This is a genomic window from Amycolatopsis coloradensis (assembly GCF_001953865.1).
Lineage (GTDB): Bacteria > Actinomycetota > Actinomycetes > Mycobacteriales > Pseudonocardiaceae > Amycolatopsis > Amycolatopsis coloradensis.
This window is the reverse complement of sequence record NZ_MQUQ01000001.1, coordinates 56,399-112,766: the sequence shown is the minus strand read 5'-3', so window position 1 is coordinate 112,766 and position 56,368 is coordinate 56,399. Positions and strand designations below refer to the sequence as shown.

The window sequence follows — 56,368 nt, the reverse complement described above, 5'->3', positions numbered from 1 at the left end:
CCGGTCATCCGCGCGCCGAGCGCCCCGGCTTCGCGAGCCGACTCGACGGCGAGGTCGAGTTCACGGGTGGAGATCCGGTAGTCGTCGCGCATGCTGACGTGCGAGGCGTCCAGCTGGGGGCCGATCTCGGTGATCCGGCCCGCCCGCAGCAGGTCCACGGTGTCGAGGACGCGCTGGTTCTCCGTCACCACGTGGCGCACCAGCGGCACCAAGTCGTCCGGCAGCTTGGCGAGCGCGGTGTCCAGCCCAGCGACGCCGATGTCCCTGAGCGCCTTCACTGCGAGCAGTTCCGCGGCGCGCTCGCAGCCCCTCCGGCGTTCGCCGTAGCCGCCCTCGGCGTGCGAGTGCTTCGTGCGGGTGTCCATGATCAGGATCCGGACGCCGGATTCCTCCAGCGGGAACGGCACCTGCTCCATCTCGCCGGTGCGGACGTCGAGGAACAGCACGTTCGATTCCGTGCAGCACAAGGAAGCGGTCTGGTCGAGCAGGCCGGTCGGCGCTCCGACGAAGTCGTTCTCCGAACGCTGCACCCAGCGGGCCACTTCATGCAGGGCAGGCGCGCCCGCGCCGGTCCCCGGAGTGACGCCCGTCAGCCCCAGGAGGGCGAGCGCGACGGCGCATTCGAGCGCGTGGGAGGAGGACAGCCCCGCCCCCGAGGGCACGTTCCCCGCGATCACCACGTCCGCGCCGACGCCGAGTCCCTGGTCGCGCAGTACCCAAGCGACCCCCGCCGGGTACGCGGCCCACCCCTCGACCGCGCCGGGGCGCAGGTCGGCGATGGTGAGCGGGCCGGATTCCTGGACCCGGCCGTCCGACCCCAGGGTGGCGACGGTCAGGACGCCGTCCTCGCGCGGGCTCGCCGCGGCGGCGAGCCGGTGCGGCAGGGCGAACGGCAGCACGAAACCGTCGTTGTAGTCGGTGTGCTCGCCGATCAGGTTCACTCGGCCGGGCGCGGACCACACCCCTGCCGGAGCCCGGTCGTGGAGGGTCCGGAAGGTCGCCGCGGCGTCGGACGCGGCCCTCACCTGGCCTGCGCCAGCACGGCGTGCAGCGCCGAAACGGGCACCTGGGCGATGTTGTTCCCGCCGGTGACCTCGATGGTCCCGCCGGGTGCCGTCTTGCCGACCTTGACCCGGCCGCCGGGCACGATGCCGACCGACTTCAGTTCCGTCATCAGCGTCTCGTCGAGCTGCACGTGTTCGGCGATGCGGCGGATCTCGACGTCACCGCCACCCATGCGGGCGAACTCGTCGAGCCGCACCAGGTCGGCTTCGGCGGGCGGGGCAGGATCGCCGTCGCCGAGCTTGTCCAGTCCCGGGATCGGGTTGCCGTAGGGAGAGGTGGTGGGGTGGTCGAGCAGTTTGACCAGCTTGCGCTCGACGGCCTCGCTCATCACGTGTTCCCAGCGGCAGGCCTCGTTGTGGACGTGCTCCCATTCCAGGCCGATCACATCGACCAGGAGGCGCTCGGCCAGCCGGTGCTTCCGCATCACGGCGATCGCGAGTTCGCGACCGTGGTCGGTCAGCTGCAGGTGCCTGTCGTCCGCGACCACGACCAGTCCGTCGCGTTCCATCCTGGCGACGGTCTGGCTCACGGTCGGGCCACTCTGTTGCAGCCGCTCCGCGATCCGGGCCCGCAGCGGGACGACACCCTCTTCTTCGAGCTCGTAGATCGTACGCAAGTACATCTCTGTGGTGTCGATGAGATCGTTCACGCTGTCCCCTTCGTCCGCGTAGCTCATCGTAGTCGCTGGCACCGACAGCGACGCAGGCGTGGGGACAACAAGCTTCGAAGCGGGAAAAGTCCCCCAAGCTGGGCGTGGAGCCACCACGCGCGGGAAGATGGGCCCATGCGCCCCATGATCACCACCAGCGAACTCGCCGCGCAGCTCTCCACACCGGAATCGGCACGCTCCGTAGTCCTCGACGTCCGCTGGCGGCTCGTGGGCCCGCCCGGTGCCGATTCCTATCGTGAGGCACATCTCCCGGGAGCGGTGTACGTCGACCTCGACACGGCGCTCGCCGGGGAGCCGGGCGACGGCGGCCGTCACCCGCTGCCCGATCCGGCGACGCTGCAACGGCATTTGCGGGCGGCGGGGGTCCGCGCCGGTCACCCGGTCGTGGTCTACGACGACTCCGACGGATCGGTCGCGGCCCGGGCGTGGTGGCTGCTGCGCTGGGCCGGGCACACCGAGGTCGCCGTGCTGGACGGCGGGTTCGCCGCCTGGGCCGAGGAGGAGCGCCCGCTCACGGACGAGGTCCCCGCACCCGAGGAGGGCGACATCGTCGTGGAGCCCGGCGGTATGCCGGTGCTGGACGCGGCCGAGGCCGCCACGCTGGCCAGGGAAGGACTGCTCTTCGACGCCAGGGCCAAGCCGAGGTACGCGGGGGAGACCGAGCCGATCGACCCGCGCGCCGGGCACATCCCCGGCGCGGTCAACGCGCACTTCTCCGGGCATCTCGCGGAGGACGGCCGCTGGCGCGACGCCTCGGAACTGGCCGAGCGGTTCGAAGGCTTCGGCGTGACCACGGAGACCCCGATCGGTGTCTACTGTGGATCGGGCGTCACCGCCTCGTCCGTCGTCCTCGCGCTCGAGGTCGCCGGTCACCCGGAGCCCGCGGCGCTGTACGCGGGTTCGTGGTCGCACTGGTCCCGCGATCCGGAGCGTCCGGTGGCCACGGGGGACCTGCCCGGCTGACCCGCCGCTGCCCGGAAACGGGGCATGAGCCGCTTCCGGGCACTAGAGTCCGTGCCATGCGAGCACCGGCCGTCGTCTGGGACTCCTCGCTGCTGGGTTACGACCTCGGCGGCGAGCATCCGTTCAATCCGGTGCGGCTCGAACTGACCATCCGGCTCGCCACCGAACTGGGCGTGCTCGACGGGGTCGAACTGCTCGTCCCCGGCCCGGCGGGGGACGACGAACTCCGCCGCGTCCACCTCGGCGAGTACATCGAGGCCGTCCGGCAGGCCCCGATGACCGGCGCCGATTTCGCGCACGGGCTCGGCACCGAGGACAATCCGGTGTTCACCGGGATGCACGAGGCCTCGGCACTGGTCGTCGGCTCGACGTTGCTCGCCGCCCGCAAGATCGCCGACGGCGAGGCGACCCGCGCGGTGAACATCGCCGGCGGGCTGCACCACGCGATGCCGGAGAGGGCGTCGGGCTTCTGCGTCTACAACGACTGCTCGGTGGCGATCTCGTGGCTGCTGGACCACGGTTTCGACCGGATCGCCTACGTCGACACCGACGTGCACCACGGCGACGGGGTACAGGCCGCGTTCTACGACGATCCCCGCGTGCTGACCTTGTCACTGCACCAGCATCCGTTCACGCTGTGGCCGGGAACGGGCTACTCGGCGGAGATCGGCAAAGGCGGCGCCGAGGGCACCGCGGTCAACCTCCCACTGCCGCCCGGTACCCGTGACGGCGGCTGGCTGCGGGCGTTCGAAGCGGTCGTGCCGTCGATGCTGGAGCAGTTCCGGCCACAGATCCTCGTCACCCAGTGCGGGGTCGACTCGCACGAGGAGGACCCGCTGGCCGACCTCTCGCTCTCGGTCGACGGTCACCGCGCCATCTACCGGCGGCTGCGCGAACTGTCCGAAGCGCACGCCGGCGGCCGCTGGCTCGCCGTGGGCGGCGGTGGTTATCAGCTGATCCGCGTGGTCCCGCGTTCCTGGACGCATCTGCTCGCCACCGTGCTCGACCGCGACGTCGATCCGGCGACGGCGTTACCGCCGAACTGGGTCGCGTCCGTCTCCAGGGCCGCGCCGAACGCCGAGATCCCGGCCCGCATGTCCGACGACCGCGACACCGCTTTCGTCCCGTGGGGAGACGGGGCGGACGAGCCGGTCGACATCGCCATCCGCGACACCCGCCGCGCGATCTTCCCGCTGCACGGCCTCGATCCGGACGATCCGAGGGACTGACATGACCAGTGAGGGCACCGATAACCGCGACCCCTTCGACTACCCACGCGAGTGGGAGGCCGACGTCCTGCTCTCCGACGGCGGCACGGTGCACCTGCGCCCGGTGATCCCCAGTGACGCCGACGGGCTCGTCGCGTTCCACGGCCGGTTGTCCGAACGCACCCGGTACTTCAGGTACTTCGGCGCCTATCCCCGGATCCCGCAGCGGGATCTGGAACGGTTCTCCGTCGTCGACCACCACGACAGGGTCGCGTTCGTCGCACTGCTGGGCGACGACATCGTGGCGGTCGGCCGCTACGAACGACTCGAACACGGGCCGTCGGCGGAGGTCGCGTTCGTTGTCGACGACGCCCACCAGGGGCGCGGTCTCGGGTCGATCCTGCTGGAGCATCTGGCCGCCGCCGCCTCGGAATCCGGGCTGCGCCGGTTCGTCGCCGAGGTGCTCGCCGAGAACGCGGGGATGGTCCGCGTGTTCCGCGACGCGGGTTACCAGGTCAGCCGTGAGATCGAAGAAGGCGTGCTGCACCTGGAGTTCGACATCGACCCGACCGAGGAGTCCCTCGCGGTCGCCCGGTCGCGGGAGCAGGCCGCCGAGGCACGCAGCGTGCACAATCTGCTGCACCCGAAGTCGGTCGCGGTGATCGGTGCGTCCACCGATCCGACGAAGATCGGCTACGTCGCCCTCACCAACCTGCTGAGCGCCGATTTCGCCGGAACCGTCTACCCGGTCAACCCGGAGCACAAGTCCGTCCGCGGCGTGCGCGCGTATCCGTCCGTCGTGGACATTCCCGACGACGTCGACCTCGCGCTGGTCGCCGTCCCCGCCGAAGCCGTCGAGTCCGTTTTGGACGGTGCGCTGGCGAAGGGGGTCAAGACCCTTCTCATCGTCTCGGGCGGGTTCGCCGAGGCCGGGCCGCACGGTCTGCACGCCGAACTGAGGCTGGTCGGGGAGGCCAGGGCGCACGGCATGCGCGTCGTCGGGCCGAACGCGCTGGGCGTGCTCAACACCGACGCCTCGGTCCGGCTCAACGCCACCCTCGCGCCGCGCCTGCCCGCCCGCGGCCGCACCGGGTTCTTCTGCCAGTCCGGCGCGCTGGGCACCGCGATCCTCGCCGACGCCGAGTCACGCGGCCTCGGGCTCTCGACGTTCGTCTCGGCGGGGAACCGGGCCGACGTCTCCGGCAACGACCTCCTCCAGTACTGGGAAACCGATCCCGCGACCGACCTCGTCCTGCTGTATCTGGAATCGTTCGGCAATCCGCGCAAGTTCGCGCGGCTCGCCCGGCGGCTGGCGCGGACGAAGCCGGTGGTGGCGGTGAAATCCGGCAGGCACGCCGTCCGCCCGCAACTCGCCGCGACCTCGGCCGAGGTCGACGAATCCAGTGTCCAGGCCCTGTTCGAGCAGGCGGGCGTCGTCCGCGTCGACACGCTCGCGCAACTCTTCGACACCGCGCTGGTCTTCGCGCACCAGCCGCTGCCCGCGGGCCCGCGGATCGGGATCGTCGGGAACTCCAGCGCCATCGGGCTGCTCGCCGCCGACACCGCGCGGGCGCAGGGCCTCCGGCTGGCCTCCGATCCGGTCGACGTCGGGCCGCAGGCGAGCCCGGAGGAGTTCGCCGGGGCGGTGCGCGAAGCACTGAACTCCCCGGAGACCGACGCGCTCGTCGTGGTCTTCGTGCCACCGCTCGCGATCCCGGGCACCGCCTACGCCCGCGCGTTGCGGGAGGCCGTGGTCCAGATGGACAAGAACAAGCCGATCGTGTCGACCTTCCTCGCCGTCGAGGGCGTGCCGGACGAACTGGCCGTGCTGTCCGAGGACGGCGTGCCGACGAGGGGCTCGGTCCCGTCGTACCCCAGCCCGGAGCGCGCGGTGAACGCGCTCGCGCGAGTCGTGCGCTACGCCGCCTGGCGGCAGCGGCCGCAGGGAAACCTGGTGCGGCCGGCGGGATTGCACACCGAGCAGGCGCAGGTGGTCGTCGCGCAACTGCTGGCGGGTGAGGACGGCAGGACGACGTTGCTCTCCGACGACGACGTGGTCCGGCTCCTGGGCTGCTACGGCATCGACGTCGTCCCGTTCCAGGTCGTGACGTCCGCGGACGACGCGGTGAAAGCGGCCGAGGACCTGGGGTTCCCGGTCACCCTCAAGGCCGTCGACGAGCGGCTGCGCGGCAGGCCGGACCTCGCCGGAGTGCGGCTCGATCTGTCCTCTGTGGACGGAGTGCGCCGGGCGTACCTCGATCTGCGGGAGGTCTCCGGCGACGAGGAGGTCTACGTCCAGCGGATGGCGCCGAAGGGCCTGTCGTGCGTGATCGGGCTCCAGGACGACCCGTCGTTCGGCTCGCTCGTGTCGTTCGGTCTCTCCGGTCTGGTCAGCACCCTGCTGGGGGACCGGGCCTACCGCGCCGTCCCGCTCACCGACGTCGACGCCGCCACACTGCTGCGCGAACCGCGGACCTCACCGCTGCTCACCGGGTACCGCGGCGACGAACCGGCGGATCTGGCCGCGTTGCAGGACATCGTGTTGCGTGTCGCGGCGCTCGCCGAGGACAACCCCGAGATTCGCTCGATGACGCTCGACCCGATCCTGGCCTCACCGGACGGCGCTTTCGTCGCCAACGCGCGGATCGTGCTGGGCCCGCCCCCGTCCCGTCCCGACACCGGGCCGCGACGGCTGCGGCCGATCAACGCCCCTACTTGAGTCCGGGGATCGCCACGCTGAGCGCGCTCACCGCCAGCGGCGCGAGGATCCCGAACGCCACCGTGACGGTCTTGCCCACGGTGGCGTCGGTGCCCAGAAGCTGGGTCAGGCGGGCACGGCCCGCCAGCCAGTCCTCGGTGGGACGCGCGTCGCGCGGCAGCGGGTAGATCTCGTCCACCAGCCGCACGGACCGGGTCTTCCACGCGAGGAACACCGGAACGTAGAGCAGCAGCGAGATCGCGGTGAACAGCGCGCCGTAGAGCAGCACGCTTTCCGCCGGGAAGGCTTCCTTCGGGGTCCCGGTCGCGAGGAACGCCCGGCGCTGGGCCCCGGCGTCGATGACCGCCGTGGACACGATGAGCGCCAGTACCGTGAGACAGACCTCGTTGGCGCGCTTGCAGTCGAGGAGTTCGCCGAGCACGTCGTCCGCGCGCGCCCGCGTTTCGCCGTCGAGCACCCGCGAGATCCGGCGCAGGCGGGTGTGGTTGAGCCACAGGCCCAGTACCGCGGGCGCCGCCGCGATCAGGCCGAGCGCGAGCAGGGTCCGCGAGATCCCGATCGCCGTCGTGGGCTTGAGGTCTCCGATCGGCGAACCGGCCTTCCACTGGAACGCGAACAGGATCGCCGCGAAGATCCCGTACGCCAGCGCCGGTTTCCACAGCGCGACACCGGCCAGACGGCGCCAGGCAGTCAGGTGGACCGAGTGCGCGAACAGGAAGGCGAACAGCACCGCCGACGCCCCGATCAGCAGCGACCACACCCCGAACTCGCCGGTGTCCGCCAGCGCCCGGTTGCCCCGCGAGCCGAGCACCGCCCGGGTCAGCAGGCCGAGCCCGGCGAAGGCGATGAGTGCGAGCACGCTGATCACGAGCGGCCAGAGCCAGTGCTTCCTCAGACGTGTCACGCCGACAGTCTGCCGGGAACGGCGCCGATCAGGAATCCCAGTCCTGGGGAGACCGCGCCGCGAGGCCCGCATCGTGGCCGGTGAACTCCGCGATTCCCGGCGCCATGTACGGCGCCCTCGGTTTCCCGCTCGGCAGGGCCGGGTACCGCACGGTGACCATCAGTTCCCGCGTGACGCCGGGAACCCGCGGGTCCTGGCGGGAGTGATCGACCAGGTGCAGGTCGGTGCTGCCGACCGCGTACGGGCCGGTCGGTGCGGAAAGGCCGAAGCGGACGGGTGCCGCCGACGCGGACGACGTGACGAGTACGGCGGGCAGTGCGAGCGCGGTGGCGAGGACGCCGATCCGGCGCGGTGTTCGTGTCATGGCACCGAACGTAGGGATCCCACCCACCCCGCGTTTCGTCCTCTAGTTGCGGTAGTTGGCAACGCGAACTACCGCAACTAGAGGACGAAACGCGGGAGTCAGGGGTGGGGGTACCGGAGTTCCCAGGCGTTGCCGGGGCCGTCCGCCGCCAGCTCCCGCTTGAGTACCTTGTGCGTCGCCGTCCGCGGTAGTTCCTCGACCACCCGAACGAAGCGAGGCCGCTGTTTCGGCCCGAGATCGCCTTGCGCCGCCACGAAAGCGGCGAGTTCGCCCGCGTCGACCGGTGCCCGGCAGACCAGCGCGGCCATCATCTGGTCGCCCACCCGCGGATCCGGCACCCCGTACACGGCCGCCTCGCGGACGGCGGGATGCCGGAGGAGCACGCGTTCGATCGGGGCGGTGCCGAGGTTCTCGCCGTCGACGCGGAGCCAGTCGCCGAGCCGGCCGGCGAAGTAGCAGTAGCCGTCCGCGTCGAGGTACGCCAGGTCTCCGGTGTGGTACATGCCGTCGCGCATCCGCTCGGCCTCGGCGTCGGGATCGCCGTAGTACCCGGCGAAGAAGCCCGCGCCACCGGTGTTGACCAGTTCGCCGACCGACTCGGCGGCGTTGAGCAGCTTCCCGGCGGCGTCGAATTCCGCCGGGGGACAGGGTTTCCCGGTCTCCGGGTCGAGGATCGCGATCCCGTCGAGCAGACGGCCGAGTGAACCGGACGGCGTGGTGGCGTCCCGGCCGAAGTTCACGCCGCCCTCGGTCGAACCGAACGCGTCGGCCACGTGACAGCCGAACCGGATGCCGAACGCGGCGAGGTCCGCTTCCGCGCCTTCGTTGCCGTAGACCAGTTTCAGCGGGTTGTCGGCGTCGCCATCCCGCTCGGGAGTAGCGAGCACATAAGACAGTGGCTTGCCGACGTAGTTGGCGTACGTCGCCCCGAACTTCCGGATGTCCGGCAGGAATCCGGAGGCGGAGAACCGCCGCCGCAGCGCGATGCCCGCACCCGCGGCGAGCCCGACCGACCAGCCCGCCATGATGGCGTTGGAGTGGAACATCGGCATCGACACGTACACGGTGTCCTGGGTGGACAGCCCGAACCGGGTGGCCAGCATCTCGCCGGGATAGGCGACTTTGCCGTGTGTGCACCGGACGGCCTTCGGGTCCCCGCTGGTACCGGAGGTGAAGATCAGCATGAGCAGGTCTTCGGGCCTCGCGGCCACGGGAACGACCGCCTCCCGCGGCGGTTCGAGATCGCTCAGCGGCAGCACCGGGACGGTCGTCTCGGACAGCAGTGGAAGGTACTTCTCCTCCGCGAACACCAGCTCGCAATCGGCCAGCGCGACGTCGCGGGCCAGCGCCGTGCCCCGGCGCGTCGGGTTCAGGCCGACCAGGACATGGCCGGAAAGCGCCGCGCCGCCGAGCAGGAACGAGAACTCCGGGACGTTGTCCGCGAGCAGCCCGAAATGCCCGCCGGGCCGCAGCATCGCGGTGAGCGTGGCGGCGTGACCGGCGCAGGTTCGGACGTGTTCGGCCCAGGACCAGCGCCGGTCCTCGAACAGCAGCCCGGTCGACGGGTCTTCTGCCCGGGCGAGCAGGAGATCCGTGACCGTGGGCGTCATGCCGGGTCCGCGGCCAGGAGGTCGCCGAGCCCGCGCGCCTGCGCGGTCGCCCCGCCCAGCGTGAACTCCAGCCGTTTCGCCGCGACGAAGTAGCGGTGCAGCGTGTGGTCGACGTCGATGCCGACCCCGCCGTGGACGTGCACGGCGGTGTGCGCGACGCGGTGTCCGGCCTCGGCCGCCCAGAACTTCGCCGTCGCGACCTCTTCGGCCGCCGGAAGCCCTTCGCTCAGCCGCCAGGCGGCCTGCCACAACGTCAACCGGACGGCTTCGACGTCGACATAGGCGTCGGCGAGCCGTTGCCGCACCGCCTGGAAGCTCCCGATGGGGTGGCCGAACTGTTCGCGCTCCCGCGCGTACGCCGCGGTCAGCTCCAGCGCCCGTTCGACGACGCCGAGTTGTTGCGCGCAGACACCGATCGTGCCCCGCAACCGCAGCCATTCACCGACATCGCCCAGCGAGACGGACGCCTTCGCACCGGACAGTTCCATGAGCGCGGCGTCGGCGTGGTCGACGGTCCGCTGCGGCGAGACGGTCACCGAGTCCCGGTCGAGCAGGAACACCTGACGACCGCCGTCGATCGCGGCCTCCACGAGGAATCCGTGCGCGAACGCGCCCGAAGACACCGCGGTCTGGGCGCCGGTGAGCCGCCAGCCGCCGCCGCCGTCGGCCTCGGCGGTGAAGCCGCACGGCACGCCGTAGTCCGGCAGCGCCACCGCGAGGACGTGCTCGCCACGCAGGACCGGGACGACCCACTGCTCGGCCAAGCGCCCGTCCCCGAACTCGGCGACCGCGGCCGCGGCCATGACGACCGACGTCAGGTACGGCACGGGCGCGACCGCGCGGCCGATCTCGGCCAGTACGGAACACTGCTCCAGCAGCCCGAACCCGCCGCCACCGACACTCTGTGGCAGCGCGGCGTCCACCACGCCCGCCTGGGCCAGGAAAGTCCACAGTGGAGCGTCGAACCCGCCGGAACCGTGTGACCCCAGCACGTCGGGGGTGACCTTGTCCGTGAGGATCCGGCGCGTGAGCGACGCGAGGTCCTGCTGCGCTTCGGTGAGCGAGAAGTCCATCAATGCCTCCTAGCGCGTGACGGGCAGGCCGAGGGCGGTCGCGGCGATCATGTCCCGCTGGATCTCGTTGGTGCCGCCACCGAAGGTGAGGATCAGTGATGAACGATGCAGCCGTTCGATCCGGCCGCGCAGCAGCGCGCCGGGGGAGCCTTCGCGGACCACGGCGCCCGCACCGAGGATCTCCATCATCAGCCGGTACGCCTCGGTCGCGAACTCCGTGCCGAACACCTTGGTCGCCGACGCCTCCGCCGGGCCGAGGTCACTGCTCGCGGCCGCCCACGCGATCCGCCAGTTCCGCACCTTCAGATACTCGGCGTGCGTGTGGATCCGCGCCAGGTGCAGCCGCACCCACGGCTGGTCGACGACGCGGGTGCCGTCGGGCAGCTTGGTCGTCTGCGCCCAGGTCCGCACGTCGCGCAACGACGTCTGGATCGGGGCGGCCGAGGTCAGCGCGACCCGTTCGTGGTTGAGCTGATTCGTGATGAGCGGCCAGCCCTCGTTCTCCCCGGCGACCCGGGAGGTCACCGGGACCCGCACGTCGTCGTAGTAGGTCGCGCTCGTACCCGGCCCGGCGACGGTGCGCACCTTGGTCCAAGAGAAGCCGTCGGCCGTCGTCGGCACGATCAGAATGCTCAGGCCCCTGTGCTTGCGGGCCTCGGGATCGGTGCGCGCGGCCAGCCAGACGTAGTCGGCGTACTCGATCAGGCTCGTCCACATCTTCTGGCCGTTGATCACGTAGTCGTCGCCGTCGCGGACCGCGCGGGTGCGCAGCGACGCCAGGTCGGTCCCCGCGCCCGGCTCGGAGTAGCCGATCGCGAAATGCAGCTCGCCGGCGGCGATCTTCGGCAGGTAGAACGCCTTCTGTTCTTCGGTGCCGTAGCGCATGATGGTCGGCCCGACGGTGTTCACCGTGAGGAACGGGACCGGCACCCCCGCCGCGGCCGCCTCGTCGGTGAAGACGAGCTGGTCGAGCATCGGCCGGGCCTGCCCGCCGTACTCGCGGGGCCAGCCGATCGCGAGCCAGCCCGAACTGCCGAGATCTCGCACGATTTCCTTGTACACCAGGCCGTCGCCGTACTCGCCGCCGTCACCGGCCAGGGCTTCACGGCGTTCGGGGGTCATCAGCCCGGTGAAGTACTCCCGGAGTTCCCCGGCCAGGGCGCGCTGTTCCGGCGTGTAGTCGATCCGCATCCGTCACCTCTGCCGTCGGTGCTCGTTACTGGTGCCATGGCCGCTCGCGGCGGTAGGGTAGAACCTGTTCTAGTTGTACCAGGTATGGCGGCGAGGAGGGAATATGGAGATCGACGTCGATCGCTCGCTCTGCGAGGCGAACGCGATCTGTGTCGGCTTCGCGCCGGAGATCTTCGATCTCGACGACGAGGAGGAGCTGGTCCTCACGTCGGCCGAAGTTCCACGGGATCAAGTAGAACGCGTTACTCAAGCCGTGGCGAGCTGTCCGAAAAACGCCCTGCTCATACGTGGTTAGTGCCGTCTATTTGGACCTTGCACGCAGCAAGAACAGATTCTAATGTGTGCGGAGAGGCGAGGAGGCCTGGAGTGAGCTTGGACGGCAAGACGGCCATCGTGACCGGAGCCGGCGCGGGACTCGGCCGGGCGGAGGCACTGGCGCTGGCCGCAGCGGGCGCGTCGGTGGTGGTCAACGACGTCTCGGCCGCGGCGCGGGCGGTGGCCGACGAGATCGAGGCCGAGGGCGGCAAGGCCGTCGCGGTCACCGGTGACGTCTCGGAATCCGCGACCGCGGACGCGCTGCTCACCGCCGCCGTCGACCACTTCGGCGGGCTGCACGTCCTGGTCAACAACGCGGGCGTGCTGCGCGACCGGATGCTCTTCTCGATGTCCGACGAGGAATGGGACACCGTGCTCGGCGTCCACCTGCGCGGGCATTTCCTGCTTTCCCGCAACGCCGGGGCGTACTGGCGCGACAAGTCCAAAGTGGACGGGGCGCCGGTGTACGGCCGGGTGGTCAACACCGCGTCGGAGTCGTTCCTGCTCGGCGCCCCCGGCCAGCCGAACTACGGCGCGGCCAAGGCGGGCATCGCCGCGCTCACCGTCTCCACCGCGCGCGGCCTTTCCCGGTACGGCGTCCGCGCCAACGCGATCTGCCCGCGCGCCCGCACCGCGATGACCGAAGCCGTCTTCGGGGCCGAAGCACCAGAGGGTGTCGACCCGCTTTCGGTCGACCACGTGGCGCCGTTCGTGTCCTTCCTTTGCTCGCCCGAGTCCGACCGCGTCAACGGTCAGGTCTTCCTCGTCTACGGCGGGATGGTCGCGCTCATGCGGCCGCCGTCGGTGGAGCGGCGGTTCGACACCGTCAACGGCACGTGGACCACCGAAGAACTCGCCGGATGTGTGGGCGGCTACTTCGCCGATCGGGACCCGGAACGCATGTTCTCCGCGTCCGAAATCATGTCGCTGCCGTGAACAAGAGGAGATAGCGATGGGCAGGCTCGAGGGCAAGGTCGCCCTGATCACCGGCGGCGCCCGGGGACAGGGCGAGGCGGCCGCGCGGCTGTTCATCGCCGAGGGCGCGCGGGTGGTGATCGCCGACATCAACGACCTCGACGGCGAGAAACTCGCTGCCGATCTCGGTGAATCGGCCGTCTACCAGCATCTCGACGTCGGTGATGAGGCCGAGTGGGACGCCGCGATCGAGCGCACGGTTTCCGAGTTCGGCCCGCCGACGGTGCTGGTCAACAACGCGGGCATCCTGCACTTCTCCGAACTCGGCAAGACCACGCTCGCCGACTACGAACGCGTCATCCGGGTCAATCAGATCGGGGCGTTTCTCGGGATGCGTTCGGTCGTTGAACCGATGACCGGGGCCGGAGGCGGCTCCATCGTCAACGTGTCCTCTGTGGAAGGGCTCGCCGGGATGCCGTATCTCGTCGCCTACACCGCGAGCAAGTTCGCGATCCGCGGGATGACCAAGGTCGCGGCGCTCGAACTCGGCGCGAAGAACATCCGGGTCAATTCGGTCCATCCCGGCGCGATCGACACCCCGATGGTCGCCGCCGCCGCGGGCGGGCGGGAAGTCGACATGTCGTGGGTGGGCAAGAAGGTCGCGCTGGGCCGCGTCGGGCAGCCGGAGGACATCGCGAAACTCGTGCTGTTCCTGGCCAGTGACGAAAGTTCGTACAGCACGGGCTCGGAGTTCGTCGCCGACGGCGGCGCCTGCGCCACGCATGGTCTCAAGTTTTAGATCGGGGGTGCCGAGAGCAGAGTGAACACCGCTAACGCAACGAGGCGTCAGCGGGGGGAGTAAGACTCGGGGCAGGCTACTGGGAGGTTCTGTGGGAGCGACGGTGTCTGTCCCCGGTACGGGTGCGCTCACACAGGTCGGCAGGCTCGCGACGCTGTCGTGGGAGGTCCTGCGCGCGATCTTCAAACGCCCGTTCCAGTTCCGCGAGTGGATTCAGCAATGCTGGTTCTTCGCCAGCGTCACCATCCTGCCGACGGCGCTGGTCGCGATCCCGTTCGGCGCGGTCATCGCGCTGCAACTCGGTTCGCTGACCCAGCAGATCGGCGCGCAGTCGTTCACCGGCGCGGCCAGCGCGCTCGCCATCGTGCAGCAGGCGAGCCCGCTGATCACCGCGCTGCTGGTGGCGGGCGCGGGCGGCAGCGCGGTCTGCGCCGACATCGGCGCCCGCAAGATCCGCGAAGAGATCGACGCGATGGAGGTCCTCGGGGTCAACCCGATCCAGCGCCTGATCGTGCCCCGCGTCCTGGCCGCGATCGTGGTTTCGGTGCTGCTGAACGGTTTGGTGAGCGTCGTCGGCGTGCTCGGCGGCTACTTCTTCAACGTCGTCATGCAGGGTGGCACCCCGGGCGCGTACCTCGCCAGCTTCAACGCGCTGGCGCAGGTGCCGGATCTGTGGATCAGCGAGCTCAAGGCGCTCCTCTACGGTTTCGTCGCCGGGGTGGTCGCGGCCTTCCGCGGGCTCAACCCGGCGGGCGGGCCGAAAGGCGTCGGCGACGCGGTGAACCAGGCCGTCGTGATCACATTCCTGCTGCTGTTCCTGATCAACGTCGTACTGACCGCGATCTACCTGCGGATCGTCCCGCCGAAGGCGATGTGACATGGCAGCCGAACCCGCTGTTTCGGACCGGACCCTCGAGATCATCGCGCGTCCTGGCGCCATGCTGGAAGGCTTCGGGGGCCAGCTGTCGTTCTACTTCCGGGCGCTGGCCTGGACTCCGCGCACGATCCGGCGTTACGGCCGCGAGATCTTCCGCCTGCTGACCGAAGTCAGCTTCGGCACCGGCGCGCTCGCGGTGATCGGCGGGACGCTCGGCGTGATGATCGGGATGACGTTGTTCACCGGTCTCATCGTCGGCTTGCAGGGCTATTCCGCGCTGAACCAGCTCGGCACCGCGGCGCTGACCGGGTTCATCTCGGCCTACTTCAACACCCGCGAGGTCGCGCCGCTTTCCGCCGGGCTCGCGCTTTCGGCCACCGTCGGCTGCGGTTTCACCGCGCAGCTGGGGGCGATGAAGATCTCCGAGGAGATCGACGCGCTCGAAGTGATGGGTGTGCCGAGCCTGCCGTACCTCGTGACGACGCGGGTGATCGCCGGCGTCACCGCGGTCGTCCCGCTCTACGCCGTCGGCCTGCTCTCGTCCTACCTGGCTTCACGGCAGATCACCATCTGGCTCTACGGCCAGTCCGCGGGCACCTACGACCACTACTTCACCCTGTTCCTGCCGCCGGAAGACGTGCTCTGGTCGTTCCTCAAGGTGATCATCTTCAGCGTGCTCGTCATCCTGTCCCATTGCTACTACGGCTACACCGCCAGCGGTGGGCCCGCCGGGGTCGGCATCGCCGTCGGCCGCGCGGTGCGGACGTCGATCGTGCTGATCTCGGTTCTCGACTTCTTTCTCAGCCTCGCGATCTGGGGCGCCACGACGACGGTGAGGATTTCCGGGTGAACAGGGGGATACTGCTGAAACGGCTCCGGCACCAGGTGCTGGGGCTGGTCTTCCTCGTGGTGGTCGTGCTGTTCTTCGTCACCACCATCGCGTTCTACCAGAAGGCCTTCACCACGGTGACCCTGGTGAAACTGGAGACCGACCGCATCGGCAACCAGATGCGCGAGGGCGCGGACGTCAAGGTGCGCGGGATGGTCGTCGGCGAGGTGCGGTCGATCCAGGCCCACGGCGACCGCGCGACGATGGATCTGGCGCTGCAACCGGACAAGACCAAGGTGATCCCGTCGAACGTGTCCGCGCGGCTGCTGCCGAAGACGTTGTTCGGTGAGCGATATGTCGCCCTCCAGATTCCCGGAAAGCCGGACCGTCACATCGGCGCGGGCGACGTCATCCCGCAGGACCGCAGCAGCAGCGCGATCGAGCTGGAAACCGTCCTCGGCAACGTGATGCCGTTGTTGCAGGCCGTGCAGCCGGAGAAGATGGCGAGCACCCTCAACGCCGTCGCGTCCGCTTTGGACGGTCAGGGCAAGCAACTCGGCACGACACTGGCCGGGCTTTCGGACTATCTCGGGAAGGTGAACCCGTCGCTGCCCGATCTCAAGGCCGACATCACCGGACTGGCCGACGCCGCCGCGATCTACGACAAGGCCGCGCCGGATCTGCTGGCCGCGCTTTCGGACCTGACCACCACGAGCAAGACCCTTGTCGAGAGCCAGCGCGGTCTCGCCGACGTCTACTCGACGGTGACCGCGGCTTCGCTCGACCTGACGAGCTTCCTGAAAGTGAACCAGGACAACCTGATTCGCCTCACCACCAACCTCCAGCCCACGTTGGACGTCCTCGCGAAGTACGCGCCGGAATACCCGTGCCTGCTCAACCAGCTGGCCGGTTCGGTGCCGCGCGCGGAACTCGCGTTCGGCAAGGGCACCGCGCATCCCGAGGTCAGCCGGGTGACCATCGAGTTCACGCCGAGCCGCGGCAAGTACCTGCCCGGCGTCGACGAGCCGAAGTACAACGACAAACGCGGCCCCCGGTGCTACCCGGAGGTGCCGCCGCCGGGACGCTGGCCGCAGTACCCGCCGGACGGCGCGATCGACGACGGTTCGTCCAAACCCGCGCCGCCGCGCGACCCGGACGGCAAGCTGCCCGCCGGCGGGAGCGCGGGTGGTTCGGTGGTGAACACCCCGGACGAGCAGCGGCTGATCGACCTGCTCGTGTCGCCCGCCATGGGCACCACGCCGGATCAGGTGCCGAACTGGGGCAGCCTGCTGGTCGGGCCGCTCTACCGCGGAGCCGAGGTGGAACTCCGATGAGAGCACTCGCCGGCACCGGGCTCCGGCCACGTCGCGAAAGCCACTTTCGGGACGTCACGTGTCCCGAAAGTGGCTTTCGCGACACGCTCGTGGTGGGTGCGGAGGGTCATGAGTGGCGATTCGGCGGGAGGCCGGGCTCGTGAGGTCCTTCGTTCCCGACCTGGTCAAGATCCTCGTCTTCGCCGTCGTCACCGTGCTGCTCACCGCGATCCTCGGCGCCACCATCGCGAACACCAACTTCGGCGAGACTTCCGGCTACACGGCCAAGTTCACCGACGCGTCCGGCCTCAAGGAGGGCGACGACGTCCGCATCGCCGGGGTGAAGGTCGGGCAGGTCGGCGAGATCGAGATCGAACAGGGTGAACGGAACTTCGCCCAGGTCCACTTCGACATCCAGACCACGCATCGGCTGCCGGCGTCGGTGACCGCGACCATCAAGTACCGCAACCTCGTCGGACAGCGGTACCTCTCGCTCGGCACGGATATCGGTGACGAGAAGTCGTTGCCACGCGGCGGAGTCATCCCACCCGAGCGCACCAAACCGGCGCTGAACCTGACGGTGCTTTTCAACGGGTTCAAGCCGCTCTTCCGCGCGCTGAACCCCGAGGACGTCAACAAGCTCTCCTACGAGATCATCCAGGTCTTCCAGGGCGAGGGCGGCACGATCACCAGCCTGCTCGCGCACACCGCGTCGGTCACGTCGGCCATCGCGGGCAAGGACAAGATCATCGGCGACGTCATCGCGAACCTCAACACCGTGCTCGGCACGGTCGAGAAGCGCTCGCCGCAGCTGGGCGAGCTGATCGACCAGACCCAGCGGCTGGTCACCGGCCTCGCCGAGCAGCGGCAGCCGATCGGTGAGGCGGTCAAAGCGCTCGGCGACCTCACCGTCGCCACGACGGGCCTGCTCGCCGACGCGCGCCCCGCTCTCAAGGACGACGTCGTGCAACTCGGTGCGCTGTCGCGGAACCTCGGTGATTCGGAACAGCTGATCGACCAGCTCCTCCAGGTGCTGCCGGGCAACCTGCAGAAGTTCACCAGGACGCTGAGTTACGGCAGCTGGTTCAACTACTACCTGTGCGGGATCTCCGGCAGCATCGGCATCAAGTCGCTCGACATCGAACTGCCGATCACGCCGCTGCCCGGCACGCAGCGACCGGAGAGGTGCGGGCCGTGAAGCCGCTGAAGGAACGCAACCAGGCCGCGGTCGGCGCGGTGACGCTCATCCTGATCGTGCTGATCACGGCGACGACGTACTTCTCCGACCGGATCCCGTTGTTCGGCAGCGGGACGACCTACTCCGCGTACTTCGGCGAATCGGCCGGATTGGCGCCGGACAACGAGGTCCAGATCGCCGGGGTCAAGGTCGGCCAGGTCACCTCGGTGGAACTCGCGGGCAAGAAGGTGCTGGTGAAGTTCCGGGTCAAGGATGCCCGCGTCGGCGACGCGACGGCCGCTTCGATCGAGATCAAGACACTGCTCGGCGAGAAGCTGCTGGCGCTGACGCCGAAAGGCAAGGCGAACCAGGATCCGAACACCACCATCGGGCTCGACCGCACGCGGACGCCGTTCGAACTGCAGGACGCGTTCCAGCAGCTCTCGGGCACGGTCGGCGAGATCGACACCGCGCAGCTGGCGACGAGCTTCACCGTCCTCTCCGACGCGCTCAAGGACAGCCCGCAGTACCTCAAGGACGCGCTGGGCGGGCTTTCTTCCTTGGCCAAGACGGTGTCCTCACGCGACAGTGACCTGAAGACGTTGCTGGCCAACACGAGCACCGTGTCCAAGACGCTGTCCGACCGCAACGCCCAGCTGAAACGGATCCTCGACGACGGCAACCTCCTGCTCGCCGAACTGCGGAACCGGAAGGACGCGATCAGCACGTTGCTCAAGGGCACGCAACAGGTTTCGGCGCAGCTGTCCGGGCTCGTCGCCGACAACCGGACACAGCTCAGGCCGACACTGGAAAAACTCGGCAAGGTCACCGACATTTTGCAACGCAACCAGGACAACCTCAGCCGCAGCCTCGCGCTGATGGCGCCGTTCGCGCGCGTCGGCGCCAACGCGACCGGGAACGGGCGCTGGTTCGAGGGGTACCTGTGCGGGCTGCTGCCGCCGACGATCATCGCGGGCGCCTTCCAGGTCAACCCGGAGGGCTGCACGCCGCCGATCGCCGCGCCGAACCAGGGAGTGGGGGGACGATGACCATCCACACGCGCACCGGGCGCACGCTCTACACGTGGGTCGCCTTCGCCTGCGTCCTCGTGCTGATCGTGACCGCCGGGCTGTGGCTGGTGTTCAAAGAACCGGGCGGGACGCGGATCAGCGCGTATTTCGGGAAGACCGTCGGGCTTTACGCCGGTTCGTCGGTGCGGGTGCTCGGGGTGAAGGTCGGCGAGATCACCGGCGTGACGCCGCAGGGCGAGGCCGTCCGGGTCGACATGCGGGTCGACGACGGCACCCCGATCCCGGCCGACGCGGGCGCTGTCGTCGTCTCGCCGAGCCTGGTGAGCGACCGGTACGTGCAGCTGACCCCGGCGTACGAGAGCGGCCCCGAGATGGCGACGGACGCGGTGATCGCCAAGGAGAAGACGGCGACCCCGGCGGAACTCGACGACCTCTACACGAGTCTCGACAAGCTCTCGACGAGCCTCGGGCCCAACGGCGCCAACAAGAACGGCGCGCTGTCCGACGTACTCGACACCGCCGCGGCGAACCTCGGCGGTAACGGGAAGAACCTCAACACCACGGTGACCCGGCTGTCCGAACTGGCCAAGACACTGGACGGTTCCAAGGGCGACCTGTTCACCACGGTGCGGAACCTGAACTCGTTCACCGGTGCCTTGGCCGAAAGCGACCAGCAGCTCAACGAGTTCTACCGCCGCGCCGCCGACGTCAGCGGCTTCCTCGCCGCGGATTCGGCCGACGTTGGTGGCGCGCTGAGTTCACTCGCGACGGCGATGGGTGACGTCGAAAAGTTCGTCGCGGAGAACAAGGACCTACTATCGTCCAATGTGGACAAACTGGCCGGGCTGACGAAGGTGCTCGTGGACCAGCGGGCCTCGCTCGCCGAGGTGATCGACATCGCGCCGACCGGGGCGACCAACTTCATCAACTCCTACGACGCCGCGTCCGGCACGATCGCCGTGCGGTACAACCTCAACGAGCTGACCCATCCGCCGATCCTGACCGTCTGCCGTCTGATCAGCGCGAGCACGCCCAAGCCGATCCCGGACGCGCTGGGCACCATCTGCAAGCAGCTCGCGCCGGTCCTCGACGGCACGCTGAAACTCCCTTCGGTCCCGCAAGTACTGGCCTCGTTGCAGAGCGGCGAACTGCCGCCGCTGCCGCTCCCGCTGATCGACGTCATGAGCAAGGGGCTCCCGAAATGAGGCGGCAACGGCAGAAGATCGCGGGGGTGATGGCGGGTGTCCTGGTGCTGGCCGGATGCGGTGACGGCGGCTTTTCGGGGCTGTACAACACTCCCTTGCCGGGCGGAGCCGATCTCGGTGACCGCCCGTACCGGCTGTCCGCGCAGTTCTCCGACGTCCTCGACCTCGTGCCGCAGGCGAGTGTGAAGGTCAACGACGTCCCGGTCGGCCGGGTCGAGAAGATCGACCTCGCGCCGGACACGCGTTCGGCCTGGGTGAACATGGTCGTCAACGGGGACATCGCGCTGCCCGCGAACGCGCGTGCCGAACTCCGGCAGTCGAGCCTGCTGGGGGAGAAGTTCGTCGACCTGCACGCGCCGGACAAACCCGAAGGCGCGCTCGCCGAGGGCGCGAAGATCCCGCTGGACCGGACGAACCGCAACCCCGAGGTCGAAGAGGTCCTCGGCGCGCTTTCCCTGCTGCTCAACGGTGGCGGGGTCGAGCAGATCCAGAAGATCAGCCATGAACTGAACGACGCGCTCACCGGCAACGAGGCCGAGGTCCGTTCGCTGCTGTCCCAGGTGGACGAACTGGCCACCGAACTCGACGGGCACAAGGGCGAGATCCTGCGGGCCATCGACGGTCTCGACAAGCTGTCGAAAACCCTGGTCGGCCAGACGCGGAACCTGACGAACGCGCTCGACAACCTCTCGCCGGGGCTCAAGATCTTGACCGAGCAACGGGATCAGCTCGTCGGCATGCTGCAGTCGCTGACCACGCTGTCCGGCGTCGCGACCGACACGATCAACGCCAGCAAGGACTCGCTGGTGGCGAACCTTCGCGCGTTGCAGCCGACGTTGAAGAAACTGACCGAGGCAGGCCAGGATCTGCCGACCGCGCTGCGGATCCTGCTCACGTACCCGTTCCCGGACTACGCGGGCAACGTGATCAAGGGCGACTACGCGAACGTGGAAGCCAAGATCGACCTGAACCTGGACACGTTCCTGGAGAACATGAACAACTCGTCGCAGCCGATCATCGGGCTGCCGGGGAACAAGGGCACCGGCGCGCCCGGCGCGATCCCGTTCAACGACGGCGCCGCGCCACCGGTACTGCCGCTGCCCACCGGCGATCTCCCGCAGGTGCCGCAGGCTCCACAAGGACAGAGCGGGGACGTCCTGGGCGGCGTGCTCGGCGGGCTCCTCGGGCCGTTGCTGGGAGGTGGCCGGTGATCACGCGCAAGACCAAGATCCAGATGGCGGTGTTCCTCGTCATCGCGGTGGTTTCGGTCGTCTACGCGGGCGGCAAGTACGCCGGGCTGGACCGGTTGTTCGGCACCCGCGGCTACCTCGTCACGGCGCAACTCGTGGACTCCGGCGGGATCTTCGTCAACGCCGAGGTCTCCTACCGTGGTGTCGCGGTCGGCAAGGTCGCGTCGATGGCGCTCACCGAGCACGGCATCGACCTCGGCCTCGACATCGATCCGGGGGCACCGAAGATCCCGGCGGACACGAAGGCCGCGGTCGCGAACCGGTCGGCGGTGGGGGAGCAGTACGTCGATCTGCTGCCCATGCACGAAAACGGGCCGTACCTCGCCCAAGGTTCGGTCATCGCCCGCGACAAGACCTCGATCCCGCTCGCACCGGACACCGTACTGTCCAATTTGGACAAACTGGTGTCGAGTGTGAAACCGGAGTCGCTGAAGACCGTCGTCGACGAGACCTACGAGGCGTTCGCGAACGCCGGCCCCGATCTGCGGCAACTGCTGGACAGCACCGGATCCCTCACCGCGACGGCGACGCAGTACCTGCCCGACACCCAGGGCCTGCTGGCCAACTCGCGGACGGTGTTGGACACCCAGCGGCGGCAGGCGGACAACATCACGCAGTTCTCCAGCGGCCTCAAGACGATCGCCGCGCAGCTGAAGACGTCCGACCCGGACCTGCGGCGGGTGATCGACGAAGCGCCGAAGCTGAGCCGCCAGATCAGCGACGTGCTGGCGGTTTCGGGAACCGACCTCGGGGTGCTGTTCGCGAACACCCTCACCACCGCCCAGATCACCTCCGCGCGGACCGACGCGATCGAGGAACTCCTCGTCGCTTACCCGATCATCTCGGCGTTCTCGCGGTCGACGTCACCGGACGGCACGGGGCACCTCGGTGTCGTGTTCAACTTCTTCGACCCGGCCTCGTGCACCAAGGGCTACGAGGGTACGAAACAGCGTCCCGCCAACGACCTCACCGAAGCGCCGGTGAACACGCAGGCGTACTGCGCCGAGCCGCCGGGAAGCCCCACCGGCGTGCGGGGCTCACAGAACGCGCCGTACGCCGGAAAACCTCCGGCGGTCCCGGAGCGGCCGAAGCAGACCCCACAGGCGGCGGAATCCGCGCAGCTACCGGGTGTGCTGAGCCTGCTCACCGGCTCCGGTCCCGGCGGACTGGGCTCGTTGCTGGGCGGCAAGTAATGCTCACCCGCTCGCTCACCGTCGTCGCCGGGCTGGCGGTCCTCGTGGCCGCCTGGTTCGGCTGGTCGTGGTGGAGCGCCGCCCAGGACGACGGCCTCGCGCGCGGCCGGGAACGGGAAGCCGTCCTCACCGCCGCGTCCGGCCAGCTGGAAGTGCTCAACACGATCGACTACCGCACCGGTGCCAAGGACGTCGACCGCTGGCTCGGCGTCACCACCGGACGGCTCGGGAAGGACCTCACCGGCGACCGGCAGATCCAGATCGACCGGGCGAACACCGGCAAGACCGTCGCGACCGCGAACCTCAAGCAGGCCGCGGTCACCGAACTCGACGCCGCCGCCGGGACGGCACGGCTGATGGCCGTACTGGAGGTGAAGGTCAGCACCGGCGGCGGACCGGCCGCACCCAAGATGAGCAGGCTGACCGTGGACTACCAGCGCGCCGAGGACGGCTGGAAGGTCAGCGCGGTGCAGGCGGCGGGCTCATGACGGCCAGGCTGCCGCGGATCCTGACCGCGATCATCGCGCTGGCCACCGGCTGCGCGGTGTGGTTCGGGCTGGAGGCGTCGTCACTGGGCTCCGACGGCAACGCGGCACTGGTGGACCAGGCCGCGACCGCCGAGGTCTCGGACCAGGTCGGCGCCGGTGTGAAGGCCGTCTTCTCCTACGACTACAGCAACCTCGCGCGGACCGAACGGGCCGCGGCCGACGTACTGACCGGCGAGGCGACCGGACAGTACCGGGACCAGTTCGCGTCGGCGCGGAAACGGGCGGAAGAACGGAAACTGGTGCGCACCACGACCGTCCGTTCGCTCGGCGTCCGATCCTTGCGCGGCGACCAGGCCGAAGTGCTGCTGTTCCTCGACCAGCAGACGCTCACCCCCGGTGGCGCCGCCCCGCAATCGACGGTTTCCCAGCTTTCGGTCACCGCTGTCCGGATCGATGGCCGCTGGAAGATCTCCCAGCTCAGTCCACTGTGATTCCGGCCAAGGGTTCCGGCGAATCGCGGAGCTGCTGGTCAGCGCCGCTTCTGGTGATCCGGACCTGGCATCGCTAATGCCCGCAAGGACCGAGCGGGGAGGATCTCGGACGTTGAAGCCCGCGACCAGTGTGACCCCGCGACCATGAAGGACTGGGGACGTTCGGTGACGCTGTCGGGCGCTGAGGTTCTTGGAAGTACCTGAAGGCCCCCTTCCTTGCGCTAGGCGCAAGGAAGGGGGCCTTCAGGTACTTGAAAATTGGGGGTCGGCGACCGCGTCTGCCACGAACCGCGCCCATTTCTTCATCGTCAGCGGAATCCTGAAATCAGGAAAGCCGCTTCATGTCCGCACCGGTGATCGAACCGCCGGAAACGGTGTAGGAACCGGAGAAAGTACGCAGTGAACCATCGGTCTGCCGGGCCGAAAGATCGACGTACACCGTGTTGCCGCTCACGTTCGTCACGGTGAGGGCCGCCCATGAAGTCGTCGCGTATCCCTTGGCGTAGGAGGCATAAGTGCCGCCTTTCGCCAGCCGCTGGCCACCGAGATTCCACGCGGTGAGGAAATCACGCCGGTTGATCGCGTCGTAGTAGGCGATCACCGTTCGCGCCACCGGAGCCGAGGGTGCCGGATAAACGGTCTGGGGCGGTGGCGGGGCGACATAAACCGTCTGAGGTGGAGCGGCGACGGCCGGAGGCTGGAGCACGATCGTGTTCGGGGGAGCGGCCGCCGCGACCACCGGCGTCGCCGTGCCCTGATTCGGGACCGCGCACGCGGCCAGTGCCCCCGCCGCCAGCAAGGTCACCGTCGCCCATTTCTTCGCGTCCATTGTTCCCCTTTCCTCGTGATACCGACAATGCGGGAAAGGGGTCCTCGTCACTAGGGGATTTGGCCTCGTTACGAATGCTGAAAAACGCACTGGAACCGTTATCGGATCTTGTGCGCGGCGGCGTAGGGCCACCCTCGTCTCACACCGATCGGCCGCCGGGTTTAGCGTTAGGCATGACCACTGCACCTGTCGATGTCGAGAGCGCCCGCCGCGACTACGCGGCCCTCGTCGACCGTGGCCTCTCCCTGGACATCACCCGCGGCAAGCCGTCCCCCCGCCAGCTGGACCTCGCCGACGGGCTGCTCGCCCTCCCCGGAGACACGCGCAAGGCCGAGGACGGCACGGACGTCCGCAACTACGGAGGCCTCAAGGGCCTGCCCGAGCTTCGCCGCATCTTCGCCGGGCCGCTGCAGGTCCCGGCCGAGCAGCTGCTCGCCGCGGGCAACTCCAGCCTGGAGCTGATGCACGACGCCATCGTGCAGGCCTACCTCAGCAAGATCCCGCGCGCCGAGCGCCGCTGGGCCGACGAGGAGCGGGTCGTCTTCCTGTGCCCGGTCCCGGGTTACGACCGTCACTTCGCGCTGGCCGAGCGCTTCGGCATCGAGCTGGTCCAGGTGCCGCTCACCGAGAACGGCCCGGACATGGACGTCGTCGAGCGCCTCGTCGCCGAGGACGCCGCGGTCAAAGGCATCTGGTGCGTGCCGAAGTACAGCAACCCGACCGGTGTCACCTACAGTGACGACACTGTGCGCCGCCTGGCCACGATGACCACGGCCGCCCCGGACTTCCGGATCTTCTGGGACAACGCCTACGCCGTGCACCACCTCACCGAGGTCGAGGCGCCGCTGGCCGACGTGTTCGCCCTCTGCGCCGAGGCGGGCAACGCCGACCGCGTGCTCGTGTTCGGCTCCACTTCGAAGGTGACCTACGCCGGTGGCGGTGTCGGCTTCTTCGGCGCTTCCGAGGCCAACCTGGCCTGGTGGACCGGCCTCGTCGGCAAGCGGACCATCGGCCCGGACAAGGTCAACCAGCTCCGGCACGCGCTGTTCCTGCGTGACGAGGACGGCGTCCGCGCGCACATGCGCAAGCACGCGGAGCTCATCGGCCCGAAGTTCGCGGCCGTCGACGAGATCCTCACCAAGGAACTGGGCGAATCCGGCCTCGCCTCCTGGACCAAGCCGACCGGCGGGTACTTCGTCTCGCTGACCGTGCCGTCCGGGACCGCCAAGGAGGTCGTGCGGCTGGCCAAGGAGGCCGGTGTCGCCCTGACCCCGGCCGGCGCGACGCACCCCTACGGCGACGACCCCGAGGACGCCGTCATCCGCATCGCGCCGACGTACCCTGAGCTGGCCGAGGTCGAAGAGGCGATCCGCGGTCTCGCGGTCTGCGTTCGCCTTGCCGCGGCGACGAAGAAGTAAGTTCGAGATCTTTTCCCATCCGGGTCACGGGTGGTTCCGAACGTCCGAGTGGGTGGGTGTACACCGCAAGGGCGAGAGGAACCACTCGTGTTCGGGAAGCCGTTCGTTCGCACCCTGATTTCGCGTAGTGCCGAGAACCGCACGGATCGCCACCGGCGCCCAGGGCGGGGGTGGTGGGTGGCAAGAAGGTGATGTTCCACGACAAGGCCCTGCACCAGTTCGCGAAGGAGATCGCGGGCGACGAGGTCGCGCACGTCAAGTTCTGATCAGCGAGTACCAGCGGTTCGCCCCCTTTGCCAACGAGAAGGACTTCCTGCTCGCGGCGTTCCTGGACGCGGCCGCCGGGATCCTGGCCGCCGAGGCGTACCACGCCGCCACCATCCGGACGTCACTGTTCGACCGGGACCTCGGCGACGCGGCCGCCAAGATCTCCAACGCCCGCGACGCCCTCGACGGTCCCGGTGACGACGATCAGGGCATCGTGCTGGGCAACCAGGCCAACATCGTGCCCGCCGACAACAACGGCATCTGCTTCGGCCGAAGCGCCGACAGGGTGCTGAACGTCGTCTACCTGAACCCCGGTCCGGTGAAGGGGGGCGGGTTCTTCCCCAAGGGAGTGAACGGCGACATCGTCGCCAGCGGCGGCGCGTGACCCCGCTGTCGTGTCGCCGTTCCCGGTACCGTCGGGTGACGGCGACACGACAGGGGGTTCGCGGTGAAGGCTGTGATCATCGGCGGTGGCATCTCGGGGACGGTGACCGCGATGGCGTTGCAGCGGGCCGGAATCGAGGCGAGCGTCCACGAGGCGTACCCGACAGGCGGTGAGGACGCGGGCGCGTTCCTGACGATCATGCACAACGGCATGGACGCCCTGCGCGCCATCGATGCCGAAGGGCCGGTCGTCGAGAACTCGTTCGCCGCCGTCGGCCTGGAACTGGTGACGCCGGACGGCCGGACCGTCGAGCGGCGTTCGTTCGGCATCGACGGTCTCGCCGGACCGCGCACCTTGACCCGCGCGGCGTTTTATCGGGCGCTGCAAGAGGAAACGGTCTCGCGGGGGATCACCTTCGAACGAGGGAAGCGGCTGGTTTCGGCGTCGCCGGGTGTCACCGCGCGGTTCGAGGACGGGTCTGTCGCCGAGGGCGACATCCTGATCGGTGCGGACGGCCTGCGGTCGGTGGTCCGGAACCTCATCGACCCGTCGTGCCCGCCGCCGCGCTCGACGGGGCTGGACGTCGTCTACGGCTACACGACCGACACGAGCGTCCCGCGGGCGCCGTCGCTCTATCGGATGATCCAGAGCCTGCATGCCTCCTTCGGCTACACCAGCGCCCCGGACGGCTCGACGTACTGGTTCGCGCGGCTTCCCGCCGCTGAAGGCGTGCGGAGCGGCCTTTCGGCGGCTGAATGGCGCTCGACGGCCTTCGCCGCTTTCGACGGGGAACCGTTGCCTGCCGCGGAGATCATCCAAGCGACCGGCGACGACGTCTTCGGCGGTCACTCTTACGACGTGCCTTCGACGCCGGTGTGGTTCACCGCGTCGATGGTGCTCGTGGGTGACGCGGCGCACGCGGCCTCGCCCGCCGCGGGACAGGGCGCGTCGATGGCGCTGGAGGACAGCGTCGTGCTGGCGCAGTGTTTGCGGGATCTTCCTGACGCGCCAACGGCTTTCGCGGCTTACGAGCGGTTGCGTCGGGCGCGGGTGGAGAAGCTGGTGGCGAGCAGCGCCGCGGTGTCGTCGTCGACGACGGCCGACAGGGACCGGAACTGGCTCTATCAGCACCACATCGAGTGGGACTCACCGATCTCGGCCGGGTGAGAGCTCGCGCTACCCGCGTTTCGTCCTCTAGTTGCGGTCGTTCGTGCCGCCAACTACCGCAACCAGAGGACGAAACGCGGGGCCTTCACGTACTGCTGGCCTACTTCTTGTAGAGCGCTTCGATGTCGTTCGCGTAGTTCTTGTTCACGATGTTGCGCTTCAGTTTGAGGCTCGGCGTGATCTCGCCGCCGGCCTCGGTGAAGTCCTTCGTGAGGATCGTGAACTTCTTGATCGCCTCGGCCTGCGAAACCGCGCTGTTGGCCTGATCGACGGCCTGCTGGACCTCGGCGCGCAGTTCGGCGTCGTCGGCCAGATCGGACACGGAGGCGTCGGCGGGCTTGTTGTGCTGCGACTTCCACGACGGGAAGTACTCCTCGTCGATGGTGATCAGCGCGCCGATGAACGGCCGCTGGTCGCCGACGACCATCGCCTGGCTGATCAGCGGGCTGGCCTTGATGGTGTCTTCGAGACCGGACGGGGCGACGTTCTTGCCGCCCGCGGTCACGATGATCTCCTTCTTGCGCCCGGTGATCTTCAGGAACCCGTCGCGGTCGAGTTCGCCGAGGTCGCCGGTGTGGAACCAGCCGTCCTCCAGCGATTCCGCCGTCGCCGCGGGGTTGTTGAAGTACCCCCCGAACACGACGTCGCCCTTCAGCAGGATCTCACCGTCTTCGGCGATCCGCACCGACGTGCCGGCGACCGGCCGCCCGACGGTGCCGACGCGGAACCCGTCCTGGGTACCGACGCAGGCCGCGGCGGACGTCTCGGTCAGGCCGTAGCCCTCGAACACCGGGACGCCGATGCCGCGGAAGAAGTGCGCCAGCCGCACCCCGAGCGGGGCACCGCCGGACACCGCCGCGACGCACCGGCCGCCCAGCGCGGCGCGCAGCTTGCTGAAGACGAGCTTGTCGAACAGCGCGTGCTTGATCTTGAGGCCCAGCCCGGCGCCGCCGGTGTCCTGGGCCTGGCTGTAGGCGACGGCGGTGGCTTCGGCGGCGTCGAAGATCTTGCCCTTGCCGTCACCGTGGGCCTTCTGCTTCGCGCCGTTGTAGACCTTCTCGAACACGCGCGGCACGGCGACGACGAACGTCGGCCGGAAGGTGCCGAGGTCGGCGACGAGGTCTTTGACGTCCGAGGTGTGCCCGAGGGTCACTCGCGCGCTGAGCGCCGTCACCGCGATGGCGCGGGCGAGGACGTGCGCGAGCGGCAGGAACACCAGCAGCGAGTTGCCCTGCTCCATCAGCTGAGGGAACGCGGCGATGTCGGCGCGGATCTCGGCGAGCAGGTTCCGGTGGGTCAGCTCGACGCCCTTGGGACGGCCGGTCGTGCCCGACGTGTACACGATCGTGGCCAGGTCTCCCGCCTTCACCGTGCGGCGGCGCTCGTGGAGGTCGTCGTCGCTCAGTCCGGCGCCCTGGTCGGTGAGGTCGTCGACGGCGGGCTTGGCGGCCTCGATCTGCCAGGTGTGCTCCAGCGTGTCGAGGCGTCCCTTGACGGTCTCCAGCGTCGCGAGGTGCTCGTCGGTCTCGACGAACACGCCCTTCGCCGCCGAGTCCGAAAGGATCCAGTGGACCTGCTCGGCCGAGGAGGTGTCGTAGATCGGGACGGTGACCGCGCCGGCGGCCCAGACCGCGAAGTCGATCAGGGTCCATTCGTAGCGGGTCTTGGACATGAGCCCGATCCGGTCGCCCGGTGCGATGCCCGCCTGTGCCAATCCCTTGGCCACCGCCAGAACCTGAGCGGCGAAATCCTTGGCGGTGATGTCCAACCAGGTACCGTCGACCTGGCGGCGGAAACTCACGACATCGGAGAACCGCTCGGCGTTCGCCCAGACGACGTCCGCGAGGTTCTCGTCGTCGGTCACCGGATTGGCGGCGGGGGCGCTGTATTCGCGCACGAGGAACCTCCGTGTTCGCGTGCAAGTGGTGTGACCGGTGTTACCCGCCAGTCAACTTAGCGTGCCGTGCACCTTAAGACCATGCTGGCGAATCGGCCATACCCAGGGCATGACATTCTGCCGCTGTGAACCAGGCTCCGCCAGCTCTCGACATCGTTGACGAGACCTTCCTCGTGGTCCCGCCCTCCACCGTGGCCGCTGCTTTCGCCGATCCGCGATCTTGGTCACGTTACTGGCCTGACCTCGTTCTCGAGGTCTACACCGACCGTGGGGACCAAGGGCTGCGCTGGACCGTGCGAGGTGCCTTGATCGGTACCATGGAAGTCTGGCTCGAGCCGGTGCTCGACGGCACTTTGCTGCACTATTTCCTGCGTGCCACCCCCGCCGGTCCGGACGGGGAGGCGCGTGCGCTGGAACCCCGGGACCTGCGACGGGAGTTCGATCGCAGGGCCCGTGCCGCCAAGGCGATCGCGCTCGGGCTCAAGGAAGTCCTGGAGGACGGGCGCGAGCCTGGGGTCGGTCCCCAGGCCGGGTAGGGGAGAGCATGCGGGTTCACGTGGTGTCGGACGTGCACGGCAACGCCGACGCGCTCAAACGCGCGGGCGACGGCGCCGACGCGTTGATCGTCCTCGGCGACCTGCTGGACTTCGTCGACTACCGCGAGCACGACAAAGGCATCATGGGCGCGCTGTTCGGCGCGGAGAAGGTCGGCGAGTTCGCGAGGCTGCGGCGTGAGGGCACTCGTGATGAGACCGTTGCCTTCTCGCGATCGTTGTGGGCCACTTTGGCCGATCCGGCCGCCGCCGTCGGGGACGCGATCCAGGACCAGTACGCCATCCTGTTCGGCGCCCTCACCGCGCCGACGTTCGCGACCCCCGGCAACGTCGACGACCCGTCGCTGTGGCCCGACTTCGCCGGCGACGGCATCCAGGTGCTTGACGGCGAGGTAGCCGAGTTCGGCGGCCTGCGCTTCGGGTTCGTCGGCGGCGCGCTGCTCCCGCCGAACGTGGTCCCGCGCCGCAACGGCTTCTGGCGGCCGTATCTGCGCACCCGTGAGGAGTACGACGTCGCGGTGAGCGCGCTGGAAAACGTCGACGTCCTGTGCACCCACATCCCGCCCGCCATCCCGGAACTGACCTACGACGTGATCGCGCGGCGGCCGGAGATCGGGTCGGCGGCGCTGGTGGGCCTCATCCGCGAGCAGCGGCCGCGCTGGTCGGTCTTCGGGCACGTCCACCAGCCGCTGACCGCGCGGACCAGGCTCGGCAGGACCGAATGCCGGAACGTCGGTCACTTCAAGGAGACGGCGCAGCCGCACGTGCTTCGCTGGTGACACCCGGCTCCGGCTAGAGTTCGCATCATGGCCGAGCAGTCCACGCAATCCATCGAGGTCGACGCCGAGCCCGAGCGGGTCATGGCCGTCATCGCCGACTTTCCCGCGTACCCGGAATGGGCCAAGGCCGTCCGGGAGACCGAGGTGCTCGGCGAGGACGACACGGGCCGCGCCAAGCAGGTGAAGCTCACCCTCGACGCCGGACCCATCAAGGACGTCTACACCCTCGAGTACGACTGGGACGCCGACGGCCGGGGAGTCAGCTGGCACCTGGTCAAGGGGCAGATGCAGAAGGCCCAGAACGGCCGCTACGCCCTCGAAGCGCTGGCCGCCGGCCGCACCAAGGTCACGTATACGCTGTCCGTCGAGCTGGCGCTGCCGATGATCGGGCTGCTGCGCCGCAAGGCCGAGAAGATGGTCATGGACACCGCGCTCAAGGAGCTCAAGAAGCGCGCTGAAGCGTCCTGAGTCGAAGGGGAGGCATGCGGATCCTGCTGTTCACCGGCAAGGGGGGTGTCGGCAAGACCACGCTGGCCGCCGCGACGGCCGCCGCACTGGCGGGCCGGGGCAGGAAGACGCTCGTGGTCTCGACCGACCCCGCGCATTCCCTCGGTGACGCTTTCGGCCGCGCCCTCGGCGCCGAACCGTCCGAAGTGGACGTGCTCCTGCATGCCGCCCAGATCGATTCCCGCGGTCTCGTGGACAGCACCTGGCGCGAACTCCGGCAGGAACTCCAGACCGCGTTCGCGGGGGCAGGCCTCGGCTCGCTCGACGCCGAAGAGCTGACCGTGGTCCCCGGCGTGGACGAACTCCTCGCCCTTACCGAAGTCCAGCGTCTCGCCGAGCACGGTCCCTGGGAGACCGTCGTCGTCGACTGCGGGCCGACCGCGGAAACCCTGCGTCTGCTGGCTTTGCCCGAAGCGGTTTCCGGGTACCTGACGAGGATGTTCAAACCGGGCGCGCGGCGGACGGCGGCCGCGGTGCGGCGGCTCGGCGCACATCTGGAGTCGCTGCGCGCGCTGCTCACCGATCCCGCGACGACCACGGTCCGGCTCGTCCTGACGCCGGAACGCGTCGTCGTCGCCGAAGCCCGCCGCACGCTCAGTTCACTGGCCCTGCGCGGAATACTGGTCGACGGCCTGATCGTCAACCGGCTGATGCCCGCCCCCGGGTTCTGGCGTGGTGCGGCTGCCTCATGGATGCGGACCCGCCGCACGCAGCAGAACCTCGTCCTCGCCGAACTGGCCGACGCCGGATTCGGGCCCGAAGCGGTGAAACCGGTCGAACACCGCGCCGTCGAGCCGGTCGGGCTGACGGCGTTGCAGGAAATCGCGTTCGAGCTTTATCAAGGCCTGGACCCCTTGACCGGCAATGGGAAAGGGGTCACCCCGCTGCTCGACGTGTCCGAATCGGACAGTGGCTATCAGCTGCGGATCGCGGTGCCGCTGCACCGGGATTCCGAAGTGGACCTGGCCAGAGTGGACGATGATCTCGCCGTCACCGTGGACGGTTTCCGGCGGCTGATCGCGCTGCCGGAGATGTTGCGCCCGTGCCGGATCACCGGTGCGGAATCCGACGCGCACGGCCTGGTCGTGAGCCTGGCCGGAAACCGGGGACCCGGGTGAGTGAAAACAGCGAACACAGGGCACACACGACGGAAGATGGCCTGAAGCTGGCCGAAGAGATCCGGCTGCTGGTCGAACTGGTCGTCGAGCACGCCGCGCCGTGGCTGCAGGACCTGATCTCCGCCGGGCACGGCTGCACCGAACACGAAGCCGGCGGGGACACCGGCTGGTGCCCGCTCTGCGCCGTCGTGGAGGTCTTCCGCGGTGAACGGCCCGAGTTCGTGGCGCGGCTGATGGAGCAGGCCGCGCAACTCGTCGCGCTGCTGCGGGCGGTGCTCGCGGACCGCTGGGAACCCGAGGGCGGGGTGCACATGCCGGGGTTCCAGCCTGCGCGGAAGGAGCCCGCGCGGGAAGATGCGCCGGAGGGAGCTTCGCGGGTCCAGCACATCGCCGTGACCAGGCGCGACGCTTGGCAGCCGGACCGGGAGAACTGAGTGCTGACGGTAGGGGTGGACGTCGGGGGCACGAGTGTGCGCGCCGGCGTGGTGGACGAGCACGGCTCGCTGATGGACACCGCCAGGGTCGGCACCCCCGGCGAGGAGAACGCGCTCGAAGACGCCATCGCCGGGGTCGTCGAAGACCTCCGCAACCGGCACGAGGTCTCCGGTGTCGGGCTCGCGGTGGCCGGGTTCGTCGCCAGCGACCGGCGGACGGTGATGTTCGCGCCGCATCTGTCGTGGCGGGCCGCGCCGGTCGCGGAGCGAATCGAGAAGCGCGTCGGCCTTCCGGTCACCCTTGAGCATGACGTGAACGCCGCCGCGATCGGCGAATACCGCTTCGGCGCCGCGCGAGGCGCCCATGTCGCCGCGCTGATCGCCCTCGGTACCGGGATCGGCGCGGGCCTGCTGCTCGACGGCAAGATCTACCGGGGCGCGTACGGTGTCGCGCCGGAACTCGGGCACCTGACCGTCGTCCCCGGCGGACGGGCCTGCCCGTGCGGGAAGTACGGCTGCTGGGAGCGGTACTGCAGCGGGACGGCCTTGGCCGCGACGGCGGTGGAACTGCTCGCGCGGCATCCCGGCCGCTCGACCGTGCTGGCGCGCGAGACCAGGGGAGACCCCGGTTCGGTCACCGGGCGCCGGGTCGCCGGTGCCGCCCGCGACGGCGACCCGATCGCCCAGCGCGCGATGACCGAACTGGCGAAGTGGCTGGCCGAGGGGCTGGCACTGGTCGCCGACGTCTTCGATCCCGAGATCATCGTGATCGGCGGCGGGGTGTCCGAATCGGCTCCGCTGTTCCTCGACGAGGCACGTGAGCACTACGCGGGCAAGATCACCGGCGCCGGGCACCGGCCGCTGGCCCGGATCCGCGCGGCCCAGCACGGGGACGACACCGCCATCGTCGGCGCCGCGGCGCTCGCCGTCGACGCGGCGAAGGCTCCCGGCGCCGAGGTCGGTGTGACAGGCTGAAGTCGTGACCCGTCTGGACGGCAACGGCTTCGTGAAATGCGACTTCGGCCATCTTCACTGGGGTTTGAACGGCGCCGCAGGGTTGCTGCTGTCCGATCCCGCGCGCGGTGTCCTGTTGCAACGCCGGGCGTGGTGGGTGCATCACGGGCACACGTGGGCGTTGCCCGGCGGCGCCGTCGAGGCGGGGGAAAGCCCGCGTGAGGCCGCCACCCGCGAGGCGTACGAGGAGGCCGACGTCCCGCCCGCCCGGGTGCGGCCGTTGTCGGCGTCGAAGGTCGATCACGGGAATTGGCGCTACACCACGATCCTGGCCGCGCCGATCGGCACGCTTTCGGCGAGGGTGAAGAACGCGGAGAGCGCGGAACTGCGGTGGGTCCGCCCGGACGAGGTCGCGGATTTCCGGCTGCACCGCGACTTCGCGGCGGCGTGGCCGGGATTGAGGGAACACTTGGATCGCAGGCTGGTACTGGTGGTCGACGGCGCGAACGTCGTCGGATCGCGGCCGGACGGCTGGTGGCGTGACCGGCGCGGCGCGGGGATGCGATTGCGGGACAAGCTCGCGACGCTGGCCGAAACCGGGTTCGCCGATCCGGCGCTGCCCGGCGGCGGCGAATGGTCGTGGTGGCCGAAGGTCGTGCTGGTCGTCGAGGGCAAGGCGCGGGGTGTCGCGGCGGTGCCCGGTGTCGAGGTCGCCGACGCCGAGACGGACGGGGACTCCCAGATCGTCGCCGTCGCCCGGTCCGCCCGCTCCGAGGGCCCCGACGACCACGTCGTCGTCGTGACCGCCGACCGCGAACTCCGTTCCCGCGTCGAGGCCCTTGGCGCCTCCACCTTCGGCCCCGGCACCCTCCTGACCCACCTGGATCCCCGCAACTAGTCCTCTAGTTGCGGTACTTCGACGTCGAACTACCGCAACTAGAGGACGAAACGCGGACTTAGGGGCGGGCGATCGTTCCCTCTCGCATCTCGGAGATGAGAGACGCGACGACGGCGCGAAGACTCCCGTTGTGCTGCTTCGCCACCGCGCGCTGACGCAGGTAGCTCGGCCCGTGGCGCAGGATCGCCTCCACCCCCCGCAGCTCCTCGACACAGTCCAGCCGCCGGGCCACCGGTTCGAGCCGGTTCAGCAGGTCGAGAGTGTCTTCGGTGACGAGTCGTTCGTTGCCGGCGGCGTCGAGGATGACGATCGCGTCGACGCCGTAGCGCGCCGCGCGCCACTTGTTCTCCTGGACGTGCCACGGCGGCAGCGTCGGCAGGATCTCCCCGTCGTCGAGGCGCGCGCTGAAGTCGTCGACCAGGCATTGGGTCAGCGCCGAGATCGCGCCGACCTCCTCCAAGGTCGGCAGCCCGTCGCACACGCGCATCTCGATCGTCCCGAAATGCGGGGCTGGCCGGACGTCCCAGCGGATCTCGGAGAAGTGGTCGATCACGCCCGTGGTGAACATGTCGTCGACGTAGCTCTCCAGTTCGCTCCACTTCCGGAACTGGAACGGCAGCCCCGCCGTCGGCAGCTGCTGGAACATCAGCGCGCGGTTCGACGCGTACCCGGTGTCCTCCGCGCCCCAGTACGGCGAAGACGCCGAAAGCGCCTGCAAGTGCGGCGCGTAGTTGAGCAGCGCGTCCAGGATCGGCAGGGCCTTGTCGCGGTGGTCGAGGCCGACGTGCACGTGAACGCCGTAGATCAGCATCTGCCGCCCCCACCACTGGGTCCGGTCGATGAGTTTGGCGTACCGCGCCTTGTCGGTGACCTTCTGCCGGTACCAGGTCGAGAACGGATGCGACCCGGCCGAGAACAGCTCGACACCCAGCGGGTCGAGTACCGAGTGCACGACGTCCAGCGACTCGTTCAGATCGGCCTTGACCTCGGCGATCGTGTCGCAGATCCCGCTGATCACCTCGATGGTGTTGAGCAGCAGCTCCTGCTTGATCTTGGGGTGCTCGTCCTCGCCGTCGGGCCGGACGGCGTCGAGCACCTGCTCCGCGACCGAGGAGAGTTCACCGGTCCGCCGGTCGACGAGGGCGAGCTCCCATTCCGCGCCGACCGTCGACCGGCGCGAGGGAGTGAAGTCGATCTTCATGTCCGGAATTGTCCGACAGCTCAGACCTGGGCGCCGTTGTGCGGGTCCGCGCCGGGCGGCGGCCCCTGACGGACCCGCAGCAGGAGCAGCGCGATCGCGGTCGCCAGTGCGAGGATGCCGAGCGGTGTGCCGAGCCGGGTGCCCATGCCGATCAGGGTGGGCGCGATCAGGAGCAGCAGGCCGAGCAGGAAGAACAGCAGGACGATGAACGCGCCCTTACGCGGACGCGGCAGGGGTGGCGGCTCGGGCGGCACGAAATGGCCCTCGTCGTCGCTCGACCCGGCCGGGTCGTCCTCGAAGAGGGTCTTGTCCCAGCTGGTGCCGCCGCCGCGCCAGCCCGGTTCGGGTTCGGCTTCCGACGTCTCGGGCCGCGGTGACTTCTCCGACGGCTTCTCCGCCTTCTCGGCCTTTTCGGTGGCCTTCCCGGCGGGTTTTTCGAGTTCGTCCTCCGGAAACAGACCGACGCCCTCCGCACGGAGGTCGGCCACGATCTCGGCGAACGTCGCGTCGACGTCCTCCGGCCCGTCCTTGCCCCTGCTCATCCGGCGCCCACCTGTCCCTCCCGGCACACGGACCGGGCGAAGTCCACCGTACGCGTGAAGATCAGGCCCGCGTCGTGGTCTTGGGTGGCGACGTGGAAGCTGTTCTCCAGCACCACCTCGGTGACGTCGTCGCTGCCGATCCCGTCGAGGATGATCCGCGAGTTCAGCGGCTCCACCACATGGTCGACGGCCGAACGCAGCAGCAGCACCGGCTGCGTCACCTTCGCCAGCTCCGGCCGGACGACGGCCCACAGCCTCGCCAGGCTCGCCGCCGCGCGCACCGGGGTGCGGGGATAGGCCAGCTCGGTCTCGCCCGGTTTCGCGATGTCGTTCGCGATCGCCTTCACCGACGGCACCATGTTCGCCAGGAGCGGCAGCAGCTTCGTGTCCAGTCCGCGGCGCATGATCGAGGGGTTCACGAGCACGATCCCGGCGATCCGGTCGCCGAACTCCTCGGCCAGCCGCAGGGTCAGCGTTCCGCCCATCGACAACCCGGCGACGAACACCGAGTCGCACGTGGAGAGAAGTGCCAGCAGTTCTTCACGGACCGCGCCGTACCAGTCCTCCCAGCCTGTCCGGTTCATGTCCTGCCACCGGGTGCCGTGCCCGGGGAGCAGCGGGCAGCGCACCGTGTAACCGGCCTCGGCCAGATGATCGCCCCACGCCCGCATACTCGCGGGGGTGCCGGTGAACCCGTGGCACAGCAGGAACCCTGCTTCGGTCGAACCGGTGTGAGCGAACGGTTCCGCGCCGGCGAGGACGGCCATGCGATCGCCTTCCGTGAGAGCTGGATAGGTCTTCTATGTTCGCACGAGCGGAGCCGCTTGTGGGCCACCGGCCGCTGTCGGAATCAGGCCGGATCGGGTGTGAGATCCGTCGCTGGGTGCGGGTAACCGGGTGGACCTCGTTGTGCCTGGGGGTCGCGATTCGTAGTCTTGACCATCGGGCGCGGGGGTTGAGCTGCTAGGAGGAGTTTTCGCAGTGCTGTACTGGCTCATGAAACACGTGTTTATCGGGCCACTGCTCAAGGCGCTGTGGCCCACCAAGGTCGTCGGCGCGGAGAACATCCCCGACGACGGTGGCGTGATCCTCGCGGGCAATCACCTGGCGGTGGCGGATTCCTTCTTCATGCCGCTCCGGGTCAAGCGCAAGGTGACCTTCCCGGCCAAATCGGAGTATTTCACCGAGAAGGGCCTCAAGGGCCTGCTGAAGAAGTGGTTCTTCACCGGCGTCGGCCAGTTCCCGATCGACCGCTCCGGCGGTAACGCGGCGCAAGCCGCCCTCGACACCGCGACCCGCCTGGTCCGCGAGGGCCACCTCCTCGGCATCTACCCCGAAGGCACCCGCTCCCCGGACGGCCGCCTGTACAAGGGCAAGACCGGCGTCGCCCGGATCGCGCTCGACTCCGGCGGCCTGGTGGTCCCGGTGGCCATGGTCGGCACCGACAAGGTCAACCCGATCGGCTCGAAGATGTGGTGGCCGCGCCGCCTCGAGATCCGCTTCGGCAAGCCGCTCGACTTCTCGCGCTACGAGGGCCTCGCCGGCGACCGCTTCATCGAGCGGTCCATCACCGACGAGATCATGTACGCGCTCATGGAGCTTTCCGGCCAGGAGTACGTCGACATCTACGCCGCCAAGGCGAAGGAACTGCTCGCCGCCGAAGAGGCCGGGATCCGCCCGAAGGTGCCCGCGCAGCCGTCCGCGCAGGACGTCGCCCGCATCCCGGACACCAAGGTCGGGTGAGCGCCCACTAGGGTTCTCCGGTGCGCTTTTTCTACGACACCGAATTCATCGAGGACGGCGTGACGATCGACCTGGTGTCGATCGGTGTCGTGGACGAAAGAGGACGCGAGTTCTACGCGGTCTCGACCGATTTCGACCCCGGCAAGGCGGGCCCCTGGGTCCGCGACAACGTGCTCCCGAAGCTCCCGTCGCCCGCCGACCCGGCGTGGCGCAGCCGCGAGAAGATCCGCACGGACCTGCTCGAGTTCTTCGGCAAGCCGCCCGGCGGGATCGAACTGTGGGCCTGGTTCGCCGCCTACGACCACGTCGCGCTGGCGCAGCTGTGGGGTCCGATGCCCGCGCTGCCGCGTCAGCTGCCGCGATTCACCCGTGACCTGCGGCAACGCTGGGAGGACGCGGGCAAGCCGAAGCTCCCCGCGGCCCCGGACGATCAGCACGACGCGCTCGCCGACGCGAGGCACAACTTCCAGCGGTGGGGAATCATCGAGTCCTACTGGCAGCGCTAGTCTGTCGCGCGCTGCGGGGAACTCGCCGAAGGGGCGCCGTTCCATACCCTGCTCACGTGAGCGGAGGGCGCCCCTTCATCGAGTTCCCGGGGGCCTTCGGCCCAAAAGAGGGCGCGCGACGGTGAAGTCTCCGTCGGGCGAAGGGCGCCCTTGAGGAGGCCGTGTGGGCACGACCAACGCGCCCACGCACTCACCGCCGCGAGTCGATGGCCTCCGCCAGCGTGTCCAGCAGCTCGGCAGTCGTCTCCCACCCCAGGCAGGCGTCCGTGATCGACTGCCCGTAAGTCAGCGACGCGGCCGATCCCAGCGTCAGATCCTGCCGCCCGGCCACGAGGAAGCTCTCCAGCATCAGCCCCGCGATGCCCCGCTCACCGGCACTGATCCGCCCGGCGAGTTCGCGGACGACCGAAGCCTGGCGCACGTGGTCCTTCGCGCTGTTGCCGTGGCTCGCGTCGATGATCACGCGCTCCGGCAGCCCCGACTTCGCCAGCCGTGCCAGCGTGTCGGACACGGTCGCGGGGTCGTAGTTGGGACCGGCCGAGCTGCCGCGCAGGATCACGTGGCAGTCCTCGTTCCCGGCCGTGGTGATCAGCGCGGCGAGCCCGTCGGGGTTGATACCCGCGAAGACGTGGCTCGCGGCGGCCGCGCGGGTGGCGTCGACGGCGACCTGGACGTCGCCCTCGGTCGAGTTCTTGATGCCCACCGGCATCGAAAGCGCGCTGCACAGCTGCCGGTGCACCTGGCTCGCCGCGGTCCGCGCGCCGATGGAACCCCAGGTCACGGTGTCGGAGATGAACTGCGGGGTGATCGGGTCGAGGAATTCGCAGCCGACCGGCAGGCCGAGCGCGGAGATGTCGAGCAGCAGTTCGCGTGCCATCCGCAGGCCGTGGTTGACCTCGTAGGTGCCGTCGAGGCCGGGGTCGTTGATCAGACCCTTCCAGCCGAGCGTGGTCCGCGGCTTCTCGAAGTAGACGCGCATGACGATGTGCAGGTCGCGGCGGTGTTCTTCGGCCTTGGCGGCGAGGCGGCGGGCGTAGTCGAGCGCGGCGTCCGCGTCGTGCACCGAGCAGGGCCCGACGACGACGAGGAGCCGGTCGTCCCGGCCGTCGAGGATGTCGACGGCCGAGGCCCGCCCGGCTAGGACGGTATCGGCGATTTCCGCCGTCATCGGATGTTCGTGGCGCAGCATGGCGGGCGACAGCAGCGGGTTGATGGCCGCCGTGCGATGCCCGTCGAGGGCGATCAGAGTGTCAGCGGAGGGAGACATCGCGGGTCTGGTTCCTTTCGATAAGGGAAACCGACCCGCGGGAACTCGCCGAGCCGGTGTGATTCCGGCTCGGGGTGGAAGTCAGCGCGGGTTCACGCCGCCGTGCCCACCCGGGGCCGGCTTCGTAAACCAGAAATAGCGCTGCACGACGCCAAGCTAGCACACCCGCTGTCGTGGACCGATTCCCGAGGTGGTCCGCCCTGCACCGATCCAGAGAACTGCCGCTACGCTGGCATCGGGACATGTGACTGTCATCTCTACGGAACACAAGACGGAGGCTTCTGATGCGTGTCGGTGTGCTGACCGGCGGTGGCGACTGCCCGGGGCTCAACGCGGTGATCCGCGCTGTGGTGCGCAAGGGCATCGAGGTGCACGGCTGGGACGTCGTCGGGTTCCGCAACGGCTGGAACGGGCCCCTCACCGGGGACAGCCGCCCGCTCGGCTTGAACGACGTCGAGGACATCCTCACCCGCGGCGGCACGATCCTGCGCTCCTCGCGGACCAACCCGTACAAGGTCGACGGCGGCGTCGACAAGATCAAGTCCGTACTCGGCGAGCAGCAGGTCGACGCGCTGATCGCGATCGGCGGCGAGGACACCCTCGGTGTCGCGAAGCGGCTCACCGACGACGGCATCGGCGTCGTCGGCGTGCCCAAGACGATCGACAACGACCTCGGCGCGACCGACTACACCTTCGGTTTCGACACGGCCGTCTCGATCGCCACCGAGGCCATCGACCGGCTGCACACCACGGCCGAGTCGCACCACCGCGCCCTCGTCGTCGAGGTCATGGGCAGGCACGCCGGCTGGATCGCGCTGCACTCCGGTCTCGCCGGTGGCGCGAGCGTGATCCTGGTGCCGGAGCGGCACTTCAACGTCGATCAGGTCGTTTCATGGGTCGAGCGCCGCTTCGAGAAGGAGTACGCGCCGATCATCGTGGTCGCCGAGGGCGCGCTGCCCGAGGGCGGCGAGGAGAAGCTTCTGACCGGTGAGAAGGACGCCTTCGGGCACGTCCGGCTCGGCGGGATCGGCACCTGGCTGGCCGACGAGATCGCCGCCCGCACCGGCAAGGAGTCCCGCGCGGTCGTGCTCGGGCACGTCCAGCGCGGCGGCACCCCGACGGCGTACGACCGCGTGCTCGCCACCCGGTTCGGGCTCAACGCCGTCGACGCCGTCGCCGACGGCGACTTCGGCGTGATGGTCGCGCTGCGCGGCACGGACATCGTCCGCGTCAAGCTCTCCGAAGCGACCGCCGAACTGAAGACCGTCCCGGCCGAGCGGTACGAAGAGGCCGAGGTCTTCTTCGGCTGAGCTGTGTTACAGGAGAAGGCCCCTTACTTTGTGCTGTGCTCGGTAAGGGGCCTTCGCTTTTCCTTGCGGCCCCGCCCTCACCGCGAGTTGAATCGGCCACCCGGGGGGATCCGGGTGGAAGGTGGGGGTTCTCATGGCCGGAACGGGATCCAGCAGACGCGAGTTTCTGAAATGGCTGGCCGTGAGCGGGACCGGGGTGGCGCTCGCCGGGCTGCTGCCCGGCACGGCAGGCGCGGCCACGGACGAGATCGTCGTCCTCAGCCGGGTCACGCTGATCGACGGCACGGGTTCGGCTCCGCGGCGTGACGTCTCCGTCGTCCTCGTCGGCGACCGGATCGCCTGGGTCGGCGGCTCGGAGCAGCTCCCGGAAACCGGTGCCGCGCGGGTGATCGACGGCCGCGGCAAGTACCTCATCCCGGGTCTTTGGGACATGCACACCCACGGCGCGGACCTCGAAGAGATCATTCCGCCGCTGCATCTGGCCCACGGCGTCACGGGCGCCCGCGAGATGTGGGGTTACGCGGAGAACCGCGCGTCCCGGGACAAGATCGAACGCGGTGAGCTGCTCGGCCCGCGCCTGGTGGTGGGGAGCGGGATCGTCGACGGGCCGGTCACCCTGCTGGGCCCACCGGTGCTCCAGGTGTCGACCGAAGCCGAGGCGCGGGCGGTGGTCCGCGCGGAGGCGGCTGCGGGCGCCGAGTTCGTCAAGGTCTATTCCTACCTCGGTCCCGAGGCACTGCGCGCGATCGCGGACGAGGTCCGGGGCCAGGGGCTGAGGTTCTCCGGGCACTGGCCGTACAAGGTGTCCCACACCGAGGCGAGCGATCTCGGCCAGCACAGTTTCGAGCACTTCTTCGGCGTGTCCATCCACTGCTCTTCCCGGCGCGACGAGATCCTCGCCCGGTTGAAGGCGATGCCTTACGACCCGGCGGCGCCGCGTGCTTTCTTCACCGAGACGCGGCAACTGGAATTCGAGTCGGTCTCCACATACAGCCCCCACACGGCGTGGAACTACTTCACCCGGTTGCGGCGCAACGGCACCTGGCATTCGCCGACGCTGACGATCAACCGCATCGTCACCCAGCCCGCCGAAACCCACAAGCAGGACCCGCGGCTGAAGTACGTCCCCGCCGACATCCGCGAGAGCTGGGCCGTGGGCATCGAGCGGTTCGCGCCGAAGACACCGGCGGAGATCGCCTTGCAGGAGCGGTACTACCAGGAGACGCTGCGGCTGGTCGGGGTCGCGCACGACGCCGGCGTCGGGATCATCGGCGGCACCGACTGCCTCAACCCGTACACCTTCCCCGGCAGTGGGCTGCACGAGGAACTCGCCTTCCTGGTCGAGGCCGGGCTCTCGCCGGTGCGGGCGCTGAAGACCGTCACGGGCGACGCGGCGAAATTCCTCGGCAGGGAACGGACTTCGGGCACGATCGAGGCGGGGAAGGAGGCGGATCTCGTGCTGCTGGACGCGAACCCGGCCACCGACATCCGCAACGTCGCGAAGATCGACCTGGTGATCACACGCGGCCGCGTCCTGGACAAGACGACACGGCGGCGGATGCTCGACGCCGTCGAGGCCGCCGCGAACCGGCCGCCCTCGACCACCGCCCGGCTCCAGTCCCTGGCTCGCCGGGGCTGCTGCTGACCCCTCCGCAATTCGTCCTCTAGTTGCGGTAGTTGCGCGTGCTAAGGACCGCAACTAGAGGACGAAACGGCAATGGCTCCAGCGGCCCAAAGCACGACCCGCACCGGCCGCAGCTTCACCCGTCACGCCAGTTCCGGCACACGGACTCAAGGCGGAGCCAGGGGTCCTTCATGTACTCGTCGGCGGCGGGGATTAACGTCACCGCATGGGTTTCGAGGGTTTCGGCGAGTACGCCATCGACTTCTACGACGGTCTCGAGGCCGACAACTCCAAGTCGTACTGGGACGCGAACCTGGCCACCTACAAGGCCGACGTCCGCGCGCCGATGGAGGCGCTGCTCGCGGAACTGGTCCCGGAGTTCGGCGACGGCTTCGGCGAGGGGAAGGTCTTCCGGCCGTACCGCGACGTCCGGTTCGCCAAGGACAAGACGCCGTACAAGACCCACTGCGGCGCGGTGATCGAACAGGGCCGCGGCGGTGGCGCGTACTACGTGGAGGTCGGCCCGGCCGGGCTGCGCGTCGGCGGCGGCTGCTTCCACTTCGAGTCCGATCAGCTCGCCCGCTTCCGCCGGGCCGTCGACACCGAAGTGCACGGCTCCGAACTGGCCAAGGTCCTCGCGAAGCTGGAAAAGTCCGGCTGGGAGGTCAAAGGTGACAGGCTCAAGTCCAAGCCGCGCGGTTTCGCGGAAGACCATCCCCGCATCGACCTCCTGAGGAATCGCTCCGTGTACGCGGTCCGGGGCTGGGAGCCGGACGACGTCCTGCACGAACGGGGCGCGCTCGACCGGGTGCGGAAGGCGTGGCGGCAGGTCCGGGTGTTCAACGAATGGGCACGCGATCGGGTCGGCGCGAGCGAGAAGCCGCGTCGATAACCATCGAACCTGGTTCGGTGGGTGTCCATCGCCCAGGTGAACTGACACTTTTCTTGAACTTTCGGTATCGGTAAAGACGTGGCACCGATGAGGGACTACGCTGTGCGAACGTGAGCCGACGCGCGAAGATCGTTTGTACCCTTGGCCCCGCGACCGCTACGCCGGAGAAGATGCGGCAACTCGTCGACGCCGGGATGGACGTCGCGAGGATGAACTTCAGCCACGGGACACACGGCGACCACAAGCAGGTCTACGACCTCATCCGCACCGCAGCCGCCGAATCCGGCCGCGCGGTGGGCATCCTCGCCGACCTCCAGGGCCCGAAGATCCGTCTCGGCACCTTCGCGGGCGGGCCGGTCGAGTGGCACAACGGCGACATCGTGCGGATCACCGTCGAGGACGTCGCGGGCACCCACGACCGTGTCTCGACCACCTACAAGGGACTCGCCGACGACGCGAAGCCCGGCGACCGTCTCCTCGTGGACGACGGCAAGGTCGGCCTCGTGGTCAAGGAGGTCGAGGGCCCGGACGTCGTGTGCGAGGTCACCGAAGGTGGTCCCGTCAGCAACAACAAGGGCGTTTCCCTGCCGGGTATGGACGTCTCCGTGCCGGCGCTGTCCGAAAAGGACATCGAGGACCTCGAGTTCGCGCTCGAACTCGGCGTGGACTTCATCGCGCTGTCGTTCGTCCGCTCGCCCGCCGACATCGACCTGGTCCACCAGGTGATGGACCGCGTCGGCAAGGGCCGCCTCCCGGTGGTCGCGAAGATCGAGAAGCCCGAAGCGGTCTACAACCTCGAAGCCATCGTGCTTGCCTTCGACGCGGTGATGATCGCCCGCGGCGACCTCGGCGTGGAACTTCCGCTGGAGCAGGTCCCGCTGGTGCAGAAGCGCACCATCCAGATCGCCCGCGAGAACGCGAAGCCGGTCATCGTCGCGACGCAGATGCTCGAATCGATGATCAACAGCTCCCGCCCGACCCGCGCGGAGGCCTCGGACGTCGCCAACGCGGTCCTCGACGGCGCCGACGCCCTCATGCTCTCGGGTGAGACCAGCGTCGGCCGTTACGCCATCGAGGTCGTCCAGACCATGGGACGGATCATCGAAGCCGTCGAGACCGACTCGCCGGTCGTGCCGCCGCTGTCGCACGTCCCGCGCACCAAGCGCGGCGTCATCTCCTACGCGGCCCGTGACATCGGCGAGCGGCTGAACGCCAAGGCGCTGGTCGCCTTCACCCAGTCCGGTGACACCGTCCGGCGGCTCGCGCGGCTGCACACGCGGTTGCCGCTGCTGGCCTTCACACCGGAGGAGAGCGTCCGCAGCCAGCTCGCGATGACCTGGGGCACCACGACGCGGATCGTGCCGAAGGTCGATTCCACCGACCAGATGATCCAGCAGGTCGACCACGCGATGCTCGAAATGGGCAAGTACGCGAAGGGCGACCTCGTGGTCATCGTCGCGGGCTCCCCGCCGGGAACCGTCGGCTCGACCAACCTCATCCGGGTGCACCGCCTCGGCGAAGACGACCACGCCTGACCCTGGTCTACTCGCACGGCCGTGCGATGAACGGGACTTTCATCGCGAAATTTGCGATGAAAGTCCCGTTCATCTCGTCTGGGGTTGTCCCGAAGGCGGCCTTCGCGGTCGGTTGCGGTGGTCGTGTGTGACGTTTCGGGTCAGGGCCAGGGGTGTCTTAGGTACCTACTGGTTTGGGTGCGGTTCATCGCAGGTTCGGTCCGTGATGCCCGGCGGCCGCGTCGTGGAAGCCACTTTCGGGACGTCAGACGTCGCGAACGTGGCTTTCGCGACAAACGCCCCGCCTCGCAGAGGCTCGCCGCGCCCCACCGCCTAGGCTTCGCATATGACTGAGATGGCCAGGGAGGCCGCGGCCGGATTCGACAGCACCGGGGGCGTCGGCGGTCAGCCGGTACTCGACCGGCTGGTCGCGCTGCTGGACTTGGAGAAGATCGAAGAGAACATCTTCCGTGGTGTCTCACCGGCCCATTCGCCGGTGCGGGTGTTCGGCGGACAGGTCGCGGGGCAGGCGCTCGTCGCCGCCGGCCGCACCGTGCCCGAGGAGCGGAAGGTCCACTCGCTGCACGCGTACTTCATCCGCGGCGGTGACCCGAGCGTCCCGATCGTCTACGAGGTCGACCGCATCCGCGACGGTCGTTCGTTCACCACCCGCCGCGTAGTCGGCATCCAGCACGGCAAGGCGATCTTCTCGCTGTCCGCGTCGTTCCAGAAGGACGAGGGCGGCATCGAGCACTCCGAGGGCATGCCGGACGTCCCGGGCCCGGAGTCGCTCCCGACGTTGCAGGAGCGGGCCGAGGGCTACTTCACCGGCCACCACGACCGCCCGCGCCCGATCGACCTGCGGTACGTCAACGATCCGCCGTGGGTGACCCGCAAGTCGGGTGAGCGCCCCGCCAGGAACCAGGTGTGGATGCGGGCCGACGGCAAGCTTCCGGACCAGCAATTGCTGCACGTCTGCGTGCTGACCTACGCCTCCGACATGACGCTCCTGGACTCGGTCCTCGCGCGCCACGGCGTCTACTGGGACCTCGACAAGGTGATCGGCGCGAGTCTCGACCACGCGCTCTGGTTCCACCGCCCGTTCCGGGCCGACGAGTGGTTCCTCTACGACAGCGCGTCGCCGACCGCGTCGGGTGCCCGCGGCCTGGCCACCGGCCGGTTCTTCGCCGCGGATGGAACGCACATCGCGACCGTTGTGCAAGAAGGCCTTCTCCGGGTGGTGTGAACGGTGACGTTCCGCATCGGCGGAACGCCTTGTCCACCCTTTGGAGGGAATAGCGAAATGCCTTGACATCTGGAGCCAAAGCATTACGCAATGGCTCCGGACATAAGGGAGGGCCGGAACCGATCGGGGGACGACTCCGGCCCTGCACCGGGGTGAATCCGGCTTCGACGGGTATTCTCACAAAAGCCCATCGGTGCAGCTCGCGGCCCCGCGCCCGTGCCGCGAGTGGATCCGCCATCGCCGATGAAGGCGGGCGTACCGCGTTGCACAATGCCCAACCTACGACGGCAATCTGCAAATTGCAGGATGAAAATCCGGACGTGCTGGAAAATGGTCGGGTGACCATCTCACCGAATGTGTCCGAGGCTGGTTAGATGTGCTTCGAGTGAGGTTCGGCGAACACTGCTCTCTCGCCGCGTCACGATCGGTGTTGCTCGGACAGGTGTGGAGGTGCCGTGATGACGAGGGGTCAGGGACCCACCGTGCGCCGCCGGAGACTGGCGAGTGAATTGCGGCGGCTGCGCGAGGCGGCGGACCTCACCATCGACGAGGTGAGCGAGAAGCTCGAATGCTCGGCGTCGAAGGTCAGCCGCATCGAAACCGGGCACGTCGGCGTCACCCCGCGCGACGCGCGCGACATGCTCGAGCTGTACGGCATCGCCGGCGACGAACAGGAAGCACTCGTACAGCTGGCCAGGGAAGCCCGCAAACGCGGCTGGTGGCACGCGTATAACGAGGTGTTCACCGGCACCTTCGTCGGGTTGGAGGCGGACGCGAGTTCGCTGCGGGCGTTCCAGGCGCTGCTGGTGCCGGGCCTGTTGCAGACCGAGCGCTACGCCAGGGCCGTGATCAGGGCGATGCGGCCCGACGCCGAGGAAGCCGAGATCAGGCGCCGCGTGGCGGCGAGGATGGCGCGGCAGGAACTGCTGACGGACCCTTCGCCGCCGGAGTACTGGGCCGTGATCGACGAGGCGGTCCTGCACCGCACGATCGACAGCGCCGAGGTGATGGCGGAACAGCTGTACCGGATGGTCACGATGGCGGCGAGGGCGAACGTGACCGTCCAGGTCGTGCCGTTCGGCGCGGGTGCCCATCCCGGGATGGAGGGTCCGTTCCTCGTCATGGGCTTCCCCGAACTGGCCGACACCGACGTGGTTTACGTCGACAGCACCTCCAGCGGGCTCTACCTGGAGGAACCCCCGGACGTCCGGCGATACGCGTTGATGTTCGACCATCTGCGTGCCGCCGCGTTGAAACCGGACGACTCGGTCGAGGTGATCGCCGAGGCCGCCGGGAGGTTCGCCGAACAGGCGGCCCTGCCGGAGAAACCGCACTATCGGGATTTCGGCATGCCGAAGTCCCCGGAACGAGTAAGGAGTGGGGAGCATGACGCCCAACGATGATCTTTCCCAGGCCCGGTGGCGCAAGAGCAGCCACAGTGGTGGCGGCAACGACTGCGTCGAGGTCGCCTTCACCGGTTCCGGCGCCGCCCTCAGGGACTCCAAGGACCCTGACGGAGGTGCCTTCCGCCTTTCGCCGAACGCTTGGCGGGGGCTGCTCGGCGCCGTGCGCCCGAGCGGCCCGGACCACGCCTAGAGCCGCTGGAATTCGACCCCTTACGACTCCCGAGCAGGGGATGGGCGGGAGTAAGGGGTCGAACCACGGCCGGGTGTAGGTGATCACCCGATGCCGCGAGGCACCCCTCAGGACGAATCTGGTCACTACCAAACCAGGTAGTGAGTTCCTAAGGGGAAACAGTGATGAACACGAACGACGCTCTGCTCACCGGAGTACTGGCCGAGGTCGAGTACCGGCGGCAAGAGTTGCAGCGGGCGGGCCGCAGCGTATGGGTCGACAGGGCCCGCCGGGCGAGCAAGCGGATCCGAGCGAACCGCGCCGAGGTCCAGGTGCCCGCCCAGCAGCGCCGGGAGACCGGGCAGGTGCCCGCCCGCAGCGGCGAGATCACCCGGTAGAGGCCGAGTGCGATGAAGCTCTCGACAGAAACCCAGGCGAAGTTGTCGGTCCGGTAGGCAAGAATGCACCTCGTGCCCCGTCTTGGCTCCGGAATCCCGATCGTCGCCCGCACTCAGGAGATGCGGCAGCTCCGCGCCGCCTTCGCCCGTGCCGAACGGGCAGAGGCGGGCGCGGTGCTGCTCTCCGGAGACGCCGGCGTCGGCAAGACCCGCCTCCTGACCGCGCTCGGCGAGTACGCCGCCGGCGCGGGCGCCCTGGTGCTCAGCGGGCGCTGTATCGACGTCCATGAGGGCGGGCTTCCTTATCTTCCGTTCGCCGAGGCGCTGGCGCCGCTGGCGACGACGTCCGATCCCGCGGTCACCGCCGCGGTCCGGGCCCGGCCGGCACTGGGCAGGCTGCTCCCGCAAATGCCACAGGCGGAGGACTTCCCCGCCATCGAAGACGGTCAGCTCACCGCGAGCGAACGGGTGTCGACGCAACGGCTCAGGCCCGAACAGGACCTCGGCCAGCTCCAGCTGTTCGACGCGGTACTGGGGGTGCTGAGCGTCATCGCGCAGGTCCGGCCGGTGGTGATCCTGCTGGAGGATCTGCACTGGGCCGACGGCTCCACCCGGAACCTGCTGTCCTTCCTGATGACGAGGCTGCGCACCCAGCGGTTGCTGGTGGTGGCGAGCTATCGCGAGGAGGACGTCCACCGGCGGCATCCGCTGCGGGGGCTGCTGTCCGAGGTGGTGCGGCTGGGCGCGGTCGAACGCGTCGAGGTCAAGCCGTTCGGCGCCGAGGACGCGCGCGCGTTCGTCGAGGCGCTGGCCGACGAGCCGATCGGCCAGGACATGGTCGCCGACATCGTCTCCCGGTCCGAGGGCAATCCGTTCTTCGTCGAGGAACTGCTCGCGTCCGCGAAGGACTGCCGCGACCTCCCCGCCGGGCTTGCCGAAGTGCTCCTCGCCCGGGTGGAGCAGCTTTCCCAGGTCACCCGCCGGGTGCTGCGCGTGGTCTCGGTCGCCAAGGACTCGGTGGCGCACGCCGCGCTCGCCGAGATTTCCGGACTGGACGAACTCGACCTCGACGAGGCCCTGCGCGAGGCGGTGCAGCATCACGTCCTGGTGATCGAGAACGGCTTCTACACCTTCCGCCACGCTTTGCTACAGGAAGCGGTCTACGGCGACCTGCTCCCGGGGGAGCGGGTGCGCATGCACGCGGCCTACGCGTCGCGGATCCGCACCCGGACGCAGAGCCGCGGCCAGGACGCGCGGCTCGCGCACCACAGCCTGGAGAGCAAGGACTTCGTCGGCGCGCTGGCCGCGCTGCTGCGCGCGATGGACGAGGCCGAGAAGCTGGGCGCGCCCGGTTCCGCGTTGCGGCACGTCGAGCAGGCACTGTCCATTTGGGACGCCGTACCCGCGCCGGAACGGCCTTCGGACTTCGACGAACTCCGGCTGCTGCACGAGGCGTCGTATTTCGCGAGCACGTCGGGGGAGCCGGAGCGGGCGGTCGCGTATTCGCGGTCCGCGACCGAGGCACTCGGCCCGGACACCGGCAACGAGCGGGCCGCCAAGGTCTGGCGGCGGCACGCGGAGGCGCTGCTTTCGGTCGACGGCACGCTGGACGAGGTCGTCGAGGCGATCGACAAGGCCTGGAGCCTGGTCGAACACACCGAAGCGAGTTCCGCACGGGCCTGGGTGCTCGCCACCAGGGCGGGCATCCTGAGGCTGATCGACAGGCAGGACGAGGCCCTGCACTGCGCGCTGGCCGCGGTCGCCGACGCCAGGGCCATCGGTGCCGGCGGGGCGGAAGCGGCCGCGCTGGTCTCGCTCGGCACGCTGGCCGATTCGGCGGGCGACGTCGAGGAGGCGCGGGAGCGGCTGCGCCAGGCCGAGCGGAAGGCGAGGGATTCCGGCGCGCTCAACGGCGAACTGCGGGCACTGCACTTCCTCGGGCTGAGCTACGACGACAGGGCGGAGATCCCTTCCGCGCTGAAGTACTACGCCAAGGGCATCCAGCGTGCCAAGGAGACCGGGCTGACCTGGAGTTCGTTCGGGATCGAACTGCGGACCAAGCACCTCACGCTGCGCTACGTCAGCGGGGACTGGCCGGAAGACGACGACGCCGGCCGCGCGGGCCGCGGCGTTTCGAGCGTCGTCGCCGGGCGGTTCCTGGGGATCTGGGCGCAGTTCGTCGTCGGACAGGGCCGCTTCGCGGACGCGGACAAGATTCTGCCGAGCCTGCACCGGCACTGGAGCGCGGACTACTCGATCGCGCTCGCGTCGGGGGACGCCGCCATCCAGCTCGCGACCTGGCGTGGGGACCACGCGGGCGCGGTGCGGCAGGCGCACGAGCTGATCGACTGGCTCGAAGAGGTCGAACCCGCGGTGCTCGGGGGGATCCGGATCAGCGTGCACGGCCTCGCGGCGGCCGTCGCGCAGGCCGCCGAAGCCCGGGTCCGCGGGGATCAGGCGACCGTGAACGCCGCGGTGGAGTCGGGCGAGAAGATGCTCGCCCACGGCCGCCGGTGCGCCGAACACGGCATCCCGCGTTCGGTGTCGCTCGGCCCGGAGGCGCTGGCGTGGCTCGCCCGGCTCGAGGCGCTGGGCAGCTGTCTGCGCGGCGCGGGCGATCCGGCGTTGTGGGCGAAGGCGGTCGAGGCGTTCGGGTACGGCGCGGTGTACGAGCAGGCCATGTGCCGTCTGCAGCACGCGAAGTCCTTGCTGGCGTCCGACGGCGACACCGCGCTCGCCGCGTCGGAGCTGCTGGCCGCGCACGCGGTGGCCGACAAGCTGGGGGCCTGCCCGCTGCGCGAGGCCGTCCAGGATCTGAGCCACCGGGCGCGTGTCGAGCTTCCCGGGGCGCCCGCGGCCCCGCGCCGAGACGTCGTCGATCCTCTGACCGACCGGGAACGGGACGTGCTGGAGCGCGTCGCGCTCGGCCGGACCAACCGGCAGGTCGGCGAGGAGCTGTACATCAGCGAGAAGACGGTGAGCGTCCACCTTTCGCGCGTGATGGCGAAACTCGGCGCGAGCCGCCGGGCCGAGGCCGTCGCGATCGCCTACGACCGAGGCCTGCTGGCCGCGCCCACGTCCTCCTGACCCGCGTTTCGTCCTCTAGTTGCGGTAGTTGCACGCGCAAGGACCGCAACTAGAGGACGAAACGCAGGAGGGGGTCAGCGGCGCGGAAGGCGGCGAAGGGCCTTCAGGCTTGTGCTCAGGGCCCGCGCCCAGAGCTTCGGCGGGATCCCGCGGCCGGGGCGCAGCGGCATCCCGCGCTGAAGCGCGATCGCCTGGGCCTCGGTGTACTTGAGCAGCCCTTCGGCGCCGTTGCGCCGCCCGACGCCGGACTCCTTCATCCCGCCCATCGGCAGTCCCACGGTCCCGAAGGTCGCCGCGAAGCCTTCGTTGACGTTGACGGTCCCGGCCTTCAGCCGCGCCGCGACCTCCCAGCCCGCGCGGCCGTTGCGCGACCACACGCTCGCGTTCAGCCCGAACCGCGTGTCGTTGGCGCGCTCGATCGCCTCGGTGACGTCGGTGTAGCCGTAGATCGACACGACCGGCCCGAAGGTCTCTTCGGCGAACAGCTTGACGTCCTCGGTGACGTCGGTGAGGACGGTCGGTTCGTAGAACAGCGGGCCGAGGTCGGGCCGGGCCTTGCCGCCGGCGAGCACGGTCGCGCCCTTGGACCGGGCGTCCTCGACGTGCGCCGACACCGTCGCCAGCTGGTCTTCCGAGGTCAGCGACCCCATCTGCGCCTGGTAGTCGAGCGCACCACCGAGCCGCACCGCGGCGGTCTTGGCGACGAAGGCGCGGGTGAACTCCTCGCGGATGGACTCGTGGACGTAGATCCGCTCGACGGACACGCACAGCTGGCCCGCGGAGGAGAAGCACGCGGTCACCGCGCCCGTGGCGGTCTTGGCGATGTCCGCGTCGGGCAGCACGATCATCGGGTTCTTGCCGCCGAGTTCCAGCGAGTAGCTCGTCAGCCGCTCCGCCACCTTCGCGGCGAGCCCCTTACCTGTCGGCGTGGATCCGGTGAAGCACAGGTAGTCCGACTCTTCGACCAGCGCGTCGCCGATCCGCGAACCGCGGCCGAGCACGATCTGCCAGACACCGGACGGCAGCCCGGCCTCCTCGGCGATCTCCTGGAGCCACAGCGCCGAGAGCGCGGTCTGGTTGTCCGGCTTCTGCACGACGGCGTTGCCCGCCGCGAGCGCCGGAAGGACGTCCATCGCGGTGAGCGCGAGGGGGTAGTTCCACGGTGAGATGATCCCGACGACGCCCTTGGGGTGCCGGATCTCGCCGACCTTCGTCAGCACCGGGATCAGTCCGGCCGCGCGACGCGGCGAAAGGAACTTCGCGCTGTGCTTGCCGTAGTAGGCGGCCACGAGCGCGGTGGCGCTGACCTCGTCGAAGGCGTCCATCCGCGCCTTGCCCGCCTCGATCTGCACGAGGTCGAGCGCCTCTTCCTGACGCTTCAGGACCAGGTCGTGCAGGCGGATCAGGATGCGCTGGCGGTCCTCGACCGGCCGCTGCGCCCACGCGCGCTGTGCCTCCCGCGCCTGGTCGTACACGGCGCGGACGTCGGCGTCGGTGGCCTGGGGGAGTGTCGCGATCGGCTGCCCGGTGAACGGGGCGAGCATGGTGACTGGTGCGGAGACAGTGGTGTTCTCGCCGCCCACGACCCGCCGCACGAGCCGTTCCGCCCTGGCCGTGGCCGGGGCGCCGGGGACGCCGCCGATGGTCGCCGGGCCTTCGGTGTGGTGGCCCGCGCTGGCCGGTGTCGTGCTCGTCATGCCGTCTCCGTTCCATGCCGCGCGTGGAGCCGGAAGGCGCCACGCAGAGCCCAGGTGTTACCGACGAGTACAGCATACTGCCGGTATGGAGACTGTCCACCGTCGATGTGAATAATCTTCACCTATTGCCGGGCTGGTGCGGATTCTCAGGGGACGGGCGCAGGATGTCCTGCTGCTGCAAGGCGGATCCCGCGGGCGGCGTCGGGGGCGACGGCGGCTCGTAGGCCTGCGGTTGTGGCTGATACTGCTGCTGTGGCACTCCGGGCGCGTAAGGCGCGTAGCCCGCCGGGTAAGGGGCCTGACGGGATGGCGCGGGTTCCCGGCGGTTGGCCACGATCGCCAGCCCGAGGGTGAGCAACGCCACGAGCCCGCCCGCGAGCAGGATCCAGAATCCGCCCCCGGTGCCGTAGCGCGAGACGAAGCGCCCGGTGTCCTGGCCGAAGCTCAGGCTCGCCGAGATGTCCATGCCGAACATCCAGACGCCGATCGCGGTCCCCGCCCCGCCGGCGACCAGCAGCGTCCGCGACGTCGTGGCGGCGAGCGACCCTGAACTCCGCCGATACGACGCGAAGCCCACCGCGGCCCCGGCGAACAGGGTCAGCGCGGCGGCGGACAGCGGGATGCCGTAGCGGGCGACGTGGGTCTTGTCGTAGAACTCCTTCTCCTCCGCCGACGGTTCGATGTCGAAACTCCGCGTCCAGCCGGTCTCGGCGAATTTCGACACGGTCTTGCCATCGGAGACCTGTTCGTACGTCGACTGGGGAAGAAAGGTCGCGATGAGCACCAGCAGTCCGGCGAAAACCCCCATCATCGCGGCGAACAACCGGGGAAGGCGCAGGTCGGACGGCGGCCGCGGCGCCGCGGCCGGAGGTGGGGCGGGTTGTGATGCACCGAACGGGCCAGTCGGCTGGTACGGCTGCTGCTGCGGCGCGTTCATGGTCGGCTCCTCCGCCGGTTCTGTTGTCCAGCAAGGAATTCCACCACGGATCGGGCTCGGAGATAAGTGTCACCTGTGCGCTGGTCGGCGGCTCTCGCGCGTGCTAGGCGCGGAGATTGTCGATGACGAATTCCGTCACCTTCTTCGCCGCGCCGCAAGAGTCGTACTGCCACGGGCCCGCCTCGGCCCGTTCGTCGATGTTGGTGCCGACGTACATCAAGGTCTCCTCGTCCAGTCCGAGTGCCAGCCGGCAGGCGAGTGGTCCCTTGTCTTGGCGGCCCGTGATGTTCTCCTCGGCCCAGACCACCACCACCGGATAGCTTTTGATCATCAGTTCCTCCCATCGGTTGCCGGTGTCCTTGCCGCTCGCGTGGTCGGCGTAGAGGGTGTCGAGGGTTTCCCTCAGTGGGCTCAGCCACGAGGTCTGCACCCGGACGATCGGCCCGAAGGCGAGGACGCAGCGGGCTTCACCGCCGGTGTCGCGGACCCCGTCGGTGAAGCCGATGCTTTCGACCTGCTCCACCGTGATCGCGCTACAGGGGTCGGCGATGAATCTGGCGCCGTCGAGTGGAACGGGGATGGGCGGCGCCGCAGCGGGCGAACCCGGCGGCGGACCGGTCGCCGTCCCGCCGCATCCGGCGACGAGCAGTGTCAGGAGGACGATCGCCAGGCGCCTCATGCCGGATCCGCTTCGGGTTTGATCCGCCAGCGCCGGGGATCGGCGACCACCACCGCGCTCGTGCCGACGGACGGGATCTTGGGAAAGGTCTCCTTGATGACCTGGAGCTGGAACCCGGCGCCGATCAGCGTCGTCATGTCGGTGAGCAGCTGGGTGAGGCTCGCGTTGCAGTCCCGCCATAAAGTGGTGAACGCCGAGTTGATGCCGTCGATCAGGTCCTGCACCGCGAGCGGGGTCAGCGGCGGGAACGCCGCAGACCCGAGTACCACGCCGAACTTCCCGCCGAGCTGGGCGAGCGTCGAGGCGCAGTTGCCCAGCAGTTCGAGCAGGTTCTTGTAGGTGTTGATGACGGTGGTCGCGAGATTCGCCACGACCGTCGTCAGGTTCCCCAAGGACGTCTGTCCCGCGTCGAGGGCTTTCGTCGTTTCGGCGGCGTAGGCGTCGAACTGGTCGAAGCCATCACCTTGCCAGGCGGGGCGCAACTCCAGCTTCGTCTTCGTGACGAGTTCGGACGCCGACTTGAGCTTGCTCTGCGAGGCGAACCTGTCCGCCAGCTCCAGCGACCTTCGCAGGTCGCCGACCAGGAACTTCTTGAGGTTGTCCAGGAGTTCGACGATGCCGTCCGCGCCGATCAGGTCGGCGTAGAAACGGACCTCCTGGTCGGCCTTGCCGGGGTACTGGAGCCCGGACGCGTTCCGGCCGGTCATCGGGTCCCTCCTTCGAGCCTCTTCATCTCGTCGTAGGCCTGCCGGTCGAGTCGCTCGTAGTGCTCGGCGGCGCGGTGAAGCGCCGCGCTCAGTTCGCCCAGTTCGGCGGAGTTGGCCACGGAGATCTCCCGGACCTGGTCGACGGCCCGGTTGTAGGCGTCGACGGTGCCCGCGCCCCGTACGCCCCGCATCAGCTCGGCGAGAGTGCCCGGCAACCCCAGGTCGTTCCGCCCGAGCCGGACGTCGGCGAGGTCGGTGAGCGCGAAGCCGCGGACGAGATCCGCCGCCTGGTCGATGGTGTCCGCCGCGGCGCGGAGTTTCTCCGGGTAGACGTGAAAACCCTGTCCAGGGCCGGGATCGAAGGGATGCGGATGACTCACGCGATCCCTCCTTCCCGCTCGGCCCGTTGGATGCCCGCGAGCAGCTTCCGGGACAGGCTCGCGGCGGAGTAGGACTTCACCACCGAGGGGTTCAAGGACACGTCCACAAGTTCGCCCGTCCCGGTGGTCGTGAACGTCCCGATCTCGCCGGGGAGCCGCCATGTCCGCTGCGCCCGCGCCGCGGCCGAAGAGGCTTCTTTCGCGCT

General features: G+C 69.2%; 56 protein-coding genes (2 of these 56 cut by a window edge). 37 read left to right on the top strand and 19 right to left on the bottom strand.

Features of this window, described 5'->3' with window-relative positions; genetic code table 11:
- Window positions 1-1,025: the 5' portion of a galactokinase gene (galK, locus tag BS329_RS00545; protein ID WP_076154705.1), read on the bottom strand. Its footprint begins 157 nt before the window's first position; 1,025 of the gene's 1,182 nt are visible here — the first part of the coding sequence; it begins with the start codon at window positions 1,023-1,025; its stop codon lies beyond the left edge, outside the window.
- Window positions 1,022-1,741, bottom strand: coding sequence for an iron-dependent transcriptional repressor DtxR (locus BS329_RS00540; protein ID WP_084749284.1), 720 nt, complete (start codon window positions 1,739-1,741; stop codon window positions 1,022-1,024). Before BS329_RS00540 ends, galK begins: the two co-directional genes overlap by 4 nt.
- A gap of 108 nt (window positions 1,742-1,849) precedes the next feature.
- Between BS329_RS00540 and BS329_RS00535 the strand changes: the two genes are divergently transcribed.
- Genes BS329_RS00535 through BS329_RS00525 form a run of 3 tightly spaced genes read left to right on the top strand, consistent with a single transcriptional unit; the run spans window position 1,850 to window position 6,625 of the window.
- Window positions 1,850-2,698 carry a sulfurtransferase gene (locus BS329_RS00535; protein WP_076154703.1) on the top strand — a complete coding sequence of 283 codons (849 nt, stop codon included), beginning with the start codon at window positions 1,850-1,852 and terminating at the stop codon, window positions 2,696-2,698.
- 56 nt (window positions 2,699-2,754) lie between these two features.
- Window positions 2,755-3,927 (top strand): acetoin utilization protein AcuC, encoded by a 1,173-nt coding sequence (locus tag BS329_RS00530; protein WP_076154701.1) that lies wholly within the window; start codon window positions 2,755-2,757, stop codon window positions 3,925-3,927.
- 1 nt (window position 3,928) lies between these two features.
- Window positions 3,929-6,625: a bifunctional acetate--CoA ligase family protein/GNAT family N-acetyltransferase gene (locus BS329_RS00525; protein ID WP_076154699.1), complete on the top strand. Its 2,697-nt coding sequence runs from the start codon at window positions 3,929-3,931 to the stop codon at window positions 6,623-6,625.
- Here the strand turns inward: BS329_RS00525 and BS329_RS00520 are convergent.
- The 5 genes from BS329_RS00520 to BS329_RS00500 all read right to left on the bottom strand — a co-directional run bounded on the left by BS329_RS00520 (window position 6,618) and on the right by BS329_RS00500 (window position 11,767).
- Window positions 6,618-7,529, bottom strand: coding sequence for a hypothetical protein (locus BS329_RS00520; protein WP_076154697.1), 912 nt, complete (start codon window positions 7,527-7,529; stop codon window positions 6,618-6,620). The genes BS329_RS00525 and BS329_RS00520 overlap by 8 nt on opposite strands.
- 28 nt (window positions 7,530-7,557) lie before the next feature.
- Window positions 7,558-7,893, bottom strand: a complete 336-nt coding sequence (locus BS329_RS00515) for a hypothetical protein (protein WP_244196986.1) — start codon at window positions 7,891-7,893, stop codon at window positions 7,558-7,560.
- Between the two features lie 98 nt (window positions 7,894-7,991).
- Window positions 7,992-9,503, bottom strand: coding sequence for a long-chain-fatty-acid--CoA ligase (locus BS329_RS00510; RefSeq protein ID WP_076154695.1), 1,512 nt, complete (start codon window positions 9,501-9,503; stop codon window positions 7,992-7,994).
- Window positions 9,500-10,576 (bottom strand): acyl-CoA dehydrogenase family protein, encoded by a 1,077-nt coding sequence (locus BS329_RS00505; protein WP_076154694.1) that lies wholly within the window; start codon window positions 10,574-10,576, stop codon window positions 9,500-9,502. The genes BS329_RS00510 and BS329_RS00505 overlap by 4 nt, the downstream gene beginning before the upstream one ends.
- Before the next feature lie 9 nt (window positions 10,577-10,585).
- Entirely contained in the window at window positions 10,586-11,767 is a 1,182-nt protein-coding gene (locus BS329_RS00500; RefSeq protein WP_076154693.1) for an acyl-CoA dehydrogenase family protein, read from the bottom strand.
- Window positions 11,768-11,870: 103 nt separating this feature from the next.
- Here BS329_RS00500 and BS329_RS00495 point away from each other — a divergent pair, with 103 nt between their 5' ends.
- From BS329_RS00495 to BS329_RS00435, 13 genes are all read left to right on the top strand, one after another.
- Window positions 11,871-12,062, top strand: coding sequence for a ferredoxin (locus BS329_RS00495; protein WP_076154692.1), 192 nt, complete (start codon window positions 11,871-11,873; stop codon window positions 12,060-12,062).
- A gap of 71 nt (window positions 12,063-12,133) precedes the next feature.
- The gene (locus BS329_RS00490) at window positions 12,134-13,018 is read left to right on the top strand and encodes a 3-oxoacyl-ACP reductase (protein ID WP_076154691.1); all 885 of its coding nucleotides are present in this window, start codon (window positions 12,134-12,136) and stop codon (window positions 13,016-13,018) included.
- A 16-nt stretch (window positions 13,019-13,034) separates the two neighbouring features.
- On the top strand, window positions 13,035-13,796 hold the full coding sequence (locus BS329_RS00485; protein WP_076154690.1) for a glucose 1-dehydrogenase: 762 nt from the start codon (window positions 13,035-13,037) through the stop codon (window positions 13,794-13,796).
- A 91-nt stretch (window positions 13,797-13,887) separates the two neighbouring features.
- A complete protein-coding gene (locus BS329_RS00480) occupies window positions 13,888-14,673 on the top strand; it encodes an MlaE family ABC transporter permease (RefSeq protein ID WP_143252776.1) in 786 nt (261 codons plus the stop codon).
- 1 nt (window position 14,674) lies between these two features.
- Window positions 14,675-15,523: an MlaE family ABC transporter permease gene (locus tag BS329_RS00475; protein WP_076154688.1), complete on the top strand. Its 849-nt coding sequence runs from the start codon at window positions 14,675-14,677 to the stop codon at window positions 15,521-15,523.
- Window positions 15,520-16,836 (top strand): MCE family protein, encoded by a 1,317-nt coding sequence (locus BS329_RS00470; RefSeq protein ID WP_076154687.1) that lies wholly within the window; start codon window positions 15,520-15,522, stop codon window positions 16,834-16,836. Before BS329_RS00475 ends, BS329_RS00470 begins: the two co-directional genes overlap by 4 nt.
- Before the next feature lie 139 nt (window positions 16,837-16,975).
- Window positions 16,976-18,013, top strand: a complete 1,038-nt coding sequence (locus BS329_RS00465) for an MCE family protein (RefSeq protein ID WP_076155078.1) — start codon at window positions 16,976-16,978, stop codon at window positions 18,011-18,013.
- Complete coding sequence (locus tag BS329_RS00460; protein WP_076155081.1) at window positions 18,010-19,041, top strand: MCE family protein; 1,032 nt, start codon at window positions 18,010-18,012, stop codon at window positions 19,039-19,041. The genes BS329_RS00465 and BS329_RS00460 overlap by 4 nt, the downstream gene beginning before the upstream one ends.
- Window positions 19,038-20,228, top strand: a complete 1,191-nt coding sequence (locus BS329_RS00455) for an MCE family protein (RefSeq protein ID WP_076154686.1) — start codon at window positions 19,038-19,040, stop codon at window positions 20,226-20,228. The genes BS329_RS00460 and BS329_RS00455 overlap by 4 nt, the downstream gene beginning before the upstream one ends.
- The gene (locus tag BS329_RS00450) at window positions 20,225-21,439 is read left to right on the top strand and encodes an MCE family protein (RefSeq protein WP_076154684.1); all 1,215 of its coding nucleotides are present in this window, start codon (window positions 20,225-20,227) and stop codon (window positions 21,437-21,439) included. The genes BS329_RS00455 and BS329_RS00450 overlap by 4 nt, the downstream gene beginning before the upstream one ends.
- A complete protein-coding gene (locus BS329_RS00445) occupies window positions 21,436-22,671 on the top strand; it encodes an MCE family protein (protein ID WP_084749282.1) in 1,236 nt (411 codons plus the stop codon). Before BS329_RS00450 ends, BS329_RS00445 begins: the two co-directional genes overlap by 4 nt.
- Window positions 22,671-23,159, top strand: a complete 489-nt coding sequence (locus BS329_RS00440) for a hypothetical protein (protein WP_076154682.1) — start codon at window positions 22,671-22,673, stop codon at window positions 23,157-23,159. The genes BS329_RS00445 and BS329_RS00440 overlap by 1 nt, the downstream gene beginning before the upstream one ends.
- On the top strand, window positions 23,156-23,650 hold the full coding sequence (locus BS329_RS00435; protein ID WP_076154680.1) for a hypothetical protein: 495 nt from the start codon (window positions 23,156-23,158) through the stop codon (window positions 23,648-23,650). The genes BS329_RS00440 and BS329_RS00435 overlap by 4 nt, the downstream gene beginning before the upstream one ends.
- 325 nt (window positions 23,651-23,975) lie before the next feature.
- Here BS329_RS00435 and BS329_RS00430 read toward each other — a convergent pair whose 3' ends face one another.
- On the bottom strand, window positions 23,976-24,479 hold the full coding sequence (locus BS329_RS00430) for a hypothetical protein (RefSeq protein ID WP_076154678.1): 504 nt from the start codon (window positions 24,477-24,479) through the stop codon (window positions 23,976-23,978).
- Between the two features lie 173 nt (window positions 24,480-24,652).
- Between BS329_RS00430 and BS329_RS00425 the strand changes: the two genes are divergently transcribed.
- From BS329_RS00425 to BS329_RS00415, 3 genes are all read left to right on the top strand, one after another.
- Complete coding sequence (locus BS329_RS00425; RefSeq protein WP_076154677.1) at window positions 24,653-25,897, top strand: aspartate aminotransferase type Ic; 1,245 nt, start codon at window positions 24,653-24,655, stop codon at window positions 25,895-25,897.
- 127 nt (window positions 25,898-26,024) lie between these two features.
- Entirely contained in the window at window positions 26,025-26,549 is a 525-nt protein-coding gene (locus BS329_RS00420; protein WP_341866307.1) for a hypothetical protein, read from the top strand.
- Between the two features lie 63 nt (window positions 26,550-26,612).
- Window positions 26,613-27,716 (top strand): FAD-dependent oxidoreductase, encoded by a 1,104-nt coding sequence (locus BS329_RS00415; protein WP_076154676.1) that lies wholly within the window; start codon window positions 26,613-26,615, stop codon window positions 27,714-27,716.
- Between the two features lie 100 nt (window positions 27,717-27,816).
- On the opposite strand, the gene BS329_RS00410 is transcribed toward BS329_RS00415, so the two are convergent.
- The gene (locus BS329_RS00410; protein ID WP_076154674.1) at window positions 27,817-29,613 is read right to left on the bottom strand and encodes an AMP-dependent synthetase/ligase; all 1,797 of its coding nucleotides are present in this window, start codon (window positions 29,611-29,613) and stop codon (window positions 27,817-27,819) included.
- Between the two features lie 125 nt (window positions 29,614-29,738).
- On the opposite strand from BS329_RS00410, the gene BS329_RS00405 reads away from it, so the two are divergent.
- Genes BS329_RS00405 through BS329_RS00375 form a run of 7 tightly spaced genes read left to right on the top strand, consistent with a single transcriptional unit; the run spans window position 29,739 to window position 34,857 of the window.
- Window positions 29,739-30,149: a polyketide cyclase / dehydrase and lipid transport gene (locus BS329_RS00405; RefSeq protein WP_076154672.1), complete on the top strand. Its 411-nt coding sequence runs from the start codon at window positions 29,739-29,741 to the stop codon at window positions 30,147-30,149.
- Window positions 30,150-30,157: 8 nt separating this feature from the next.
- On the top strand, window positions 30,158-30,946 hold the full coding sequence (locus BS329_RS00400; RefSeq protein WP_076154670.1) for a metallophosphoesterase family protein: 789 nt from the start codon (window positions 30,158-30,160) through the stop codon (window positions 30,944-30,946).
- 27 nt (window positions 30,947-30,973) lie between these two features.
- Window positions 30,974-31,414 (top strand): SRPBCC family protein, encoded by a 441-nt coding sequence (locus BS329_RS00395; RefSeq protein ID WP_076154668.1) that lies wholly within the window; start codon window positions 30,974-30,976, stop codon window positions 31,412-31,414.
- Window positions 31,415-31,428: 14 nt separating this feature from the next.
- A complete protein-coding gene (locus tag BS329_RS00390) occupies window positions 31,429-32,571 on the top strand; it encodes an ArsA family ATPase (RefSeq protein WP_076154666.1) in 1,143 nt (380 codons plus the stop codon).
- Window positions 32,568-33,005: a hypothetical protein gene (locus BS329_RS00385; RefSeq protein WP_076154664.1), complete on the top strand. Its 438-nt coding sequence runs from the start codon at window positions 32,568-32,570 to the stop codon at window positions 33,003-33,005. Before BS329_RS00390 ends, BS329_RS00385 begins: the two co-directional genes overlap by 4 nt.
- Window positions 33,006-33,020: 15 nt before the next feature.
- Window positions 33,021-33,980, top strand: a complete 960-nt coding sequence (locus BS329_RS00380) for an ROK family protein (RefSeq protein ID WP_076155076.1) — start codon at window positions 33,021-33,023, stop codon at window positions 33,978-33,980.
- Window positions 33,981-33,984: 4 nt separating this feature from the next.
- Window positions 33,985-34,857 carry an NUDIX domain-containing protein gene (locus tag BS329_RS00375; RefSeq protein WP_076154658.1) on the top strand — a complete coding sequence of 291 codons (873 nt, stop codon included), beginning with the start codon at window positions 33,985-33,987 and terminating at the stop codon, window positions 34,855-34,857.
- A 58-nt stretch (window positions 34,858-34,915) separates the two neighbouring features.
- On the opposite strand, the gene BS329_RS00370 is transcribed toward BS329_RS00375, so the two are convergent.
- Genes BS329_RS00370 through BS329_RS00360 form a run of 3 tightly spaced genes read right to left on the bottom strand, consistent with a single transcriptional unit; the run spans window position 34,916 to window position 37,367 of the window.
- Window positions 34,916-36,058, bottom strand: a complete 1,143-nt coding sequence (locus BS329_RS00370) for a glutamate--cysteine ligase (RefSeq protein ID WP_076154656.1) — start codon at window positions 36,056-36,058, stop codon at window positions 34,916-34,918.
- Window positions 36,059-36,078: 20 nt separating this feature from the next.
- Window positions 36,079-36,600 carry a hypothetical protein gene (locus BS329_RS00365; RefSeq protein ID WP_076154655.1) on the bottom strand — a complete coding sequence of 174 codons (522 nt, stop codon included), beginning with the start codon at window positions 36,598-36,600 and terminating at the stop codon, window positions 36,079-36,081.
- The gene (locus BS329_RS00360) at window positions 36,597-37,367 is read right to left on the bottom strand and encodes an alpha/beta hydrolase (protein WP_076154654.1); all 771 of its coding nucleotides are present in this window, start codon (window positions 37,365-37,367) and stop codon (window positions 36,597-36,599) included. Before BS329_RS00360 ends, BS329_RS00365 begins: the two co-directional genes overlap by 4 nt.
- Window positions 37,368-37,581: 214 nt before the next feature.
- Between BS329_RS00360 and BS329_RS00355 the strand changes: the two genes are divergently transcribed.
- Window positions 37,582-38,343: a lysophospholipid acyltransferase family protein gene (locus tag BS329_RS00355; RefSeq protein ID WP_076154653.1), complete on the top strand. Its 762-nt coding sequence runs from the start codon at window positions 37,582-37,584 to the stop codon at window positions 38,341-38,343.
- 20 nt (window positions 38,344-38,363) lie between these two features.
- Window positions 38,364-38,849, top strand: a complete 486-nt coding sequence (locus BS329_RS00350) for a polyadenylate-specific 3'-exoribonuclease AS (protein WP_076154651.1) — start codon at window positions 38,364-38,366, stop codon at window positions 38,847-38,849.
- 190 nt (window positions 38,850-39,039) lie between these two features.
- Here BS329_RS00350 and BS329_RS00345 read toward each other — a convergent pair whose 3' ends face one another.
- Window positions 39,040-40,116 carry a 3-deoxy-7-phosphoheptulonate synthase gene (locus BS329_RS00345; protein ID WP_076154649.1) on the bottom strand — a complete coding sequence of 359 codons (1,077 nt, stop codon included), beginning with the start codon at window positions 40,114-40,116 and terminating at the stop codon, window positions 39,040-39,042.
- Between the two features lie 284 nt (window positions 40,117-40,400).
- Here BS329_RS00345 and BS329_RS00340 point away from each other — a divergent pair, with 284 nt between their 5' ends.
- The 9 genes from BS329_RS00340 (at window position 40,401) to BS329_RS00300 (ending at window position 51,762) form a co-directional block, all read left to right on the top strand.
- Complete coding sequence (locus BS329_RS00340; RefSeq protein WP_076154647.1) at window positions 40,401-41,426, top strand: 6-phosphofructokinase; 1,026 nt, start codon at window positions 40,401-40,403, stop codon at window positions 41,424-41,426.
- Window positions 41,427-41,559: 133 nt separating this feature from the next.
- On the top strand, window positions 41,560-43,071 hold the full coding sequence (locus BS329_RS00335; protein ID WP_076154645.1) for an amidohydrolase family protein: 1,512 nt from the start codon (window positions 41,560-41,562) through the stop codon (window positions 43,069-43,071).
- A 205-nt stretch (window positions 43,072-43,276) separates the two neighbouring features.
- Window positions 43,277-43,942 carry a DUF2461 domain-containing protein gene (locus tag BS329_RS00330; RefSeq protein WP_076154643.1) on the top strand — a complete coding sequence of 222 codons (666 nt, stop codon included), beginning with the start codon at window positions 43,277-43,279 and terminating at the stop codon, window positions 43,940-43,942.
- Window positions 43,943-44,052: 110 nt separating this feature from the next.
- The gene (gene pyk / locus BS329_RS00325; RefSeq protein ID WP_076154641.1) at window positions 44,053-45,477 is read left to right on the top strand and encodes a pyruvate kinase; all 1,425 of its coding nucleotides are present in this window, start codon (window positions 44,053-44,055) and stop codon (window positions 45,475-45,477) included.
- A 325-nt stretch (window positions 45,478-45,802) separates the two neighbouring features.
- Window positions 45,803-46,702: an acyl-CoA thioesterase gene (locus BS329_RS00320; RefSeq protein WP_076154639.1), complete on the top strand. Its 900-nt coding sequence runs from the start codon at window positions 45,803-45,805 to the stop codon at window positions 46,700-46,702.
- A gap of 458 nt (window positions 46,703-47,160) precedes the next feature.
- Complete coding sequence (locus BS329_RS00315; protein WP_076154637.1) at window positions 47,161-48,105, top strand: helix-turn-helix domain-containing protein; 945 nt, start codon at window positions 47,161-47,163, stop codon at window positions 48,103-48,105.
- A complete protein-coding gene (locus BS329_RS00310; RefSeq protein WP_076154635.1) occupies window positions 48,089-48,298 on the top strand; it encodes a DUF397 domain-containing protein in 210 nt (69 codons plus the stop codon). The genes BS329_RS00315 and BS329_RS00310 overlap by 17 nt, the downstream gene beginning before the upstream one ends.
- Window positions 48,299-48,462: 164 nt before the next feature.
- Window positions 48,463-48,675 (top strand): hypothetical protein, encoded by a 213-nt coding sequence (locus BS329_RS00305; RefSeq protein WP_076154633.1) that lies wholly within the window; start codon window positions 48,463-48,465, stop codon window positions 48,673-48,675.
- Between the two features lie 63 nt (window positions 48,676-48,738).
- Window positions 48,739-51,762 carry a helix-turn-helix transcriptional regulator gene (locus BS329_RS00300; protein WP_076154631.1) on the top strand — a complete coding sequence of 1,008 codons (3,024 nt, stop codon included), beginning with the start codon at window positions 48,739-48,741 and terminating at the stop codon, window positions 51,760-51,762.
- Between the two features lie 74 nt (window positions 51,763-51,836).
- On the opposite strand, the gene BS329_RS00295 is transcribed toward BS329_RS00300, so the two are convergent.
- The 6 genes from BS329_RS00295 to BS329_RS00270 all read right to left on the bottom strand — a co-directional run.
- Window positions 51,837-53,459, bottom strand: coding sequence for a succinic semialdehyde dehydrogenase (locus tag BS329_RS00295; protein ID WP_076154629.1), 1,623 nt, complete (start codon window positions 53,457-53,459; stop codon window positions 51,837-51,839).
- A gap of 118 nt (window positions 53,460-53,577) precedes the next feature.
- On the bottom strand, window positions 53,578-54,396 hold the full coding sequence (locus BS329_RS00290) for a hypothetical protein (RefSeq protein WP_076154627.1): 819 nt from the start codon (window positions 54,394-54,396) through the stop codon (window positions 53,578-53,580).
- A 103-nt stretch (window positions 54,397-54,499) separates the two neighbouring features.
- Complete coding sequence (locus BS329_RS00285; protein ID WP_076154625.1) at window positions 54,500-55,075, bottom strand: DUF3558 family protein; 576 nt, start codon at window positions 55,073-55,075, stop codon at window positions 54,500-54,502.
- Window positions 55,072-55,782, bottom strand: a complete 711-nt coding sequence (locus BS329_RS00280) for a hypothetical protein (RefSeq protein WP_076154623.1) — start codon at window positions 55,780-55,782, stop codon at window positions 55,072-55,074. Before BS329_RS00280 ends, BS329_RS00285 begins: the two co-directional genes overlap by 4 nt.
- Window positions 55,779-56,162, bottom strand: a complete 384-nt coding sequence (locus BS329_RS00275) for a hypothetical protein (protein ID WP_076154621.1) — start codon at window positions 56,160-56,162, stop codon at window positions 55,779-55,781. Before BS329_RS00275 ends, BS329_RS00280 begins: the two co-directional genes overlap by 4 nt.
- Window positions 56,159-56,368 carry the 3' portion of a hypothetical protein gene (locus tag BS329_RS00270; protein WP_076154619.1) on the bottom strand. The gene runs 57 nt beyond the window's last position, so only the last 210 of its 267 coding nucleotides appear in the window; the start codon falls outside the window, past its right edge; its stop codon occupies window positions 56,159-56,161. Before BS329_RS00270 ends, BS329_RS00275 begins: the two co-directional genes overlap by 4 nt.

Excerpts from the sequence above, each read along its gene's own strand:
- BS329_RS00540 (WP_084749284.1), bottom strand. The coding sequence starts at position 1,741 with ATGAGCTACGCGGACGAAGGGGACAGCGTGAACGATCTCATCGACACC.
- BS329_RS00535 (WP_076154703.1), top strand. The coding sequence starts at position 1,850 with ATGCGCCCCATGATCACCACCAGCGAACTCGCCGCGCAGCTCTCCACA.
- BS329_RS00530 (WP_076154701.1), top strand. The coding sequence starts at position 2,755 with ATGCGAGCACCGGCCGTCGTCTGGGACTCCTCGCTGCTGGGTTACGAC.
- BS329_RS00525 (WP_076154699.1), top strand. The coding sequence starts at position 3,929 with ATGACCAGTGAGGGCACCGATAACCGCGACCCCTTCGACTACCCACGC.
- BS329_RS00515 (WP_244196986.1), bottom strand. The coding sequence starts at position 7,893 with ATGACACGAACACCGCGCCGGATCGGCGTCCTCGCCACCGCGCTCGCA.
- BS329_RS00510 (WP_076154695.1), bottom strand. The coding sequence starts at position 9,503 with ATGACGCCCACGGTCACGGATCTCCTGCTCGCCCGGGCAGAAGACCCG.
- BS329_RS00505 (WP_076154694.1), bottom strand. The coding sequence starts at position 10,576 with ATGGACTTCTCGCTCACCGAAGCGCAGCAGGACCTCGCGTCGCTCACG.
- BS329_RS00500 (WP_076154693.1), bottom strand. The coding sequence starts at position 11,767 with ATGCGGATCGACTACACGCCGGAACAGCGCGCCCTGGCCGGGGAACTC.
- BS329_RS00495 (WP_076154692.1), top strand. The coding sequence starts at position 11,871 with ATGGAGATCGACGTCGATCGCTCGCTCTGCGAGGCGAACGCGATCTGT.
- BS329_RS00485 (WP_076154690.1), top strand. The coding sequence starts at position 13,035 with ATGGGCAGGCTCGAGGGCAAGGTCGCCCTGATCACCGGCGGCGCCCGG.
- BS329_RS00475 (WP_076154688.1), top strand. The coding sequence starts at position 14,675 with ATGGCAGCCGAACCCGCTGTTTCGGACCGGACCCTCGAGATCATCGCG.
- BS329_RS00455 (WP_076154686.1), top strand. The coding sequence starts at position 19,038 with ATGACCATCCACACGCGCACCGGGCGCACGCTCTACACGTGGGTCGCC.
- BS329_RS00450 (WP_076154684.1), top strand. The coding sequence starts at position 20,225 with ATGAGGCGGCAACGGCAGAAGATCGCGGGGGTGATGGCGGGTGTCCTG.
- BS329_RS00440 (WP_076154682.1), top strand. The coding sequence starts at position 22,671 with ATGCTCACCCGCTCGCTCACCGTCGTCGCCGGGCTGGCGGTCCTCGTG.
- BS329_RS00435 (WP_076154680.1), top strand. The coding sequence starts at position 23,156 with ATGACGGCCAGGCTGCCGCGGATCCTGACCGCGATCATCGCGCTGGCC.
- BS329_RS00430 (WP_076154678.1), bottom strand. The coding sequence starts at position 24,479 with ATGGACGCGAAGAAATGGGCGACGGTGACCTTGCTGGCGGCGGGGGCA.
- BS329_RS00425 (WP_076154677.1), top strand. The coding sequence starts at position 24,653 with ATGACCACTGCACCTGTCGATGTCGAGAGCGCCCGCCGCGACTACGCG.
- BS329_RS00400 (WP_076154670.1), top strand. The coding sequence starts at position 30,158 with ATGCGGGTTCACGTGGTGTCGGACGTGCACGGCAACGCCGACGCGCTC.
- BS329_RS00395 (WP_076154668.1), top strand. The coding sequence starts at position 30,974 with ATGGCCGAGCAGTCCACGCAATCCATCGAGGTCGACGCCGAGCCCGAG.
- BS329_RS00390 (WP_076154666.1), top strand. The coding sequence starts at position 31,429 with ATGCGGATCCTGCTGTTCACCGGCAAGGGGGGTGTCGGCAAGACCACG.
- BS329_RS00370 (WP_076154656.1), bottom strand. The coding sequence starts at position 36,058 with ATGAAGATCGACTTCACTCCCTCGCGCCGGTCGACGGTCGGCGCGGAA.
- BS329_RS00365 (WP_076154655.1), bottom strand. The coding sequence starts at position 36,600 with ATGAGCAGGGGCAAGGACGGGCCGGAGGACGTCGACGCGACGTTCGCC.
- BS329_RS00360 (WP_076154654.1), bottom strand. The coding sequence starts at position 37,367 with ATGGCCGTCCTCGCCGGCGCGGAACCGTTCGCTCACACCGGTTCGACC.
- BS329_RS00345 (WP_076154649.1), bottom strand. The coding sequence starts at position 40,116 with ATGTCTCCCTCCGCTGACACTCTGATCGCCCTCGACGGGCATCGCACG.
- BS329_RS00340 (WP_076154647.1), top strand. The coding sequence starts at position 40,401 with ATGCGTGTCGGTGTGCTGACCGGCGGTGGCGACTGCCCGGGGCTCAAC.
- BS329_RS00335 (WP_076154645.1), top strand. The coding sequence starts at position 41,560 with ATGGCCGGAACGGGATCCAGCAGACGCGAGTTTCTGAAATGGCTGGCC.
- BS329_RS00330 (WP_076154643.1), top strand. The coding sequence starts at position 43,277 with ATGGGTTTCGAGGGTTTCGGCGAGTACGCCATCGACTTCTACGACGGT.
- BS329_RS00320 (WP_076154639.1), top strand. The coding sequence starts at position 45,803 with ATGACTGAGATGGCCAGGGAGGCCGCGGCCGGATTCGACAGCACCGGG.
- BS329_RS00315 (WP_076154637.1), top strand. The coding sequence starts at position 47,161 with ATGACGAGGGGTCAGGGACCCACCGTGCGCCGCCGGAGACTGGCGAGT.
- BS329_RS00310 (WP_076154635.1), top strand. The coding sequence starts at position 48,089 with ATGACGCCCAACGATGATCTTTCCCAGGCCCGGTGGCGCAAGAGCAGC.
- BS329_RS00305 (WP_076154633.1), top strand. The coding sequence starts at position 48,463 with ATGAACACGAACGACGCTCTGCTCACCGGAGTACTGGCCGAGGTCGAG.
- BS329_RS00300 (WP_076154631.1), top strand. The coding sequence starts at position 48,739 with ATGCACCTCGTGCCCCGTCTTGGCTCCGGAATCCCGATCGTCGCCCGC.
- BS329_RS00295 (WP_076154629.1), bottom strand. The coding sequence starts at position 53,459 with ATGACGAGCACGACACCGGCCAGCGCGGGCCACCACACCGAAGGCCCG.
- BS329_RS00290 (WP_076154627.1), bottom strand. The coding sequence starts at position 54,396 with ATGAACGCGCCGCAGCAGCAGCCGTACCAGCCGACTGGCCCGTTCGGT.
- BS329_RS00285 (WP_076154625.1), bottom strand. The coding sequence starts at position 55,075 with ATGAGGCGCCTGGCGATCGTCCTCCTGACACTGCTCGTCGCCGGATGC.
- BS329_RS00280 (WP_076154623.1), bottom strand. The coding sequence starts at position 55,782 with ATGACCGGCCGGAACGCGTCCGGGCTCCAGTACCCCGGCAAGGCCGAC.